The sequence below is a fragment of the Desulfovibrio sp. genome, from assembly GCF_018379785.1.
Taxonomy (GTDB): domain Bacteria; phylum Desulfobacterota; class Desulfovibrionia; order Desulfovibrionales; family Desulfovibrionaceae; genus Desulfovibrio.
Map to the genome: position 1 here is coordinate 1 of NZ_JAGZUV010000001.1, position 57,671 is coordinate 57,671.

Below are 57,671 nucleotides of genomic sequence, written 5' to 3' on the forward strand. Positions count from 1 at the left end.
TCTTCGGGCAGGGTGGAAAGCAGCGTGCCGCCTATGCTCACCGTCGCCATGGTGGAAAAGAGCACCATGGAAATGGCGTTGGTGGGACCGGCGGCCAGATAGCGGGCCGAACCCCAGAGCGCGGCCACGATCACCGGCAGCATGCAGGCGTAAATGCCGTATTGCGGATGCACTCCGGCAATGAGGGCGTAGGCCATGGCCTGGGGAATAGCCATGGGCGTCACGGTCAGCGCGGCCATGAAATCCGCCCGGAAATCGCGGGCCGTGTAGGTCTTCAGGGTATCCAGAAAGGGAAAGAATCTGGCGGCGCGCATAGTCACCTCGCTGTGGGGGAAGGCCCGGAGGCCGTTTTCCGGGGCTGAGCGGCGGACGGCAGCTCGCAGGCGTCGCCCCGGCAGGTGATCCGTTGCAGCAGGTTGGAGGCCAGTTGCAGGCCCTGATCCATGGTGTCGGCCACGAAACCGGCGCTCAGATGCTCCAGGATGCCGGTGCGCCGGAGAATATCGCGCACGTTGCGGCTGCCCACCACCAGAATCACGGGCAGGGAGCGGGCGTAGCAGCGTTCCACGAATTGTTCCAGGGCGTGGGCGCCCGAGGCGTCCAGCCAGAAGACCCTGGTCAGGCTCAGGACCACCAGGCGGGCGGGCTCGAGATCTTCCTCCTCAAGCTGGCGCTCCAGTTCGTGAATGGCCCCGAAGAAAAGCGTGCCTTCAATGAGATAGACCGCGATGCCCGGCGGCATGTCCGGCGGCGCGTTGCGCAGCAGGGGGTCGTCGGGCCGCAGCCGGAGCACGCGCGGGTGCGAGGTCTTGTAAATATAGAGCAGCAGCGAAACCAGTACGCCCACGAAAATGGCCTGTTCCAGATCCAGGAGCAGGGTGGCGGCAAAGGTCAGCAGCAGCACGGCGCGGTCCACACGCGTGGCCACTAGGCAGAGGCGGATGGCGCGCGGGTCAAGCGTCTGCACCGAGATGAGCAATAAGACCCCGGCCAGGGCGGGCATGGGCAGGCGGCTGATCATGGGGGCCAGCACAAAAAGCATGGGCAGGGCCAGCAGGCCGGAAAACACGGAAGCCATGCGGGTACGCGCGCCCAGCGCAACCATGGGCGCGCTGCGGGTAAAGGAGCCGCAGCCCGGAATGCCCGAGGTCAGCCCGGCCGCGATGTTGGCGAGGCCCTGGCCGATGAGCTCCTGGCTGCCGTCGAACTTGTCTCCCCTGATGCCCGCCATCTGCTTGCCGATGGCCAGGGATTGCACGGCCCCCAGCAGGGCGATGGCCAGGGCGGGCATGAACAGATCCCTGAACAGGCTGAGGCTGAAGGCGGCCGGCAGAGAAAGGGGCGGAATGATGCTGGGAATGGCGCCCGCCAGGGCCACGCCCTTGCTCTGCACGTCCAGAACCATGCCCGCGAGGGTCGCCAGAGCCAGGGCGGCCAGGATGGAGGGAAAATGCCGCGAGAGCACGCGGTTGAGGATCAGGATCAGGGCAATGGTCAGCGCGGTCAGCCCCAGGCTCCACGGGTTTACTTCCCCGAGATGCTCGATGACCAGCCAGAGCTGGGGAAAAAAACCGGAAGGCTGCGCGCCGGGCAGGCCCAGGGCGGTTTTGAGCTGGCTTCCGGCGATCAGGAAGGCCAGGCCCGAGCTGAAGGCCACCATGACCGAATGAGAAATGTAGTTGGCCAGATCGCCGATGCGGGCAAGGCCCATGCCCAATTGGATCAGGCCGCAGAGCAGGGCCAGGGCGAAAATATAGGGCATGCGCGCCGCTTCGGGAAGGCTGGCCAGGGTGGCGCCGCCCACGCTGACCGTGGCCATGGTTGAAAACAGGATCACGGAAATGGCATTGGTGGGTCCGGCCGCCATGAAGCGCGAGCACCCCCAGAGCGCGGCCATAATTACCGGCAGCATACAGGCGTAAATGCCGTACTGCGGATGCACCCCGGCCATCAGGGCATAGGCCATGGCCTGGGGAATGGCCATGGGGGTCACGGTGGCGGCCGCCATGATGTCGGCCCGCAGATCCCCCCGCGTGTAGCTTTGCAGCGTGGGCAGAAAGGGGAAAAAACTACGGGCGCGCAAGTGCATCTCAATCCTCGTGGCGGATGTCGTCTTCCAGTTTGAGCACGTCGTGGCCCAGGGCGTAGTGCATCAGGCGGGGCCGTTCCACGGACTTTTTCAGGGAATTGATGATCCTGGTCATGCGCCGCGTGCCCTCCAGCACGCCGCCCAGATGCCCGGCCAGTTCCGTGAGGTCCGCGCGGGCCAGGATGCTTTCCAGCTCCAGGGCCAGGCGGCGGCCGCGCGAATCCGAGGGAAATTCGGCCATCAGCTCGCGCGAGATGCGCAGGGCGCGGGTCAGGTTGGCGTCGATGTCCTCCACCAGCTCGCCGCAGTATTCGGCCTGGTTGCGCATGACGTTGAGGGCGTTGTTGCCGTAATGGGCCATGGCCCCGGCGGCTTTTTCCAGGGTGTCGCGGGCCACGGCCACGCGGCGGCCCACGGTCAGGGAGACGATGCGCGCGCACTTGGCGAGAAAGCGCTCGTCATAGGCCTCGAAGCCGTATTCACGCTTGGTGTAGAGCTGCACCAGGCCGAAGGCCGGGCGGTTGTTGCGTTCGCGCAGCACAAAGGCCAGGCGCGAGCGGTAGCCTTCCTTGTAGACCACACAGTCGAAAGAGCCGCCGCCGCGCTCCAGTCCCTGAAGGTTGTTGGAAACCACGTAGCGGACATGCCCTTCCATGATGGCGCTCATGACCGGGTGCCTGCGCAGGTTCTCATCCAGGTACGGGGCCACGATGGGGATGCTCTTGCCGTTGACGTGGTTCGCCGCGCGGGTCACCCATTCGCCCCTGGAATTCCTGAGGCGGCAGACGTACATTTCGGCATGCAGGGCGTGGACCAGAATTTCCGCGCTCTGGCGCAGCACTTCGTCGGGCGGGGCCATGTGGTCGGCAATGCCCAGCAGATCGTTGGAAACCCGCAGCAGGGTTTCGGTATCGCTCTGCATGGAAGCCACGGAGGAGAGCAGATGCAGCAGGCAGCGCCAGCTCTTGAGCGGCACCCCACGCACTTCCGGGCGATAGCCGGAGTCGAGGGTGCGCTTGGCCGCTGGCATGACTCCCAGTACGGCGACGCGCATTTCAGGGGGGGCGTATTTTAAAAGACGCCCGATCTCCTCACGAATGGCTTGCGGTGAATGTTGCGACACGATCAGCCCGGCCTTTTGCCACCGGCATGGTTTGCCGCGCCGCGCCCCCGCGCCCGGCGCGGGAGCGGAACAGCGGACGCCCGTTCCAAAGGTCAACAGTCTAGTCCTGAAAACGGAGCAGGTCAATGGGATTCATTTTTTTGACCGAAAGGTTGTGAATTATTTTTCTTCATAGGCAACATACTGGAAAAACAATCTTTTTTAAGCATGGCAAAAGAATTGCAGAAAGGAGATGCAGCTCCGCCGCGGCGGTTCCCGGGCCTTCATGCCAAGAGCCGTTCATGTAAGAAATTTTTCAATGCCCCAGCCAGGATATTCATTATGCTGCGCCGCAAAACCCTTGTCATCCTTTCGCTGAGCCTCGGAAGCGCCCTGCTTCTGCTGGGCCTGCTGGCGGGTTTTGTGCCCCAGAGCGAGGGACCGGAGGTGCGCCGCCGGGCCAGCGCGCATGTGGTCAGCCTGCGGCCCGAGGATTTGCCCGAACCCATTGTGTCGCGCGGCGACGGCACGCGTCTCTGGGCCGTGCGCCTGCCCGCCGCGTCTCCGGACGCGGTGCGACGAAGTGGAGCGGACGATCCGGATCCCTCCGGCCGCGCCGGGCAGACCGACACGGACCAGATCATCAGCTTTGAGAAAAGCGGCGTCCGTCTGGATACGGGCGACGACCTGCTCTTCGGCGAGGAGGCCGCGCCGGCGGACCTCGCTCCCCTGCTGGCCCTGGACGGCGTATCCATGCCGCTGCTGGTGACGGCCCAGCCCCGTCAGTACGGCGACGCCCTGGACACGCGCGGCCGCCCCCTGCGCTGGCAGGCGGCGGAAACCCTGCTTTCCGGCTACACGCCCGTCAATCCGCGCCCGACCGACAGCGGCCGGAAGGCGGCGGAGGCCATGCTGCCGGAAGACACGTATTTTGACGGCGGCGGCCTGTTCGCCCGGGCCCGGCGCTACCAGCAACTGGTGGAAAACTTCGCCCGCCGCTATAATCTCAGTACCGAACTGGTCTACGCCATCATCCACAGTGAAAGTGACTTTTCACCTACCCTGGTCAGCGACAAGTCGGCCATGGGCCTCATGCAGCTTCTGCCCAGCACGGCCAGCGACGAAGTGCACCGTTTTCTCTACGGTCGTCCCGGCGACGTGAGTTTTGACGAGCTGCGCGTGCCCGAAATCAATATCCGCTACGGCACGGCGTATCTGCATATCCTGCTGACCCGCTACTTCCGGGACGTAAGCGATCCCCTGGCGCGCGAATACTGCGCCGTGGCCGCCTACAACATGGGGCCCAACCGTTTTCTGCGCCTTTACGGCAAAACCGGCGAGGAGGCCGTGGCGCGGATCAACGCCCTGAGCGCCGAGCAGTTGTACGAGGATCTGACCGCGCGCCTGCCGGTGCGTGAAACGCGCTTCTATGTGGCCAAAGTGCGGCGGATGAAGGGGCAGTACGCGGAGCTGCGCTGAGGGCCGTCCCGGCGGACAGAAAGCCCGCGCGGGTAAAAAACTGTTGAGCTGGGCGCGAAAAACACGTATCCAGAGGCAACAACGTTTTGAGAGGAGTGCTCATTACCATGCGAATCCGTCTTTTTATGCCGCTGGTTTTTGTGTTGAGCTTCATGCTGCTGGCCTGCCAGCAGACGGAAACCAAAGACGCCCAACCCAAACTGGCGGTCGTGGATATGGCGCGCATCATGCGCGACAGCGAGCCGGGCAAGGCCGGCGTGAAATTCCTGGAAGGCCTTCAGGCCGGGATGCAGGACAAACTCAATGCCATTCAGGCCCGCCTGGAAAAAGATCCCAAGGACGAGGCCGCCCAGAAAGAGCTGCAGAGCGTGTACATGACGGCGCAGCAGCGCATGCAGGCTGAACAGCAGAATGTGGTCAACCTGCTCTATGACACCATTCAGCGCGTGCTGAACACCTACCGCGAGCAGCAGGGCTACGACGTTATCATCAGCGCCGAAGTGGCCGCCGCCTTCAATCCCAAGGCGGATGTGACCACGGCCGTCATCGCGGAAGTGAACAAGCAGAAGATCGACTTCAAGCCGCTGCCCGAACCCGCCGCGCCCGAGGCCGCCCAGGCTCCCGCGCAGCAGGACAAGGATCAGGCCGCGGAAAAGGCGCAAGATCAGTCTTCTAAGGACCAGTCCAAGGACAAGGTCGCCGCGCCCAAGAACGGCAAGAAATAGTTTTTGACGCGCATCCGACATAAAAGCCCCTTTTCCCATGCCGGGAAAAGGGGCTTTTGCTGTTTGTTCAAGATGGTCTTATGCGGCCCAGGGCAGGACCAGGCCCGCCACTACGAGATAGCGGGCCAGTTTGGCCAGGCCCACGATCAGGATGAAGGACGCAAAGGGTTCCCGCAGCAGCCCGGCAACCAGGGTCAGCGGATCGCCGATGACCGGCGCCCAACTCAGCAAAAGGGACCAGCGGCCGTACGCGCGGTACCAGGCCCGGGCCTTGCCCAGCTTTTCTTTTTTGACCGGAAACCAGCGTTCGTTCTGAAAGCGGGCGCAGCAGCGGCCCAGCAGCCAGTTGACGGCCGAACCCAGGGTATTGCCCGCCGTGGCCACAGCCACGAGCAGCCAGACGGGTTTGTGCCCGGCGGCCAGCAGTCCCGCCAGGGCCAGCTCTGACTGGGCGGGCAGCAGGGTGGCGGCCACAAAGGCGGCCAGAAACAGGCCCCAGAAAGCCATGAGGCTCACGGGCGCGCATCCTTGCCGTCATGTGGCCGCCGCACTACTTTCCTCAATACCACATTTTTTTCAGTTCGGCGTCGGTCACGCCCAGGCGGTGCATGCACATCTCGAAATACGAGCTCCAGAACGGATTGCTGGAATTGTGCGGGCCTTCGCTGTTCATGGCCGAGGCTTCCTCGCTGCATTGCTGTTTGGCCGCCAGCGCCTGCTGTTCCTCAAAGGTCAGGGGCGCGCTGTGGCGCGGGGCGCAGGCCGTCAGTCCGGCCAGACACAGGGCCAGAAGCAGGGCGGGGAGAATACGTTTTTTCATGTGCGACTCCGTATGTAAAAAGCCGCGCCGGTTACTCCGGCGCGGCTTGTTGAAGGACAATGCGCAGGCCGGTATGGCCTAGTAGGCGTGGTCGTCCAGGTCTTTGGCCGTCACCGGATGCGAGAAGAGCCGGTAAGCCCAGAACTGGTACACAAGCACAAGGGGCACCATGACCAGGGCGACGCCCAGCATGATCTTCAGGGTCAGCGGGCTGGAAGAGCCGTTGAAGGCCGTCACCGTGGCGGCGGGGTCCAGCGAGGAGATGATCATGCCCGGGAACATGCCCATGACGCCGAAGAAGGTAACGCCGAGGATGAACAGGGCGCTGCAGCCCCAGGCCAGCCACAGCTTGCCGTGCTTGAGCATGCAGCGCGCGCCCAGCAGGCCCGCCAGTGCCAGCAGGGGCAGGATGAAGAGGGCCGGCATGGCCAGGTAGTTGTCGTACAGTTTGGTGTAAAAGGCGGTCAGAACCAGGAAGACCACCAGCAGAGCCAGCATGATGGGCCAGACGAAGGTGGCCGCGGCCAGGGCGCGGGTCTGCAGGTCGCCCTCGCTCTTGACGGCCAGCCAGATGGCCCCGTGCAGCACAAACATGCAGACGAAGAACACGCCGCCGGCCAGGCCGTAGATGTTCAGCAGGCCCAGCAGGCTGCCGTGGTAGACGCCCTGGGCGTCCACCGGAATGCCCATGAACAGGTTGGCGAAGGCCACCCCCAGCAGCAGGCTGGGTATCAGGTTCGCCAGAAAGTGCACGCCGTCCCAGAGGGAACGCCAGGCGGCGCTTTCCACCTTGTTGCGGAATTCAAAGGACACGGCGCGGAAGATCAGGGCGAAGAGCAGGATCAGCAGAGGCGCGTACAGCGCGCTGAACATCACCGCGTAGGCCTTGGGAAAAGCGGCGAAGGTCACGCCGCCGGCCGAGATCAGCCAGACTTCGTTGCCGTCCCAGAAGGGACCGGCCGCGTTGTACATGATCCGGCGTTCCTCTTCGGTTTTGCCGAGGAAGGGCAGCAGGGTGCCCAGCCCCAGGTCAAAACCGTCCAATACGAAGTACACTGCCCAGAGGAGGGTCCAGAGCACGAACCAGATGGTTTCCAACATGATTATGCCTCCTGGGCGTCGGGGCCCTTGATCGCGTATTTGCGCAGCAGATAAATATCCAGGACGCCCAGCAGCGAGTAGACCACAATGAAGGCCCCCAGCGAAATGGCCACATTCTCCGCCGGTACCGGGGAAACTGCGTCGGTGGTGCGCATCAGGCCATGGACGATCCAGGGCTGGCGGCCGATTTCCGCCACGGCCCAGCCCAGCATGATGCTGATGTAGGGCAGAGGGATGTTCCAGACAAGGGCCTTGAGCAGTCCCCGGCAGGGCATCTCCCGCTTGCGCTGCAAGGTGGCGGCCAGGGAAAGCAGCAGGAAAAGCATGCCCAGAGCCACCATCAGGCGGAAAGACCAGAATACCGGCGTAACCGGCGGCCGGTCCTCCTTGGGAAAGTCCTTGAGGCCTTTGACTTCCGCGTCCGTATGTTCGTAGGCGATCCAGCTCAGCAGGCCGGGGATGCCCAGAGCCTGCACGCTGTTGCGTTCGTTTTCCGGGTCAGGCCAGACCAGCAGATAAAACGGCACGTCCCGGGCGGTTTCCCAGTGGGATTCCATGGCCGCCAGCTTGGCGGGCTGGTATTCGGCCACGGCCTTGCCCTGCTGGTCGCCGGAAAGGCAGAGGATGATCGTCAGAATCAGCGTATAGGGCGCTATCATTTTGAAGGAGGCGCGGAAGAAATCCGTATCGCTCTTGCGCAGCAGATGCCAGGCCGAGACGCCCAGCACAAAGAAGCCGCCCAGCGCCCAGGACGCCAGAACGGTATGGGCGAACATGCCCCAGGCGTAGCCGTTGAAGACCACGTCCCAGAAGTTGGAAAGCTCGGCCCGCCCGGCGGCCTCGTTGATCACATAGCCCACGGGATGCTGCATGAAGCCGTTGGCCAGGATGATCCAGAGCGCGGAAAGGTTGCCCGCGATGGCTACCAGCCAGATACAGGCGCAGTGGGCCTTTTTGCCCAGTTTGTTCCAGCCGAAGTGCCAGACGGCCAGAAAGGTGGATTCCAGAAAGAAGGCCACCGTGGCTTCAATAGCCAGCAGCGAACCGAAAATGTCGCCCACGTACTCGGAGTAGCGCGCCCAGTTGGTGCCGAACTGGAACTCCAGGGTGATGCCGGTCACCACGCCCAGAGTGAAATTGATGAGAAAGAGTTTGCCCCAGAATTTGGCATGGCGTTTCCAGATTTCATCGCCGGTGCGCACATAGCGTGTTTCCATCCAGGCGAGAATCACGGAAAGCCCCAAGGTGAGGGGAACGAAAATAAAATGGAAAAAAACGGCCACAGCGAATTGCAGCCGTGAAAGCATCACGACGTCCATAAGCCCTCCTTAAAGACTTCTTTTAGGCTGATAGCCCGATCCCGGTTAAAAGGCAAGGAGTTACCAATATCGGTTTGCCCTTGACGCGGTCCGGACCGGCCTTATGTTACGGGTAATTTTCTTCAGGAGGTTCGTCATGGCCGAAGCCGGCAAAAAGACCCGTCAATTCCGCGCCGAAGTGCGCAAAGTTCTGCATATTCTCACCAACTCCCTCTACACCAACCGGGAAATTTTTCTGCGCGAGCTTATCTCCAACGCGTCGGACGCCCTGGACAAGCTGCGCTTCCGCATCAACCGGGGCGAAAGCCCGCGCGAACCGGAGCTGCCCCTGGAAATCCGGATCAGCATCGACAAGGATGCCAAAACCCTGACCATTGCCGACACCGGTCTGGGCATGACCGCCGAGGAACTGGCCGACAATCTGGGCACCATCGCCAAATCCGGCTCCGAGGAATTTCTGGCCGGTCTGGCCGCCGAGTCCCGGACCCGCAAGGAAATGAGCAACGGCAAGGGCGACGGCGCGGCTGAAGCCGAAGCTGCGGCGGCCGACGCGGCCAACATCATCGGCCGTTTCGGCGTGGGTTTTTACTCGGTCTTCATGGTGGCGGACAAGGTGGAAGTGACCTCGCGCCCGGCCTTTGAAGAGGGCGCCCAGGCGTATGTCTGGATCAGCGACGGCCTGGGCTCGTACAGCGTCGCGCCCTCCGACGCCGAAGAGCCCAGGCGCGGCACCGTGGTCAAGGCCCACCTCAAGGACGACGCCGTGGAATTTCTGGAAAAATTCCGGGTGGAGTCGGCCATCCGCAAGCATTCGGCCTTTGTGCCCTTCCCGGTGTTTGTGGACGGCGAGCGCATCAACACCCAGCCCGCGCTCTGGCGCGAGCCCAAATCCGGCGTGACCAAGGAACAGTACGACAATTTTTACAAGGCCCTGACCTATGACGCCAAGGATCCCCTGGACGTGCAGCACATCGCCGTGGACGCGCCGGTGCAGTTCAACGCCCTGTTGTACATTCCGGACTCCAGCCAGGATTTCTTCGGCGCGGACCGCGATTTCTGGGGTCTGGACCTCTACGCCCGGCGCGTGCTCATCCAGCACCGCAACAAGGAGCTGATCCCCGAATACCTGGCTTTCCTCAAGGGCGTGGTGGATACCGAGGATCTGCCCCTGAACATTTCGCGCGAAACGCTGCAGGAAAACGTGCTGCTGCGCAAGATCAACCAGGTCATCGTCAAGCAGACCCTGAGCCATCTGGAAAAAATAGCCGGGGACGACGTGGAGAAATACAACCGCTTCTGGCGGCTGCACGGCAAGATCTTCAAGCTGGGCTACCACGACTTCCCCAACCGGGAGCGGGTCAGCGCCCTGCTGCGCTTCAATTCCTCGGCTCTGGCCGACGCCGAGGCCCTGACCAGCCTGGACGAATATATGGCCCGCGCGCCCGAGGGCCAGAAAACCTTCTGGTACGTGGCCGCGCCCAACCGCGAGGCCGCGCGTCTCAACCCGCACATGGAGCTCTTCCGCAAGAAGGGCATTGAAGTGCTCTATCTTTTCGAGCCCGTGGACGAGTTCGTCATGGAAGGCCTGGGCAAGTATAAGGAATGGGACTTCAAATCCGCCGAAAGCGCGGCGGACGACGCCCTGACCTCCTTCGCGGACAAGGAAGCCCCGGAAAAAGAGAGCGCCGCGCCCCTTTCCGAGGAGGACAACGCCTCCTTTGACAAACTGCTGGCCCGGATGAAGGAAATTCTGAGCGACAAGGTCAAGGACGTGCGCGTGTCGCACCGCCTGGCCGACAGCCCGGCCGTGCTGGTCTCGGCCGACGGCGGCATGAGCTCGTCCATGGAAAAACTGCTCAAGGTCATGCAGAAGGACGACTCCCTGCCGGTCAAGATTCTGGAGGTCAACCGGGATCATCCCCTGCTGCGCAACATGTTGCGCATGTTCAAGGCCGACGGCCGGGACAGGACTCTGGCGGAAATGACCCAGGGCCTCTTTGACACCAGCCTGCTGCTGGACGGCTACCTCAAGGACCCGCAGGCTCTGGCCGCGCGCACCAACGAGCTGCTGGCCGAGGCGGCGGCCTGGTATACGGAAGTCAGAAAGATCTAACGGACGCGGCTGGTTTCGCCGGAGCGGGCGAAGGATCCGGGGCTGTGGACGCTCGGGATCCTCCGCCCGCTTTTTTATTGCCTGACGGCGCGGCGCCGGATGGTCAGCGCCCGCCGTCGGCTCCTCCCGCGATCCATTCCCGCACTTCCCGCCCGGAAGGTACGCGCCCGGCGCAGATGACCCTGCCGTCGATGACCACGGCGGGCGTGGAAATGATGCCGAGCAGCATCATTTCCTTGAGGTCCGTGACCTTTTCCACTGCGGCCGTGCCGCCCGTTTCCCGGACGGCGGTGGTGACGACGTTTTCCGCTTCCGCGCACCGGGCGCAGCCGGTGCCGACGACCTTGATGATCACGGCGCTCTCCTTGCCTTAAAAAACGGTTGTCTGAAGGGCATTGAACAGCCAGCCCGCAAGCGTGAAGATAACCAGCAGCAGGCCCAGAAAGACCGCCAGCAGCTTCCAGCGCATAACCTGCTTGAGCATGAGCACTTCCGGCAGGCTGGCCGCCACGGCGCTCATGCAGAAGGCCAGCGTTGTGCCCAGGGGCAGGCCCTTGAGCAGCAGGCTTTCCATTATCGGAATGATGCCCGTGACATTGGTGTACAGCGGAATGCCGATAGCCACGGCCGCGGGGACGGACCACCATTGGCCCGCGCCCAGGTTTTCCGTAAACCACCCCTGCGGCACAAAACCGTGCAGCGCGGCGCCGAGGCCCACGCCGACGACAACCCACAGCCATACTTTTTTGAAAATATTGCTCGTTTCGGCATAGGCGAACACATGGCGTTCCATGAGGCCCATCTTCGGAGCTTCGCCCGCTTCCACAGCGGCTGCCCGGGCAGACGCATTCTTCATGGCATCCAACAAAAAGGGTTGCAGCCAGCGTTCCGCACGAAGCGCGTCCATGATGATTCCGCCCGCAATGCCCGCAACCATGCCCACCACCACATAAATGACCGTGAACTTCCAGCCCAGAAGTCCCCACAACAGGACCACGGCGATTTCATTGATCAGCGGCGAGGTGATCAGGAAGGACATGGTTATGCCCAGGGGAATCCGGGCCGTGGTGAAGCCCAGGAAAAGAGGGATGCTGGAACAGGAGCAGAACGGCGTAACAGCCCCGAATCCTGCCCCCAGGACATAGCCGATGCCCCGGCCTTTCCCCGTCAGATAGTCCCGGACCCGCTCAACGTGCATCGCGGCCCGCAGCCAGCCGATAACATAGACCATAAGAACGAGCAGCAAGAGGATCTTTGCCGTGTCATAGAAAAAGAATTCGACGGAATCACCCAATGGCGTTCCCTTGCCGATAGAAAAAAGATCATAGGTCAGCCATTGCGAAAGAGGCATAATGACGGAATAGACCGCCCACCACAGCCCAAGGGCAGCAATGCCGATTCCGAAACAGCATGCTCTGTTCACTTGCGACGGGCTGGAAGGGGATTGCGGTGCTGTGGGCTTTTGACAAGCGCACTGGGCAGAGGGAGGGAACATCTGTTTTTCTTCTGGTGCGCCCGCACAGCATTTTGACATTTTGCTATCCCCCTTAATTTTCTTTATTGGCAAAATTGCCAATATTGTGAGTAAAAAAATTACCCTTTGTTCAGCATATCCATTTGCGCCAGGACGCGTTTTTCCACCAGTTCGCCGGTGCATGACAGAAACGTTTCCAGGCAGCAGATCGCCAAGCGGTAATAGATGTTTGTGCCTCTTTTATCGGAGGCCACCACGCCCGCTTCCCGGAGCACGGAAAGATGCTTGGAGACCGTGGACATATCGTCCCCCACCAGGGTTTGCAGGTCGCAGACGCATTTTTCGCCGTCCCGCAGGGCGTCCACCATGAGCAGGCGGCTCGGATGCCCGAGCGCCTTGAATATTCTGGCTTGCGCCGCAATGTATCTTTTATGTTTGTCCATGCTATATTTTTGGCTTTTTAGCCAAATAGTCAGTTCTCTCTCTTCCGTCAAGATGCAAGCGCCAATCCGACGCGCGTCCGGGCGGCAGGAACGGCCATGTCCGCCGGCTCCGGGAGGCAAGATGCTCTCGACAGGCTCTCCGGCCGCCTCGGAGCATTTCAAATATTACATGCTTCAATGATGCCCGGCGGTGCTCGCCGGTCTGTGCGGCGCGAGGTGGAACGACAGGGGCCGGTACACGGAAATCAGGCACATGGACAGGATGACCGTCAGCTGCAGCGCGCCTTCCCACATGCTTTCCGGCAAAATGCAGGCCCGCACGAAGCGGAGCGGCCCGTCCAGGCCCAGCGGAACGAGCACGGCGATGAGATCGTCGCCCCACGGCCCCCAGAACATGGTGCCCCAGAAGCCCGCGCAGAGGCTGATCAGCCATTTATAGCCGATCCAGGCGAACTTGAAGAAGCCGATGGACGTGCAGGTGGAGTAGAACAGGCCGCTCAGCAGACAGCCCGCAAGCCCGGGCATGACAACCCAGGTGTCCACGAAATGCAGGCACCGGGCCACCTGTGCGGCAAAGGCCGCATTGTCGGTGGAGAGCCGCAAAAAGCTGAGCGCCTGCATGGAAAGCGCGCCGCCTGCCCAGGCCGTGGCCGCGAGCAGATGCAGGGCCTTGGTGCCTTTGATGATGATATTGTCGCGCGCGCTGAAGCCTTTGCCCAGCTTGCCGTAATTTTTCACCATTTCATTGAGCATGCCGATCCCCCACAGCTGCGAAGCCCAAAGCCGGCTTTGCCCTGGTTCTGGATATGTCTGTTACGCGGTCACTCCTGCCGCCTGGCTGGAGATTTTGAGTATAGACGCTTCATGGGTATCGGCAAGTATTGTTTGTTTGATCAAACAAGATTCTGCTGGACAAGGCGTCCGCTTGGAGCCATGATTCCCGCCGTTGTCCGGCTGCCCCACGGAGTGCGGCAGCCGGGTTGCGCGACGCGCAAGCGGCGCGACGGAGGACTGTATGCTGGAAGCCCTGTTCGCGGTTGTTCCCATTTTTCTGATCATCGGCATGGGCGTGCTGCTGCGCGCTCGGGACGTGCTGCCCGAAAGCGCGGGCCCGGTCCTGGGGGTCTATGTGCTCAAGCTTGCCCTGCCGCTGCTGATTCTGCACATTCTGGCCGGCGCGCATCCCGGCGACCTGGCCCACGGCGGCTTCTGGGCCGGGGTCATCGGCTCGCAGCTGATCGTCTATGCTCTGGGCTACTGGGGCGACCGCCTCTTCTGCCGCCGGGGCGCGGGCCCGGCCGTAATTTCCGCCCTGAGCTGCAGCGCCTGCAATACCGCCTTTGTGGGGCTGCCCATTGTGACCAATCTGCTGCCCGGCAATCAGGAGGCCCTGCTCATCGCGGGTCTGGCCACCCTGACCACCAACATTGTGATGATCATGGGCCAGGCCCGGCTGGATATGCTGGCCGGGGCGGCGGCCTGGGGCGGCGGCTCCCGCTCCGGAGCCGTGGCGCTGCTGCGGGTCTTCATCCTGGGCAATCCCATTCTGCTCGCCACCCTGGCCGGGGCGGCCCTGTCCTTGTCCGGTCTGGGGCTCTGGGCCCCGCTGGACCGCACCGTCAGCCTGGTGGGTTATACGGCGGCCCCCTGCATGCTGCTGGCCCTGGGGCTGGACTTGCGGCAGAAACTGGCCCTGGCCATGCACCGGGCCGAAGGGCATGCCGTGCTGCGTCAGGTCTGGCTGATTTCCTGCAAGCTGCTGCTGCATCCGCTGCTCTGCTGGGCCATCATGTGGCTGCTGGGCATTTCCGGAGCCTGGCTGGCTATCGGCGTGATCATGAGCGGCACGGCCACGGCCCTGATCGTTACTGTCCTGGCCGAGGTCTACGGCGCCGTGCCCGAGGAGTCCGCGCTCACGGCGGTGCTGTCCAATGCCCTGAGCATGTTCACGCTGACCGGCTTTGTCTGGCTGTTCATGCGTCTGGGCATGATTTAGGGGCAGCCCTCATTGAACCGCCTGCCGCAAAGCCGCCTTTTTCGTGCGGCGGCGTTGCACAGCGAAAATTGACCTCGCGGAGTACACAACAGCGTCGCCCGATTTCCGTTTCGCGCCTTGCCGCCCGAAAAAATTCAGCTTTTCGCGGACGGCATGTCAATGAGGCTGACCCTAAGGACGTATCGAACGGCGCGGCGGGATCAGAGGCGCGCCTCCTGCGAGAGATAGATCAGCTCTTCCGTGATGGTCAGCAGTTCCTCAATGAGGCCGCCGCCGTGCATGGGGTGCCCGAACAGGGCTTCGCGCTGATTGTCGAGGCCGCGTTGGTCCACGGCGTCGGGCAGGGTGGGAGAGAGGGTTTCGGCCAGGCGGCAGGCCAGCAGATAGCCTTCGGCCCCGGCGGCGAACAGGGCGCTCAGCTCCGCGAAACGGACGCAAACGTCGTGCCAGTATTCCAGAGCCTCCCTAGAGGGCGCAAGATTCACGGCCGTGCAGAGGGCCGCGTGCAGGTTGTTGCAGGCCGCGCCGGGCAGGCCCGTGCGCCAGCCCCAGAGCCAGGGCGCGCGCCGGAAAAAGAGGTGATGCTCAACCGCCAGGTCCAGCAGGGCGCGGGTCCGGCGCAGGGCGTCCAGCAATGGCATCGCCGTCGTGTAGTCCGGCCAGGCCGGTACGGGTTCGCCCAGCTCCCAGCCCGGCACCATATCCCGCCGGGGCTCCAGAGCCGCCAGGCGGCGCAGGAGATGGGTCAGCCAGGCGTTGGCGTCCGGACTCTGCGGAGTTTCAAGATGCGAGTAGCTCAGCACGTAGCGGCCTTGGCCGTATGCGCCGCTGACCACCAGGGGCTGATCCGTGAGGAAGTCCGCCGAAAGATTGATGCCGTACAGGGCCTGCCAGGCCTCGAAGACGTGCGCCGGAATGCGCTGCAAGGGCAGATCCGCCAGCCAGAAATCCGCGTCCGGCGCGTCATAGGCCGCCAGTACCCGCACTCCTTCCGTCCTTTCCGGCGCGAAACGCCCCGGCCACCAGACCGGCAGGGAAAGGGCCGCGCCGTCCATGCTTCCGGCGGTTCCCGGCGGCGAAAGTTCTTCCCCGGCGCAGGCCCGCACCCGTACATGGCCGGAAATCAGATGATGCAGGCGCTGGGGATAGGCCGCGCGCGACCAGGGGCAGAGTTGCAGGCCGTCGCGCGGGTCGCGGTGGCTGAGGGCCAGGCCCGCGCCGCCGCAGAAGCCCAGATAGCCGCCGCCCTGCTCCAGATAGGCGCGCACGGCCGTGCGTCCGGCTTCACCAAGGGCCAGGGACTTGAGCTTGGCGTTGCCGCCCGGCACCACCAGCAACGGGGGCGGGGCGGCGGTTTCGTTTGCCCGGCAAGAGCCCGGCTTGCCTAAAAGCGCGCCTTCGGCTATTTCTTGGCCCTTAACCAGGCGGCAGGACAGCCCCAGGGCGCGCAACGCGCGCCAGGCCATGAGGCCCCAGATGTGGGATGCGTCCCATAACATGTAAATCGGCTGCGCGGGCTGCATAGGCGCGCAGTATCGCCGCCTTTTACGGAGAAAGCAAGATGGCCGATACCCTCCCCAAGGGCTATGAGCCCCATGACGTGGAAGCCCGGTGGCGCAAGCACTGGGAAGAGGAAAAAACCTTCACGCCCGACCCGGACGCGCCCGGCGAGCCCTATTCCATCGTCATTCCGCCGCCCAACGTCACCGGAGCCCTGCATATCGGCCACGCCTTGAACCTGACGCTCATCGACGTGCTCTGCCGCCACGCCCGCCAGAAGGGCAAGAATGTGCTCTGGGTGCCGGGCACGGACCACGCGGGCATCGCCACCCAGAACGTGGTGGAGCGGGCCCTGGCCAAAGAGGGCAAGACCCGCCGGGATCTGGGCCGCGAAGCCTTTGTGGAAAAAGTCTGGGAGTGGCGGGCGGACTACGGTCACCGCATCCTGGATCAGATCGGGGCTCTGGGCTGCTCCGTGGACTGGACGCGCCTGCGCTTCACCATGGACGAAGGGCTTTCGGCGGCGGTGCGCAAGGTCTTTGTGCAACTCTATGATGAAGGCCTGATCTACAAAGGCGACTATATTATCAACTGGTGCTCGCGCTGCCACACGGCCCTGGCCGACGATGAAGTGGAACACGAGCAGAGCAGGGGCAGGCTCTGGAGCGTGCGTTACCACCTCACGGACGGTTCGGGCTCCATCGTCATCGCCACCACCCGGCCCGAAACCATCCCCGGCGATACGGCCATCTGCGTGCATCCCGAGGACGAACGCTACGCCCGTCTGGTGGGCAAGACCGCGCGTGTGCCCGTGCTGGGACGCGAAGTGCCGATCATCGCGGACAGCTATGTGGACCGCGAGTTCGGCACCGGCGCGCTGAAGGTGACGCCCTGCCACGACCACAACGACTGGATGCTGGGCAAAAAGCACAATCTGGAATTCGTGCAGGTCATTGACGAAAACGGCGTCATGAAAGCCGAGGCCGGGCCCTATGCGGGCCTGACCAAGCAGGAGTGCCGGGACAGGATCGTGGCCGACATCGAAGCCGCCGGGGATCTTGTGGACGTGGCGGAACTGGAGCATGCCGTGGGCCACTGCTACCGCTGCCATACGGTGGTAGAGCCGCACGTCTCCACCCAGTGGTTCGTGGCCACCACCAAAATGGCCCCGGCCGCGCGCGCCGCCGTGCCGGAACTGACCAGAATTTTCCCGGAATCCTGGCTCAAGACCTATTATCACTGGCTGGACAATATCCGCGACTGGTGCATCAGCCGTCAGATCTGGTGGGGACACCGCATTCCGGCCTGGACCTGCAAAGCCTGCGGCAAGCTGATCGTGGCCGAGGAGGCCCCGGACGTCTGCCCCGTGTGCGGTTCGGATCATCTGGAGCAGGACGAGGACGTGCTGGACACCTGGTTCTCCTCGGCGCTCTGGCCCTTCTCCACCATGGGCTGGCCGGAACAGACCAGGGAGCTGGCGCGCTGGTACCCCACCTCGGTGCTGGTCACGGGCTTTGACATCATCTTCTTCTGGGTGGCCCGGATGATGATGATGGGCCTGCACTTCATGAAGCGGCCGCCTTTCCACGACGTCTATCTGCACGCCCTGGTGCGCGACGCCACGGGCCGCAAGATGTCCAAATCCACGGGCAACGTCATCGACCCGCTGGTCATGATCGAGAAATACGGCTGCGATTCCCTGCGTTTCACGCTGACGGCCTTCGCGGCCATGGGCCGCGACATCCGCCTGTCCGAAGAGCGCATCGAAGGCTATCGCCACTTTGTGAACAAGCTCTGGAACGCCGCGCGCTTCGCCCTGATGAATCTGCCGGAGGAAGCGCCCGCGCCCGTGAGTCTGGAAAATGTGCGGGGCCTGCACCATCAGTGGATTTTGCACCGTCTGGAAATGCTCAAGCTGGACATGGATCAGGCCCTTGCGGACTACCGTTTCAATGACGCGGCCCAGCTCGGCTACAAATTCCTCTGGAACGAGTTCTGCGACTGGTATCTGGAGCTGATCAAACCGGATATGGGGCCCGACATGCAGTCTGACGACCCCGCGCGCAAGGCCGCGGCCCGGTATGTGCTCTGGCTGGTGCTGCGCGAACTGCTGGTGCTGCTGCACCCCATCATGCCCTTTGTCACGGCCGAGATCTGGCGCGCCCTGCCCGTGTCCGCCGGGGAACAGCCCACGGATCTGGCCCTGGAGCCCTATCCGCCGCTGCGCCCCGGCTGCGTGCGTGAGAGAGAAGCCTGCCGCATGGAGCTGATCCAGGGCGTGATCGTGGCCGTGCGCACCATCAAGGCTGAACTGGGTATCAGTCCCGGCCACAAGGTAAGCCTGCTGCTCCATCCCGTGGACGAGGAACAGGGCGCTTTACTGGAGGAAAACCGGGGCCTGATGACGACCCTGGCCCGTCTGGAATCCCTGGAACAGGGCGCGGAAGTGCATGCGCCCAAGGCTTCGGCCTCGGCCGTGGTCCAGGGCTGCCAGGTCATCGTGCCCCTGCGCGGGGCCGTGGACCTGGCCGGTGAGCTGGCCCGCCTGGACAAGGAACTGGCCAAGCTGGAAAAAGACGTGACAGCCGTGAACATGAAGTTGAGCAACGAGAGCTTTGTGAGCCGCGCTCCGGCCGAAGTGGTGGCGCGCGAACGGGAGCGCGCCGGGCAGTTGCTGGACGCCAAGGCAAAATTGCAGGCTTTGCGGGCCCGTTTCGCCGAGGCCCTGGCCGAAGAATAATCCCGGCGGCCCGGCCCTCGCGAACCGGACTCAGACTGATGACACAAAAATCAGTCGCCGCGCTGCCGCTGCCTGTTTCCCTAACCCACGTTGCGGCTAAGGGAAATGCCCGGGGCTGCCGGGCATCCTTCGGGCAGCTGACGGCACGGCAAAGCCGTGACCTGCTCCTGATTTTTGGTCGCGTTGACTTTATCAACGTTCCCTGCGGCCCGGCCCTCGCGGACCGGGCCGCTTACCTTTTTTCCGCGGGCGCGCCGCACGCTTCCGGCGCGCGTCCGGAGGCCGCATGCCGCGTTTCGCACGTTGTATCCCGATTGTTTCCCTGGTCCTGATTCTCTCCCTGGCTTTCATGCTGTCCGAGCCCGCGGCCGCCGTGCCGGGCCGGAGCGCACAGGAAACCGCGCATCCCGCTCCGGACTGGGACAAGGAGGGCGCGCTCGCGCCCGATTCGGCTGACCCCGCTTCCGGCCTGGAAGACGGCATGGCTCCGCCGTCCGTCGAATCCGGCGGCCGTCTCTCTCCCGCCGCCGTGGTCAAGAAAATGCGCCCTCTGCTGGACATCCGGGCTCTGCGCCGGAGTCTGGACGACATCGGCCTGCTCAAGGCCGCGGGCTTTGCCTATCAGGAGGGCCTGACCCTGCCCGGGGACATCTGCCCTCAGCCCGGCGACCGTGACCAGGCGGCGGTGCTCAGCGGCATGGCGGCATCGGATCAGGCCTACGCCCTGTTTTTCGGCAAGGCCGAGGACGCGGCGCGCGAAAACCGCCTTTTGCGCAAACTGAGCCCCAAGACCCATTTGCCCGGCCTGACCGCCAAAGAAAAGAACGTCTTGGCGAAAGACCCCACCGGCCCGGCCGGGCGGGAGATCATTGTCCGGCGCAGCGAGGCCCAGGTGCGGGCCATGCTGGCGGCCGCCTCGCAAAACGAGGCCAATCTGCGCCTGCTGGGCGCGCATCTCTACGGCCTCTTTTTGGAGCGTCTGTATACCACGTCCGTTATGGTGCTGGCCGCCGCTGAAAGCGACACCCTGGAACCGCTCCACAAGGTGCGTGCGGCGCTGAGCGCCAGTCAGGGCAAACTGGTGGAGATGCTGGCGCGGCGCGGCCTGCTCGGAGACGCGCGCTTCGCCGCGACCCGTCTGGAGACCGTGGACAGCCTGCTGCGCCTGCTGGCGAGCAACCACGGCCGTCCGAGCCTGGCCCGGATGGAGGAAATTCTGGGTATCGTGCGCGAGGAGCGGGCCTCGTTTTTGACGCCCTGCCTCTAGGCTCAGCCCTCATTAAAACGCCGCCCGCAGCGGCGCACGAATCCTTACGGGTTCGCGGCATGCGCCGCTTGACGCGACACCGGGCTCAGCTTTCATCCGTTTTTGAACTCCTTGCCGGGCATCGGTCCTGCGGGAAACGGGGGTCACGGCAGCCATTCTCCGTACGCCGTTTTTTCCGCTCCACGCGCCATTTTGGGCCGGGCGTCCCGCGCATTGACAAAGCGGGCTTTAGCACTATGCTACAATAAGGTCTTTCGGCACAGCAACGGGATGTTCCGATGTGGGGCGTCCCGTTGCGTCGTTTTCGCGGGGATTGCGTATATGGCCCCGCCAACCGAAGCCGGCCCCGCCGGGGCTTTTACCGGAGCGTCGCCGCGTCCAGCGCGGGATGGCCGCCGCAGTCAAGGGTTTTTGTGAACGCGAAACTAAAGGATGCCACCTCCACCCTCCGTAACCGCCTGGTCAGCCGGGCTCTGCGCTTGGCCGACCAGGTTGCGGGCATCCCCACTCTGGCCGCCATCCGTTCCGCGCTTATCGTCATGCTGCCCTTCATGTTTCTGGGCTCTCTGGCGATTTTGCTGAACAGCTTTCCTCTTACCGCCTACAGGGACTTTATGGCCCACGTTTTCGGCCCGCGTTGGACCCTGTTCGGCGAGACGCTCTACAGCGGCACCTTTGCGATCATGTCCCTGAGCCTGGTCTTTTCCATCGGCCAGCATCTGGTGGACCAGTTCAACAGCGCCAGCCGGATTTTCCGGGCTAATCCGGTCATTGCCGGGCTGGTCAATCTGGCGGCCCTGTTCTGTCTTTTCCCGCAGTCGGCCTCGCCGGACAATCTGCGCTGGTTCGGCGTTTCCGGCCTGTTCGTGGCCCTGCTGGTGGGTCTGGCTTCCACGCGGCTCTTTCTGTTCTTTTTTTCCTTCAAGCAGCTCCATCTGCACTTGCGCGGCGGCGCGCCGGACATTGCCCTGCCCCGCACCTTCAGTTCCTTTTTGCCCGGCATCCTGACCCTGCTGGTCTTTGCCGCCGTCGGCACCTTGCTGCACGGCGCGGGTTCATCCATGCACGAACTGGCTTATCATTACATCCGCCTGCCTTTCGACGCCTTGCACGACGGCCTGGAGCGGGGCCTGCTCTACATCCTGTCCCTGCATGTGCTCTGGTTTCTGGGAATCCACGGAGCCAATGTGCTGGATCCCATTACCCACGACATTTACGGCGCGGCCATGCTTGCCAATGAAACCGCCGCCGCCGTGGGCCTGCCCCTGCCGCACATCATGACCAAGAACTTCATGGATGTGTTCGTGTTCATGGGCGGTTCGGGCGCGGGCATCTGCCTGGCGGGCGCGCTGATTCTGTTCGGCAAAACCCGCACCAGCCGGGGCCTGGGGTTTTTGTCCCTGCTGCCCGGCGTGTTCAACATCAATGAAATTCTGCTCTTCGGTCTGCCTGTGGTGCTCAATCCGCTGATGCTGATCCCCTTTGTGTGCACGCCACTGATTCTGGCGGGCGTCAGCTATCTGGCGGCGGGCTGGGGCCTGGTGCCGGGCGCGAGCGTGGCCACGGAATGGACCACGCCCGTATTGCTCAACGGCTATCTGGCGACCGGCTCCCTGAACGGCTCTCTGCTGCAACTGGTGAATCTCTGCCTGGGCATCTGCATTTACGCGCCTTTTGTGGTGCTGACCAACAAGGTCAACATCCGCCGCACCAACGCGGCGTTCAGCACTCTGGCCGGGCGGATCTGCGGCGGGGACGGCGGCCCTTACAGCCGTCAGCAGGACGATGCGGGCACCCTGGCCCGCAGCCTGATCGTTGATCTGGAAGGGGAGAGCCGCAACGCCCAGGGACTTTTTCTGGAATACCAGCCGCAAATCTGCGCCCGCAGCGGCAGAGCGGTGGGCGTGGAATCTCTGTTGCGCTGGCGGCATCCGGCCTATGGGTCCATTCCCGCGCCAGTGACCGTGGCTCTGGCCGAAGAATCCGGGCTGATCCGGCCCCTCGGGATCTGGATTTTCGAAACCGCCTGCCGCACGCGCCGCCGCTGGCTGGACGCGGGCCTGGCTGATCTGACCGTGGCGGTCAATGTTTCCGCCCTGCAACTGCAGGACTCGCTGCCGGAGCGGTTTATGGAGATAACCCGCCGCTACCGCGTCCCGCCCGCGCTGATGAGCGTGGAAGTGACCGAATCCAGCGCGCTGGATTCCGGCTCGCCGGAAAGCCGGGTGGTGGCGCGCCTCCATGATCTGGGCTTTCCCATCGCCATTGACGACTTCGGCATGGGGCACAGTTCGCTGAAGTATCTCAAACAGTTCCCGGTGAATTATGTGAAGATCGACGGCGAAATCACCAAGGAACTGGTCACCAATCCCATCTGCCGCGATATCGTCTCCTCCATCACCCGTCTCTGCCGGGCACGGGGCATGCGCTGCGTGGCCGAATTTGTGGAAAACGACGAACAGGTCGCCATCCTGCGCGAGGAGGGCTGCGATATCTTCCAGGGCTGGCGCTACAGCCCTGCCCTGCCGGAAGCGCAATGCCTGGCGTATCTTCAGCAAAACAGGGCCGAAGGCGAAGACCGCGCCGCCCCATCCGGCGCAACGCGGCCGGGGCCCGCCGTCGGGGAGCGCTAGCCCGTGGCGGAACGGCAGCACCGCCGGGTTCGGGGCGGTTTCCGCACCCTGCGGCTGCTTTGTCTTCCGGCGTTGTTCTGGGCATTGCTCTGGGCGCTGTGGCCCGTGCACGCGGATGCGGCGGATGTCGCGGACAGTCCCGACAAGGGCAGCCCGGCCCGGACGCTCCTGCCCGAGGACAGTCCGCTCAGCCCCCTGGTAAACGACGCCCATCTCAGCGGCGGCCTGTACTTCTTCGGCCGGGACCGCCAGCGCTACGACGTGGACCGCAAAACCTACCGCACCAACCTGCGCCACGGCTCCCTTCAGGCCAATCTGGATCTGGTTTCCGGCTATGCCTGGGATCATCTGGGTTTCGATTTCGGCGCCTTCACCTCCCATGATCTGTTCAACTACGGCGCGCCGGACCATGAAATGGGCTACGTACCCTGGCAGGACCCCTGGCACCCGGACTGGAGCAGGCACTTCACGCTGAGCGGCGTTTCCATCTACAAGGCCGCGCTCAAGGCCAAGGCCGGTCCGGCCTGGCTGCACGCGGGCTGGTTACAGCCCGAAGGGCCCGGCGTGCTGGGCGTGAACTGGTCCATCATGCCCGGCTCCTGGCGGGGAGTGAACGCGGGCCTGGATTTCGGCGGCTTTTCCGTGGCCGGTATGGTGGCCGACACCTATAAGGCTCCCTGGTTTCTGGACGAATACAAACTGATGAAGAACGACGGCGAGAGCCATGTGCCCGGCGTCTGGAGCCTGGGCGCGCGCTATGCCTTTGACAACGGCATTACCCTGGAGGCGGCCTACGGCCAATCGCCGGGCCATCTGCACAACGCCCATTTCAAGAGCAGCTGGGAACTGCCCGCGGGGCCGGGACGGCTGAAGTTCGGCTACCATCTCTACGCCATGGCCGACAGCGACGACGGCGGCGGGGTCAATAACAACTTTGACGGCCTGGCCTTTCAGCACTATCTCTTCGGCTTGTACGAGCTGGATATGTGGACCTTCCGCCTGGAAGGCACCTATACCGCCGCGCCCATGTCCGGGCCCTGGAGCCAGGGACAGTTCGCCTACCGCCTGGCGGACCGCAACGGCGGAGCCAAGGGCGCCTATGAGGTCTGGTGGGATTCCCGCTCGGACTGGAACGCGGACGACGAAAAGGCGGTATTCGCGGGCGTGGAGCGCCGCCTGGACGACATCCTTCCCGTAAAGGGCTTTTACGTGGGCGTGAGCGGGGCCATGGGCTGGGACGGGCGGGGCTGGGGAACGTCCGAGCGCCTGCGCGAATGGGCCGTGAACGGCGATCTCGGCTACGTCAAGCCCGACGGCCCCCTGGAAGGCGCTTTCGTCAAGCTGCATTACACGGAATATCGCAACGGCACGGACGCGCCCAGCTGGTCCGTGTACAAGAACGGTTTTCAGTCGGAACACGATTTCAAGATTCTGATCGGCCTGCCGTTTTCGTTTTAAGCCAAAAAATATGCCGGACAGGGCTAATCCCCGGACAAAGTCTGCCGTAAAGCTGATCAACAGGATCATATATCGGCCGCGCACCGCGCGGCCAACCGTGCGACTTTTTCGCGGGAGATACGAGTATGCGTTGGCGAGATATCCGGCTTGTGTACAAATTGAGCCTTGCCTTCGGAGTGATTTTTCTGTTGTTCGGCCTGTACACGGTTTATAATTTCAAAGTTATCGGCGACATCTCCGGGGTTTCCGACGACCTGGACCGCAGCAGCGAGTCCGAACTGACTCTGCTCAAGGCGGAAAACGCCCATTTCATCTGGGCGGCCAATGTGGCGGCCTACCTTCTGGACGATACGGTGACCAGGCTCAATGTGGTTACCGACGGACATCAGTGCACGTTCGGCAAATGGTTTTACGGCGAAGGCCGCGAGGAACTGGAACAGCGTCTGCCCGCCGTGGCTCCCATTCTGGACGCCCTGGAACAGCCGCATCTGGCCCTGCATGCGGCTGTGCCCGGCATTGTGGCCGCCCATGAAAAAGGCGACGTGCAGGGCATGCAGAAGCTCTACCGGGAAGGGATCGCCACCAATCTGCTGCTGATCCGCGAAGGCCTGACCAAGGCCATCAAACTGGTGGACGAAGATCTCATGCGCTCCAACACGGCCCTGGCCAGGACCCTTGTCCAGAGCCGGAATGTGGCCCTGGCCATGAGCGGCGGCATTCTGCTGGTCTGTGTGCTGCTGGCCGTCTTTCTCACCCGCAGCATCGCCGGGCCGTTGCGCCTTCTGGTGCTCTACGCCAGGGAAGTGGCGGGCGGCAACCTGCGCGAGCCCCGCATCGTCCAGAACGACGAGGTGGGCCAGTTGAACGCGGCCTTGGGGGTGATGGTCGGCACGCTCAAACGCAAGATCGAGGAGGCCCGCGAACAGACCGATATGGCCCTGGCTAAAAGCCGGGAGGCCGAGGAGGCCTTGAGTTCGGCCGAGGTGGCCGCGCAGGAGACGGCGGCCAAGAATGACCTGATTCTGGGGGCCTGCCAGCGCATCGAGGACGTGGTGAGCAATGCCAACCGGGCTTCGGGCGAGCTTTCCGCCGGTATTCTCCAGTCCAAGAAGGGCGCGGAGGTTCAGGCCCGCAAAATTTCCGAAACCGCCTCGGCCATGGAACAGATGAGTGCCGTGGTGATCGAGGTGAGCCGCAACGCGACCTCGGCGGCGGAACTTTCCGCCGGCGCCCGCCAGAAGGCGGAGGAGGGCGCGGATGTGGTGCTGGAAGTGACCCGGAGCATCCGTAGCGTGCAGGAGCAGTCCCGCAGGCTGAAAGAGGATATGCAGACCCTGGGCCAGCATGCCCAGGCGGTCAACCGGATCATGAGCGTGATCTCGGATATCGCGGACCAGACCAATCTATTGGCGCTGAACGCGGCCATTGAAGCCGCGCGGGCCGGTGAATCCGGGCGCGGCTTCGCGGTGGTGGCCGACGAGGTGCGCAAGCTGGCCGAAAAAACCATGGCCTCAACCACGGATGTGGATAACGCCGTGCGGGCCATCCAGCAGAGCGCGGACAAAAATATGCGCCAGGTGGATGAAGCCGTGCAGACCATCGAACAGGCCACGGAACTGACCGGCAGGTCCGGCGAGGCCCTGCGCGAAATCGTTTCCATTGTGGACGGCGCCGCCACCCAGGTGCGGGCCATTGCCACGGCCAGCGAGGAGCAGGCCGTTTCCAGCCGGGAGATGGCCGACGCCATCAACGAGGTGGATACGGTGGCCGGGCAGACCGCCCAGGCCATGAACAACGCGGCGCGCTCCGTGGCGGACCTGGCCGGGCAGACCCGGACCCTGCACGCGCTGGTCATGGAAATGCGCGGCAAGGAGTAAGAGCGCGCGTCTTTTTTCGAGCTGCCTTGGCCGCCGGATAGCCGTCCGGCTGGACAAGCGGGTCTTTCAGCCTTATTCCCGCAGCGTTACGGAAGGCCGGTGAAAGAGCATTTTTTTGCTTTGGACACAAAAAATGCGCGTCCTGTTCATGCGTCTGCCCTGCGCGAAAGCGCTTCACCCCTTGACAGCCCCGCCTTGCCTGGGCTATGTCCAACCCCTTGGAGTTTTCCCTGTCTAACTGTTCCTTATGGAGGAATACATGCCCACGATCAATCAGCTCATCCGCATTGAGCGGAAAGCCGTGGTGAAACGCAAGAAGACCCCGGCGTTGCAGGCCTGCCCGCAGCGTCGCGGCGTATGCACCCGCGTTTACACCACCACCCCGAAAAAGCCGAACTCGGCCCTGCGTAAGGTCGCCCGCGTGCGTCTGACCAACGGCATCGAAGTGACGGCTTACATCCCCGGCGAAGGCCACAACCTGCAGGAGCACTCCGTGGTGATCATCCGCGGCGGCCGTGTGAAAGACCTTCCCGGCGTCCGTTACCACATCGTGCGCGGCACCCTGGATACTTCCGGCGTGGCCGACCGTCGCAAGAGCCGTTCCAAATACGGCGCCAAGCGTCCCAAGTAGGCTTCCGGCATTTCAAAACCTTTTGCCAATCCGCCCGGCGTGCGCCATGCGCCGCGCCACGGCCGCCCGCTTTGCTCTGGGCGCCGGCGCGTCGCGGGGTTGGTGACGCCGCAATACAAGCATGAAGGAGAAACCCCATGCCCCGTAAAGGTCCCGTTCCCAAGAGGGAAGTGCTGCCCGATCCGCTGTACTCCAGCCGTCTGGTCACCAAATTCGTGAACCGGCTGATGTACGACGGTAAAAAAGGCGCGGCCGAAAAGATTTTTTACAGCTCCCTGGAAACCCTGGCTGAAAAAACCGGCGAAGACCCCATGCGCGCCTTTGAAAAGGCCCTGGACAACGTCAAGCCGCATATGGAAGTCAAGGCCCGCCGCGTGGGCGGCGCCACCTACCAGGTGCCCATGGAAGTGCGTCCCGAGCGCCAGGTCTCCCTGTCCATCCGCTGGCTGATCAACTATTCCCGCTCGCGCGGCGAAAAAGGGATGACCGCCAAACTTTCCGCCGAACTGCTGGATGCCTACAACGGCCGGGGCGGCGCGGTGAAGAAGCGCGAAGACACCCACCGCATGGCCGACGCCAACAAGGCCTTCTCCCACTACCGCTGGTAAGGCCGTTCCGATTTGAATCGCATGCCGCCGACGCCGCGTCCGTGAGGAAGCGGCGTCGGTTTGGTACCACACCTTCCGCAGTATGGAGGAAATACCGTGTCCCGCACTGTTCCCGTAGACAAACAGCGCAATATCGGCATCATGGCCCATATTGACGCCGGCAAGACCACCACCACCGAGCGTATCCTTTTTTACACCGGCGTTTCCCACAAGATCGGCGAAACCCATGACGGCGAATCCACCATGGACTGGATGGAGCAGGAGCAGGAGCGCGGCATCACCATCACCTCCGCCGCCACCACCTGCTTCTGGAAAGACTGCCGCATCAACATCATCGACACCCCCGGCCACGTGGACTTCACCATTGAGGTGGAGCGCTCCCTGCGCGTGCTGGACGGCGCCGTCTGCGTGTTCGACGCCGTGGCCGGCGTGGAGCCGCAGTCCGAAACCGTCTGGCGTCAGGCTGACCGCTATCACGTGCCGCGCATCTGCTTTGTGAACAAGATGGACCGCATCGGCGCCAACTTTTTCCGCTGCGTGGGCATGATCCATGACCGTCTGGGCGCCAAGGCCGTGCCTTTGCAGCTGCCCATCGGCGCGGAAGACAAGTTTGAAGGCGTGGTGGACCTGGTGCGGGGCAAGGCCATCCGCTTCGACAAGACCACCAAGGGTGCCGAATTCGTGGAAGAGGACGTGCCCGCCGACATGCAGGATCTGTATGACGAAAAGCACCACGAATTGCTGGAAGCCGTGGCCGAGGAAGACGAAGTCCTGCTTGAGAAGTACCTGGGCGGCGAAACCCTCACGGAAGAGGAAATCATCTCCTGCATCCGCAAGGCCACCATCGCCCGGAACATTGTGCCGGTGCTCTGCGGTTCGGCCTTCCGCAACATGGGCGTGCAGCCCCTGCTGGACGCCACGGTGGACTATCTGCCCTCGCCCGTGGACATCCCGCCCATGATCGGTCACGTGCCCGGCAAGGAAGACGAGATCATCGAATGCCCCTGCGACGACAAGCAGCCTCTGGCCGGTCTGGTCTTCAAGCTCTTTTCCGATCCCTTTATCGGTCATCTGTCCTTCTTCCGCATCTATTCCGGCTTCCTGGAATCGGGCACCAGCGTGTATAACGCCAACACCGGCAAGAAAGAGCGCATCGGCCGCATTCTCAAGATGCACGCCAACAAGCGCGAGGACATCAAGTGGGCCGGCGCGGGTGACATCGTGGCCCTGGTAGGCCTGAAGAACGCCTCCACCGGCGACACGCTCTGCGACGAAAAGCGCGAAGTGATCCTGGAGTCCCTGAACATCCCCGAGCCGGTCATTGAAGTGGCCATCGAGCCCAAGACCAAGGCTGACCGCGATGCTCTTTCCGCCGCGCTGAACAAGCTGGCCAAGGAAGATCCCTCCTTCCGGGTCAAGGGCGACGAGGAGACCAACCAGACCCTTATCGCGGGCATGGGCGAACTGCATCTGGAAATCATCGTGGACCGCCTGACCCGCGAGTTCAACGTCAACGCCAATGTGGGCAAGCCTCAGGTGGCCTACCGCGAAACCATCTCCAAGCCCTCCAAGTCGGACATGAAGCACGCCAAGCAGTCCGGCGGCCGGGGCCAGTACGGCCACTGCGTCATTGAGGTGGAGCCGAATCCGGGCAAGGGCTACGAGTTCGTCAACTCCATCACCGGCGGCGTGATTCCCAAGGAATACATCCCGGCCATCGACAAGGGCATTCAGGACGCCATGAAGTCCGGCGTGTTGGCGGGCTTCCCCTGCGTGGACCTCAAAGTCAACTTGGTGTTCGGCTCCTACCACGAAGTGGACTCCTCGGAGCAGGCTTTCTACGTGGCCGGTTCCATGCCATCAAGGACGCCATGCACAAGGCCGGTCCCGTGCTGCTCGAGCCCATCATGGACGTGGAAGTGGTCACGCCCGAGGAATACCTGGGCGACGTCATGGGCGATCTCAACGGCCGCCGCGGCCGTGTGCAGAGCATGGAAGCCCGCGCCGGAGGCGCGCAGAGCGTGCGCGCCCAGGTGCCTCTGGCCTCCATGTTCGGCTATGCCACGGATCTGCGTTCGCGTACCCAGGGCCGCGCCACCTTCACCATGCAGTTCGACCATTACGAACGCGTGCCGGCGGCCTTGGCCGAGGAAATTCAAAAGGCCAAGTCGTAAATTTGAGCCTTTTTGCCGCTGGCTGCGTCAAACGGCGCTTTTTATCCCGGTCGAGTACCATGAGAGTACACTCCCTGCATAAAAAGCTTGTTTTCCTTGCCGGCGAACAAAAAATCTCAGATTTACAGGATAGTTATTAGTAGTCGCGGGAATTTCGCAGCAGTGTGAAATTCCCGCGATTCGCATATGCCCCGGCTGGCCGCATCGTGCCGGGCGGGCACAGCGGAATAGGGGATGTTATGATTGACGATCTTCCCAAGGGGTTCAAAGCCGGAGCCGCGGCGGCCAATTTCAAGAAGGCGGGCCGCGACGACCTTGGCCTGATAGTTTCCGACCGGCCCTGTGTGCTGGCCGGCATGTTCACCCGGAATCTGTTCAAGGCCGCGCCGGTCCTGGCCTGCCAGGAGATTCTGAAGACCAGCGGCACGGCCCGCGCTGTGCTGGCCAATTCCGGTCAGGCCAATGCCTGCACCGGCGAGGAGGGACTGGACAACTGCCGGGCCACGCAAAACATGGTGGCCGAGGCCACGGGCCTTGAAGCGCAGGAGATTCTGCCCATTTCCACCGGCGTGGTCGGAGCCCACCTCAAGATGGATCTCTGGCGCAAGGCCGTGCCCGCCCTGACTCAAAGCCTGGGCAGCCGCGACGCCGAGGGCTTTACCCGTGCCTTCATGACCACGGACGCCTTTCCCAAGTTCGCCATGCGCGAGGTGACGCTTTCCGGCGGCACGGTGCGACTGACAGTCATGGCCAAGGGCGCGGGCATGATCTGCCCCAACATGGCCACCATGCTCTGTGTGGCCCTTACGGATGCCGCCGTGGAGCGCGAGCCCTGGCAGGCCATGTTCGGCCGGGCCGTGGACAAGACCTTCAACCGGGTCAGCGTGGACGGCGATACCTCCACCAACGACACCATCCTGGGCCTGGCCAACGGCGCGTCCGGCGCGGCCGCCCGCACTGAAGCGGATCTGGCCCTGCTGGAAGAGGCCCTTACCGCCATTCTGGGCACGGTTTCGCACATGTTGGTCATGGACGGCGAAGGCGCAAGCAAGGTCATCCACATCAGCGTGAGCGGAGCCCGCAATGACGCGGACGCCGAGCTGGTGGCCCGCAGCGTGGGCCATTCCCAACTGGTCAAGACGGCCATTTACGGCGGCGACGCCAACTGGGGGCGCATCGTCACGGCCGTGGGCTACAGCGGCGCGAGCTTCGACCCCGCCAAGGTAGGCCTGCGCCTCTGCGGCGTGGAGCGCTTCCGCCTGGGCCGCCCGGTGAACGATGATCAGGAGGAAAAGCTGGCCGAACTGCTCAAGGCAAGGGATGTTGATGTGGATATCAACCTGGGTGACGGCCCCGGCAGCTATACGTTCCAGGCTTCGGACCTGGGCCATGAATATGTGACCCTGAATTCGGATTACCGCTCCTAGGCTCAGCCCTCATTAAAACGCCGTCCGCGAAAAGCTGAATTTTTCCGGGCAACAAGGCGCAAAGGAGAAATTGGGCGAAGCCGTATTGAACATACCGCGAGGTCAATTTCTTTTTTGCAACGCAGTTGCACGGAAAAAGGCGGCTTTGCAGCAGAAACTGGATGCTCTGCTGATTCGCCCTGAAATCATATATACAAACGCCCGTTCCTTGCCGAAAGGAGCGGGCGTTTTACATACACGATGCGTCTGAAGCCGCGCGCACATGAAATGCGTTAATTGCTCTGCAAGGATTTGCAGACAAACTCTTGTCGCGAAAGTAGGCGCGCTTCGCTCGCCGTAAATGAGCCTCTCAAGCGGCAAATGCTCAGATGTCTTCGGTCACCCAATCCACAATGGGGGCCATGCGCTTGAGCATGTACTGGTTGGGGCCGGACTTCTGGGCAAGGTCGTCGAACTGGCCTTCCACCCGGTAGATGCGCCAATCGCCCTCGGGCAGGCGGCCCGCCGCGATTTCGGCGTTGAGAGCCGCCCGGGCGTCCGCGGGCGCGCAGAAGAGGGAAAAGTCCTGCGCCATGGGGTCGAGCACCACTTCCGCGCCGCCGGCGATGTCGATAATGTAATTGCCCGGCGCATAAACATAGACAAAGGGACAGGGCGTGGGCTGGGGAGCGGGCGGCTCCTCCGGCGCGTTTTTGCCGCCGCAGGCGGTGAGCAGCAGAGCCAGCATGATTCCCAGCGGGACGCGTAGTTTCATAACCTCGACCTTTGTTGTGAAGCAGATAGCAAAACAAATCAGGGCATGTCACGCTTGAACGTATCACTTCGCGGCGAAGCAAATTCACTTTGCGATAATTCCGCGAAAAATCCACCCGGAGCGTTTTGATACTGAAAAATGCCACAACGCTCTAACGCCGGGCGGCGGCCATGGCCTGCAAACGCCGGATGCGCTCCTCCAGCGGCGGATGCGTGCTGAACAGGTTGGCCATGCTGCCGTCAATGCTGAACATGGGCGCCACAATGAACATTTGCTCCGTGCTGGGATTGCCCTCCTGCATGGGAATCCGCCCGCTGGCCGCGCCCAGCTTCGCCAGGGCTCCGGCCAGGGCCAGCGGCTGTCCGCACAATTCCGCGCCCGTGTCGTCGGCCAGGTATTCGCGCGAACGCGAAATAGCCATCTGGATCAGCCCGGCCGCGATGGGCGCGAGCAGCGCCAGCACCAGCGCGCCTATGGGATTGCCGCCGCCTTCGCCGTCGCGGTTGCCGCCGAAAATGGCGGTGAACTGAAAGATGTTGGCCAGGGTCACAATGGCCGAACCCAACACGCCTGCAACGGTCTGGATGAGGATGTCGCGGTTGACGATATGGCCCACTTCATGGGCTACTACGCCGCGCAGTTCCTCGGGCGAAAGCAGGCGCATGATGCCTTCGGTCACGGCTACCACCGCATGCTGGGGATCGCGGCCCGTGGCAAAGGCGTTGGGGGCTTCTTCCGGCACCACGCAGACGCGCGGCTTGGGAATGCCGGCATTGCGGGCCAGCTCTTCCACAATTTGGTGCAGGTAGGGAGCTTCCTCGGGGGCCAGCTCCCGGGCGCGGTACATGGAAAGCACGATCTTGTCCGAGTACCAGTAGCTGCCCACATTCATCACAAGGGCCAAGCCGAAGGCGATGATCACGCCGGTGCGGCCGCCCATCAGGCCGCCCAGCACGATAATGATGCCGGATAGCAGGGCCAGCAGAAGAACTGTTTTTATCTGGCTGGTCATAAAATTCTCCTTGTCTTCAAAATACGCCGGGGCGCGTCTTCTCTATCGCAACGACTATAAAATATAAGCATGGCATGTGCGCTGGCAAGGTTCGGGCCAAGCGAGTTTTTTTGTCGACGGCGCCACGAAGTCCAACGCCGCCGGGGCAAAAGGCTCAATTGTTTTTTCTGGCCTGCCACCAGAGTTGGAAGACCAGCAGCGTCCACAACGGCTTGCGCAGATCCGCCCGGCCTGAAATATGCTCGTCCATGAGCGCGCGCACGGCACGGGGATTGAAAATGCCCTGCTCGCGCAGGCGTGCTTCGCTGAGCAGATCTTCCATGAGCGGGCGCATCCGTCCGCGCAGCCAGGCCGCCACCGGAATCTGGAAGCCGCGCTTGTTGCGGTGCAGAATCTCCGGCGGCAGCAGGTCGGCAAAGGCTTTTTTGAGCAGATGCTTGCGCTTGAAGCCGTGCAGCTTGTGGCGCACGGGCAGCCGGGCCGCGAATTCGGCCACGTCCCGGTCAAGGAAGGGCGCGCGCACTTCCAGGGAATGGAGCATGGAGCAGCGGTCCACCTTGACCAGGATGTCGTCCAGCATGAACTGGCGGACATAGACGTGAAAGGCGCGTGCCAGGGGTGCCGCCGCGCTTTCCGGCAGCCAGTGCCCGTATTGCTCGCGCGTGGGAGCGAACAGCCGGTCGGGCCGCAGAAAGTCGCCGTGCGCTTCCAGCCAGGGCGTGTCCAGGATTTCGTGCTGCATCTCCGGGGTGAAGGCCGTGAGCATGGTCTGTACCCGCTGCCAGGCCGGGGCGTGCGCCCCGCGCAGAAACGTAGCCACGGCCAGGCGCGGATTGATATACCCGGCCGAGGCGGGCAGATGCCGGGCCAGGGGTTCGATGATCCCGCGCCGGACAAAGGCGGGCAGGGCGTTGTACCACTCCGCCGCCTTGAAGCCGATATAGTGCTCGTACCCGGCCCAGAGTTCGTCGGCGCCGTCTCCGCCCAGGGCCACGGTGACATGCTCGCGGGTGACGCCCGAGAGCAGCCAGGTGGGCGCTACCGAGGCGTCGGCCATGGGCACGTCCATGCGGCTGACGATGCCGGGCAGCTCGTCCGCGCATTCCTCGGCCGAGAGTATCCGCTCGTGATGGTCCGTGCCGAAGGCCCGTGCCGCGATGCGGGCGTAGCGCGATTCGTCGTAACTGGCTTCGGTGAAGCCGATGGAAAAGGTCTTGACGGGCGTGGCGGACTGCCGGGCCATGAGCCCGGCCACAATGGAGGAGTCAATGCCGCCGGAGAGAAAGACGCCCAGCGGCACGTCGCTGACCATGCGGCGGCGCACGGCGCGGGAGAGCAGATGGTTCAGCTCCCGGCAGAGTTCGTCTTCGTCCCTGGGATCGGCTTCGTTCGGCACGGGCATGTCCCAATAGCGTTCCAGGCGGACGTCGCCCTGCTCCAGAAGCAGCAGATGGGCGGGCGGCAGGCTGCGGACTTCGCTGTAAACGGTTTGGGGCGTGGGCACGTATTCGTAGGCCAGGTAACGCATGACGGCCTGCGGGTCCAGCGTGAAGGCCAGCTCCGGCACGCGGGTCAGGGCCGTGAGCTCAGAGGCGAAGTACAGGCAGCCGCGCTGGACGGTATAGAAAAAAGGCTTTTTGCCGAAGCGGTCGCGCGCGCAGAACAGACGGCGGCGTTCCGCGTCCCAGAGGGCGAAGGCGAACATGCCGTCGAAGCGCGTCAGGCAGTCCGCGCCCCAGCGGCGGTAGCCTTCCAGAATGACTTCCGTGTCCGAATTGGTCTGGAAGCGCGCGCCGCCCCGCGCCAGCTCGTCCCTGAGTCCGGCGAAGTTGTATATCTCGCCGTTGAACGTCACGCTCAGACGGCCGTCGGCGCTGTGCATGGGCTGGGCGCCGCCCGCCAGGTCAATGATGGAAAGCCGCCGATGCCCCAGACAGACCGGACCGGCCTGCCAGAGGCCTTCGCCGTCCGGCCCTCTATGGGTCAGGCAGTCGGTCATGGCCTTGACCCGGATTCCGGCTTCGGGGGAGAGCGTTTCCCCGCCCAGACGACAGATGCCCGCTATGCCGCACATGCTTTTTTCCAGTGGGCGTACCAGCTGATGAACAGCTCGGCCAGCCGCAGGTTGTTGGTATGGGGATCGAACATGTCCCGGGCCAGCAGCGCGCCGTTGCGCCCCATACGCCGGGCTTCCTCCGGATGCCCGACCAGCCGGAGCACGGCTTCGGCCAGGGCTTCGGAATCGCCGGGCGGTATGGCCAGGCCGGTGTCCTGATGACGCACCACTTCGGGCAGCGCGTTGACCGTGGTGCTGATTACCGGCAGGCCATAGGCCAGGGCTTCAATAACCGTATTGGGAATGCCGTCGCGACGACCCGAGGCATGCACCACGCAGGGGGCCACGAAAATGTCATGCTCGTCCAGAATGCGCGGCAGTTCGTTATGGGAAATCAGGCCCGGCATATCGACCTGTTTTTCCAGGCCCAGATCCTTGCGCATTTTGACCAGCTGCGCGCCCAGGTGCCCAAGACCCATGACTTTGCCGCCGCCTCCGGCCAGGGTCAGACTGAAGTTCAGGCCACGGTCCCGCAGGATGCCGCAGGCCGTCAGCAGCACGTCAAAGCCCTTGGTCACGTCGAAACGGCCCAGGGCCAGCAGGCGCACGGGACCCTGTTCCAGGCGTTGCGCTTTCCGCGCGCTGGCTCCGGAACGGGAAGCCATGGAATCCACGGCGGGCAGCGGCAGGGTCAGGCTGTTGTAGACCAGGGCTACTTTGCCTCTGGCCCGGCTGTGGTCAAAGGCTTCGATGCGGGCCTGGTCCGCCGCGTTGTTGGCGCGCACAAAAAGGGCCGCGCCCAGTTTGTCCGCCAGGTCCGGGTCCGCCGGTTCCAGATTGTCGCCGCGCGCTGACGTGGAAAAGGGCACGCCCGCGATGTCGGCGGCCACCCAGGCCGCCGTGGTCGCGCCGCGCGGCCACGGCGCATGGACCATGTCAATGCCGTCCTCACGGAACCGGCGCCCCAGATACAGGCCCGCGCCGAAAGCCCAGAGGTTTTCGCCGAAGGTTTCTAGGCTGCGCCAGCGCCGGAACAGGCTGCGACGGAAGAGGCGACACAGACGCAGGGGATGGGTCAGCAACTGACGCAGCAGTTCCAGGGCGAAAAGAGGCGCGGCTTTGATTCCGAAGGTGCGCACACTGTCCGCCGCCGCCCGCATCTCCGTGGAGCAGTGGCGCAGATTACGCGCATACAGGCTGTAGACGGTCAGAGGCAGATGTTCCTTGAGTCCTTCCACTTCGCGGAAAATGAAGGGCTGGGTGAAGAGCGGATACCACAAGAGCACATAGGCCACATGGGGCAGGCCGGCGGGCAGGGGTTTTCCGTTCCCCGGAGGGGATGGATTGATCTGTTCTGTCATGCGGGTTCTCCTCGGTCGCTTCCCCAAGTTGTCCCCCCTTGTCCGGATTCTTTCTCCTGTTCCGCCCCTGTCGTCCAGTCGCACGCGGCGTCCGGACGCGGGCAGGCCGCCGAGGTCCCCAACTCCCGGCGCAGGCCGTCCATGGTCAGGCAGCGCACCTCCCAATGCGCGTGCAGCCAGTCCAGATAGGCTTCGATTTTGGTCATCAGCCGTTCCACCGAGGCGACGTCGGGCAGATGCGGCGCGCCGCCGGGCAGCATTTCCGAGGAATGCCAGGTCAGCGACAGCACGCGTCCCCCCCGGGCTGCGAACAGACTGGTCACGGCCCGCATGGCCCAGAGCGGATGCTGGACGGGCAGCAGGGCCAGGGCACCCCAGTGCTGCAGGCTTGCCCGGACGGTCCGGCCCCATGAATCCGGCCCGTCGGGCAGAGCTCCCAGCGCTTTGGGCAGAGCCCGAAGCAACGGCGTGACCGTCAGGGGCACTTCAAAAATATGTCCGCCCTCCACCGGCACCCAGTAGGGACCGGCGGGCGCGTTGAAATGGTCCGGCCCGGCCGCCACGCCGTCCACGCTGGTTTTGGCGCGGTGCAGAGGGCGCACCGAAGCGTCGCACAAAACGCCCGCCCGCGCCAGCAAAGGCCAATGCGCGCGATGCAGATCCCAGCGCCCCATGCGGAAGGAGGTCAGGGGCGCGGACTGGAAATCCTCGCCCGCCCGGAACAGGGTGTCCAGCTTGGCCGCCATCAGGGCGGCGGGCACCGCCGCCGCGGGCACGCTGTTTGTCACGTCCGCCATATCCGGCTGTCCGCTCGCATGGCCGTCCAGACGCAGGGGCGGCGTGTTCCAGTGGTGCAGGTGCGCCCCGATTTCCGCGCCGGACGCGTCCCGCAGCCGGGCCAGGATCGCGCGTGAGGCCGGGTCGGCCAGCACGCTGTGCGCGCAGAAGAGCGTGGGCCGCACGCCCCGTTCCAGCAGGGGAGCCAGGCGGGAAAGTTGCGCGGTATTGGTCACGCGCGGCGCGCGGCGGGCATAGCGGCCGCCGAACAATCCTTCCTCTTCCACATCCAGGCTGACCACCAGGTACAATGTCTCGCGTCGGCGCATGGCTCAGCCCTGTTTCGCTGGCCGGAAGCGATCGGCCGAGAGATAAAGATCGCGCAGGGCCGTGATGTTGGTATCCCTGTCGAACATTTGTTCCACCAGCGCGCGGCCCGCTTCAGCCATGCGCAGGGCCTGCTCCCGGTCTTCCAGCATGCGCCGCACGGCCTGGGCCAGGGCGCGCGGGTCGCGCTGGGGCACCAGCAGGCCGGTTTCCCCGTCGCGGATCACTTCGGAGATGCCGCAGACGTCCGTGGCCACCACGGGCATGCGGTGGGAAAGCGCTTCCATGATCACGTTGGGAATGCCGTCGCGGTCGCCGTTGCTGTGCACCACGCTGGGCACCACCAGCATGTCGTGATTTTGCATGAATTCGCGCAGCCGGTCATGGGGCAGGAAGCCCGGCATGTCCACGCAGCCGGTCAGGCGCAGCCGCCGCCGCAGGGCCGTGAGCTTACGGCGCCAGCCGCCGTCGCCCACCAGGGTGAGCCGCACGGGCACCTGTTCGCGCCGCAGCCTGGCCATGGCTGTCAGCAGTTCGGGAAAGCCCTTGGTGCGCGCGAAGCGGCCCACGGCCAGCAGACGATAGGGGGGCCGCATGGGCAGGGCGCATTCCGTCCGCTCGGTAAAGGTCAGGCTGTTGTAGACCAGGCGCACCTTGTCCCGCTGCCGCGGCGGGCAGAAACTTTGCAGCCAGCCCACATTGGCCTGATTGTTGGTGCGGATGAACAATGCGTCACGCGCTTTTTCGCGCAACAGCCCGTCCTGGGGGTAGATGTCCCCGGCCCTGCCGGTGAAGGCGAAAGGAATGCCCGTCAGGCGCGAGGCCACCCAGGCCGCCGTGGCCGGGCCGTTGGCCCAGGAGGAATGGATCAGGCTGATGCCGTCGGTCCGGCACTGCTCGGCCAGCAGAAAACCGGCCATGAAGCACCAGAGATTTTCGCCCAGGGACTCCAGATTGCGCATGCGGCGGAAGCAGCCTTCACGCAGCAGCCGCCAGACCTTGCCCGGCTCCCGTCGCAGGGCGCGGAAAAACGCCGCCCAGATCCGGAAAAAGGCCGTCGCCCCCATGCGGCGCACCGGACCGGGAAAGTCCCGCATTTCCTGGGAACAGCCTTTCAGGGCCTTGCCGTACATGGTATAGACACGGACAGGCAGTCCCAAGGCCGTGAGCTGGACGATTTCCCTGAAAATGAAGGTCTCCGAGGACAGCGGAAACCAAAGCAGCACATAGGCCAGTGAGAAGGGCGGAGCGGCGTCGCCCCGCCGGGCCGAAGTCGCGGCGTCTGAGGAAGAGGATTCTGGGGGCGTGGCTGTGGGGGCCGCCTCGGAGAGGGACATGGTTTTCTCCGCAAGAAGTGCAAAAAGGCCGGACCGGTTTTGTGCCGGTCCGGCCGAGGCTGCTGTCAACGCCGAACAGGACGGCACGGACGGGGCAAAATACTGGAGGGTGTCGGCATGAGTGTCTTTTCGGTTATCTCTGCGTTGAAATTCGCCTTTTATTATGATCGGGTACCGGAGAGCACCCTTTCTTCATAAAAGGTTCTTTCCCCTTGATATAACACGAAAATCCATCTCATGACGACAGCCTCTAATCGCCCTGTGCTTCGTCCTGATGCTCGCGCCGGTATTTTTCCACAATGGCCTGGGCTTTGGGCAATTCTTCCACCACGGCGTCCAGGGTTTTGCGGACGTGTTCCTCGGTGTGGGCCGCGGAAATAAAGAAGCGCAGCCGTGCCGTGCCTTCCTTGACCGCCGGGAAGGAGACGGGCATGACGTAGATGCCGCGCTTGAAGAGCTGCTGGGACAGGAAGCCGGAAACCATGGAGTCGCCGACAATGACGGGCACGACGGCATAGCCTTGGGCCGCGCCGGTATCCAGGCCCTTGCTCTGGGCGTATTCGAGAAAATACCGGCTGATGCGCTGGAGCTTATGCACCCGCTCGGGCTCGCGCAGCATGATTTCCAGCGCTTTGCGGCAGGCCGTGGCAATGACCGGGGGCATGCCCACGCTGAATACGAAGCCCGGCGAACCGTACTTGAGAAATTTTATCAAGTCGCTGCGGCCCGCGATGAAGCCGCCGCACCCGCACATGGCCTTGGACAGGGTGCTCATCCACATGTCCACGTCCGTGGGGTCGATGCCGTAATATTCGCGCGCGCCGCGTCCGGTCTTGCCCAGCACGCCCAAAGAGTGGGCTTCGTCCACCAGGAGCATGCAGTCGTATTTCTTTTTGAGCTCAATGATCCGGGGCAGGTCCGGGATATTGCCGTCCATGCTGAACAGACCTTCGGTAACGATGACCGCGTATTTGTGCTCGTTGCGATGGGCTTTAAGCATCTCCTCCAGGGCATCGCAGTCATTGTGGACGTAGGAGTAACGCGCCGCGCCGGAAAGGCGCGAGCCCTGAATCAGGGAATTGTGGGCCAGGCCGTCGTGAAAAATGGCATCGCGCGGGCCGAACATGAAGCCCAGGGTGGAGACGTTGGCCGCGTGCCCGCTGACATAGACGATGCAGTCCTCCACCTCATACAGGTCGGCCAGAGCGCGCTCCAGGTCGTGGTGGGGCGGACGCTCGCCGCCCACCAGGCGGCTGGCCCCGGCCGAAGTGCCGAAAAGGCCGGCCGTTTTGGTCACGGCTTCGGTGATTTCGGGATGGGCGTTGATGTCCAGATAATCGTAGGTGGAAAAATTGATGAATTCTTTGCCGTTGATCAGCGTGGTGGCTTTGGCCGCCCGATCGTGGCAAACAAAGAGAGGATTATCCATCCCCATTTGGCTGGCCATTTCCACAAGCCGCTCGAAGGAGAGCTTGGAACGCATGCGGTTGAAGCCGGAAGCGCAGCTCTTTGGCGCAACGGCGCGCTGTTCCGCCGTTGTGGAGCCGGCCTGACAGGAATGGTTGTTCTTCATGCCTTATCCTCGCGAATTGTCCGGAATTTGCCGGATCAGGGGCCGGCGTGATGTGGTGCCGCTGATTCGGCACATCTTTGTAACGATTCAGTATAGCCGAAGCCGGAACGCAAGGCAAGCCCGTAATGCGCGGAAAGCGGCAGGAAATATCGCTCCGCCCGGCGGGTTTCGGCGATGTCCAAAGCTCATGCCCCGGGCTGGACAACAGCCTGGATATGCCCTAGGGTCAACCCTCATTAAACCGCCTGCCGCAAAACCGCCTTTTTCCGTGCGGCGGCGTTGCAAAGCGAAAATCGACCTTGCGGTATTTCAATACAGCTTCGCCCGATTTCCGTTTTGCGCCTTGCCGCCAGAAAAAATTCAGCTTTTCGCGGACGGCATTTTAACGAGGGCTGACCCAAGCATTTTTCGTCCGCTCCGCAAGACCCCGCCGGATGTTCCGCGCGCTTTTGCGGCGGCGCTTCAAAGGCCGCCATGCACAACGACGATGCCATAACCGCCTCCCTTGCCGCGCCTTCCGCGTCGCTCGCGCTGGAAACCTTCCGGCGCGTCCTTCTGCCCGTCGGCGGTTCGGAAGCGGATGCCGCGCCTGGCCTGGCCGCGCCCTGCCTGAGCCTGCTGCGCCGGAGCGCGGCGCGCGGCGCGTCCATGGCCCTCTGGGTCGGCATTGCGCCTTCCCGGTCTTTTTTCGCGGACGCTGCCGTTTTTTCACGCGCCCTGCAAGAGCATCTCGCCGGAGATGAAGCGGGTTCCGCCCTTATCGGCACGCCGCGCCTGCTGACAACGGATTTCAGTCCGGAACTGCTGGAAGAGGCGGACCGTTTTCTGGCGGAAAACGCGCATGCCCGGCTGGCTCTAGTGTTCTGTCGTCCGCAAGGGAACGAAGCGGGTGCCGGCGGCTGGATCTGTGAGCCGTTGCTTCTGCGGCGGTTGACGCCCGGGGAAACGGCGTCAGCCGCATCATCCGGACCGTCCCTGAGATCTCCGGACCGCGCTCCGGCCCTGGCCGGGGGCGTCGGCGCATTCGGCGGCGGAGCCGCGCGGGAGACCGCGGCGCCGGACGAACTGGTCTTGGACGGCGTGCGCTATGTGGATCTGCGCCAGAACGGCCTGGACTGGCGGCTGGCCGGAATCAACCCGCTCTGGCGGCAGGAGCTTCTGGGTCTGGGCGCAAGCCCGGACGCCGGGGCCGTCAGCGCCCTGGAGGCGCGCGGCCTGTGGCTCGTCCCGGCTATGCCGGCGCCGCCGCTGGCGGTCATGTGCTGCGGCCTGGGCGCGGTCTGGCCGGGCATGGGGCGCGAGCTGTACGACAATTTCCCGGCGGCCAGGGCGGCCATGGAGCGCATCGCGGCGGTGGCCGACTGGGATGTGCTCGCGCTCATGGACGAGACGGATGTGGAGAAGATCAGCCTCACCCGCTGGCAGATTCCTTACCTTTTTCTGCTGGAATACGCCCAGTGGAGCCAGTTCGTCTCGCTGGGGCTCGCTCCGGCCCTGATGTGCGGGCACAGCCTGGGTGAGCTCATCGCGCTCTGTTTCGCGGGCATTTATGAGCCGGAGGTGGCCTGGTACATCCTGGACACCCGCGCCGTGCACATGGCCGAGCTGGAGGCCAAGGCCACGCGCGAAACCGGCATGATGGCCGTGCACGCCGAAGCGGACGTCATTGAGGAGGCCCGCAAGACCTGGCCCGCGCTCTATGTTTCCAACTACAATACCCCCCGGCAGTTCATTCTGAGCGGGCCGCGCGAGGTTCTGCTGGAAGCCCGCAAACATTTGCGTAAGCGGCGCATCCCGGCCATCATGCTCAATGTCAGCCTGGCGTTTCATCATCCGAGCATGCGCGTGCTGCGCGACCTTTCCCAGCGGCGGCTGAATGCTCTTGAAATGCACGCGCCGCGCCTGCCCATGCTCAGCGACATCACCACCGGCTTTTATCCCCAGGACCAGCCGGACATCTGCCGCTACATCACGGATCTGGACGAAAATTCCGTGCGCTGGGTGGAAGGCGTGCGCGCCATGTGGGAGCGGGACGGCATCCGCCATTTTCTGGAACTGGGGCCGCAGGATACGCTCTGCGGTCTGGTGGGGGATATCGAGCCGCGCGCGCTGTGCTTTTCCGCCGGGCGAAAAGGCAGGGAAACCGAAGGGCTGCGCCAGGCCTGCGCCCGGCTGTATGCTCTGGGCCATCTGCCGTGGGCGGCCATCCGCGCCAGGGCCGTGGGCGGGCGAAGCGTAGCGGCGCGGGAGAGCACCGCGCCGTGCGGAGTTCCGGCGGCCTCGGGCACGGCCGCCCCGGAGCGCGCCGCGTCCGGCGTCACTTCCGGCCAGATGGACATTGTGCTCGAAGTGCTGGCAAAAGCCAGCGGCAGGCCTGTGGAGGAACTACGGCCCGAGATGGACCTGCGCTACGATCTGGCCTTGCGTTCGAGCCGCTTTCCCCTGATCCTCCAGGAGGCCGAACAGCGCCTGGGCCTGAGCGTCAATTTTGAGGACCTCTTGCAGGTGGCGACCATCGGGGATCTGGCCCGCGCCCTGACCGGCGCGAAGACCTGCGCAAAGGCCGACGCGGAACGGAAAGCCGGGGAGTCCTCGCCCGGCCCGGAACATAAGCCCGCGCCTGAATATGCCCGGAACCGCGCTCTGGCTCCCCTCTGCCGCTTCGCGCCCCGCCCGCCGCATGCGGACGGGGGCGATGCCCCATCGTCCGTGAAGCCCTGCCCGTCCCCTCTGCCTCTGGATCCCTGCGGCCAGGGACTGCCGTTGCGGCGCGGCGATGTGGTGGCGCTCTGCGTGTTTGACCGGGATCTGCTGCCGCAGTTGCTGAGCGGTCTTGCGCCGCTGGGCTGCACGCTGGCGCCGCCCCTGGATTTGCTGGACGCCTGCGCGCCTCTGGCCAGGGCGGGCGCGCGTCTCACGCCGCTGGCGTTTGCCGGTGCCGAAAGGCCGGACGCCGAAAGTCTGCGCGCTGCCTTCCGCCGCCTTGCCGCCGGGGAAGGACGGGTGGACGGCGTCTTTTTCGCGCCCGCGCCCGAGAGCAATGATGCCGCTCCGGCCCTGCTGGAGGACTGTCTGCGTCCGGCGCTGGCGCACGGGCTGCGCTACGCCTGCTGCTTCAATCGCGTGCCCCTGACGCCCGCCGCCGTGGAGCGGGCTTTTGCCGCCGGGCTCTCGTCCGCGCGCCTGTCCGACCGCCTGGGCGCTCTGGCCCGCGAGGGCGGCTTTGCCTGCCGCGCCGTTGATCTGCTGGATGACGGCCAACGGGCCGGATTGAATGAGCTGGGCGACATGCTGGCCCGCGAGCTGCTGCGCGGGGAGTGCGAAAGGGTGATCTGGGGCCGGGAAAATGCCCTGCGCCCGGACTGCGCGCCGCGCGCCCTGCCCCTGCTGGAAAGGCCGGAGTTTTTCCCGCTGGTTTTTCCCGATCCGCAGCCGCCGCTCCGGCCCACGGCCACCCTGTTCCAAGGGGCCTGCCAGTTTTCCCGTTTCGCGGACCCGGCGCTTTCCGCCCACGGCGGGCGGGGTTCCAATGCCGTACAGGCATCCGCGCCCTGGCTGCCGGTCAGCCGCGCCCTTCAGGCCCTGCTGGAAGGTTCCCGCCTGTTCCTGCCCTGGCTGGCTGTCACCGGCCTGTCCGACGTGCGCTTTCATGAGCCGCCCCTGCTGCCGCCCGGCATTACCCGTGAATGCCGCCTTACCGTGGAAGCCCGGCCCTGGCTGATGCACGACCGGGTCATGACCCGTATGTGCCGCGCGGATCTCGCGGTCCGTCAACTGACGGGCAACGGCCGCCACACGGAACAGTACGCGCCGGTGGCTGAAGGCATGGTGCTGCTGGCCGCTGCTCCCGCCGAAGTGCCCCCGCTCTGGCCCGCCGCCGGCGGCGTCAATGAAAAGCCGGCGGACGGAGAGGGCCGGGAGGAATTGGCCGTATTTTACGATGCGCTGGGGCTGGACGCTCCCTGGCGCTTGCTGTCCGGTTTTGCGGTTCTGCCCGAAGATATGTACCGGGCCGCTTTGTCCGCGCCGGAAGAGCCCATTGCCCCCGAAGGCAATTGGGGCTATACTGATTGCCTGTGTATGGTGGAGGGGATCGTGCAGGCCGCGTCGCTGGCCCTGGCCCGGCAAGGGAGCGGCCCGGTGCGCGCGGACGGTGTCGCCATGGCCGCTGAATTACGCCGCTGGCGGCTCAATGCGGCCGGTTTCATTCGTTTCGGCGGCGAGCGCGGGGCAAAGGGGCCCTGGCGTCTGCAATTGCGGCGTTCCTGGGCCGACGGCAGGCTGCAGCGCTTTGACGCCCAGATTTCCGACGCGCGGGAGCGCGTGTTGCTGACCCTCCATCACCTGGAATTTGACCGGCTGGACACGGCGTCTCTTGAACAGGAGCCGCCGTCCGCCGTCGTTGCGCAACCTTGACATGGCGCGGCGCCGCTTTCCGGCGCAAGCCCGCAAAGGGTCATCACCGATGCCGCATTTCGCATTACCCACGCCGTCAGCGCGCTCCTTTCTGCCGTTGCTCATGGCCCTGACCCTGTTTTTCCCGGCCTGCGCTTCCAACAAGGCCGGGCTCAAGTCGCCGGAACTGCCGGCCAGGCACTGGCTGGAAGAAGCGCCGGGCGTACCCGTGGAAAACAAGACCAAGCTGGAAGCCGCCGTGCCCAATCTGTACGACGCGGGCAAAACCTTCGGCTTTGAGGACTGCGTCTTTCTGACCATCCAGCAGTCGCCCCTGCTGGTCAACAGCGCCGTGAACCTGGAAATCAAACGCGTGGCCCTCACCGACGCGGTCTGGAAGTATCTGCCCGAGCCGCGCATGACGCTGCAGGTCTCCAACAACCTGACCCGGTTGAACATGGACAGCAAGGATACGCCCGGCGATTACGGGCGGACCAAGCTGCAAGTGGGCTTTTACGCCGCGTTTCCCAATCCGGTGGCGACCTATTTCGAGCATCAGGTGCAGAAGATCATGGTCAATCTGGCCATTTCCACGCACCGCAAGGCCATCGGCGAGGCCATTTACAAAATCGCCCAGGCTTATCTGAAGCTTCAGGCCCAGCGCAACATCGTGGCCGCCCAGAAGGAACTTCTGCCCGTGGGCAAGGAACTGATTTCCTACTGGCAGCAGGTGGAGTCCGTGGAAGGACGCCAGGGCGTGTCGCTCAATCTGGCGACCCAGCATCAGCGCGAGCTGGAACTGACCGTCGAAAAGACCACGATGGAAGAGATCATGCAGCGCACCCAGCTCAAGATTCTGGCCGGGGTGGAGCCGCAGCAGCGCCTGAACGTGGATACGGAAAGCGCCAACGGGATTTTGGCCGGTTTTGACGGGCACGGATTGAAGTGGGAAGAGCGCTGGCCCGCCACCGAGGATGACTTGCTGCTGCGCGCCCAGGTCAAACTGGGCGACTACAATATCATGGTGGCCTGGGCTCAGTATATCCCGGACATGTCCATCCAGATCAACAACAGCCCCCCGGCCGGGCAGTATCAGCCGGTCAGCGGCCAGGAAGACACCTTCCTGCACCTGACTTTTGACTTCCCGCTGCTGGACTGGGGCCGCCGCTATCGCGGCGTGCAGACCGCCCGCATGCAGAAGGCCCAGGCCTTCCACGAAATGGCCCGCAAACGCACGGATTATTCCAATACCTGGCTGCAGGCCGAGCAGCGCGTGGCTCTGGCTGAAACTCAGCTCAAGCTGGCCAAGACCCGCTTCGGCACGGCCGAACTGCAGTACAAGGAAGCCCGTATTTCCTTCAACGAAGGCACGGAACAGCTGCCCGTAGTGGCAGAGCGCCAGGAGGCCATGGCCAACGCCCGCATCGCTTATATTGAGGCGGAGCTGGAGTATAAGCTGGCCAATCTGGAATGGATGTACGTCGCCAATCTGCTGCAAGAGCGTTTCCTGGGCCTGCCCGCCAAGGAGTTCATGTGATGCCGTCCCTTATTTCCCCTTCGTGTTTTCTTCAGCGCGCGCATTGCCCGGGCCGCCCAACCCGTGTGTCCCGGGTCTTCCGTGCCGCACTGGTCGCGTTGGCCGCGCTGCTCTGGGCCGCCCTCTGGCCGGTCGCTTCCGGCCCGGCCCTGGCCGCCGAATCCGCTACATCCACTACCATTCTGACCGGCAAGGTGGTCACCACCGTAACCCGCGCCGTGCCCATTCCCTTCAACGCGGTGGTGGACGAAGTGCTGGTCAAGCCCGGCGACGCCGTGGAAAAAGGCTCGCCGCTCCTGCGCTACCATCTGCAGGAAGAGGCTGAACGGATTTTGCAGCGCGAAGTGACCATCGGCGCGGCTACCGAGAATCTCAAGGGCCAGGTGCTGGACTTTGAACGGCAGCTGGCCGAGACCACGGCCCAGCGTAACAAGGCGCGCCAGCTGGTGGCCTCCGGCCTGGGGTCCCGCCAGGCCCTGAACCGGCTGGAGGACGATGTGGATTCCCTCAAGCGCCGCATCGAGCTGTTGCGCACCACCATCCAGAAAACCGAAAGCAACTTCGCCTCCCGCCTCAAGGAGCTGGAAGGGTATTACGGCGTGCCCATCAAGGAGGGCGAACAACTGCCCGTCACTCTGGTGCTGACCTCGCCCATCAAGGGCTATGTGCTTTCCCTGGACTCCACGCTCAACCCCGGCACGGTGCTGGCCGCCGGCACCATGCCCATTCGCGTGGGTCAGCTCAATCCCGTGCTGATTCAGGTGCCGGTCTATGAGGCCGAGGTGAGCGGCATCAAGGAGGGCGACACCGCCGAAGTTGAAATTCCGTCCCTGGGCAACCGGAAATTCACGGCCACGGTCAATGAGATTTCCTGGGTCTCCAACGACATGAACGTCGGCAATCCTTCCTATTATACGGTGGAGCTGACCGTGCCCAATCCCGACCTTGAATTGAAGCCCGGCTTCAAGGCCGTGGTGCGCTTCAGCGGCGGCAGGTAAGCCGCCTCCATGAAGCTGAAAAGCATTCCCCGACGGCTCGGCTATATTCTGGGCGCGCAGTGGACGCGCGATCTTTCCTGGACCATTTTCACCATTCTGCTGGCGCGTCGCAGTCCGGACATCATGGGCCAGATCGTTCTGGCCCTGACCTACGGCTATCTTGTCAAAACCGTGGCCGACGTGGGACTCAATGATTTTTTGCTTTCCACGTTTGCCCGGCGTGAAGGGCGGCCCCGAGCGCTGCTGGGCGAGGTGAGCTGGCTCAAAATGGTCGTGCTGCTGGCCGCTTTGGGCGTCACCTGGCTGATCACCGGCTGGCAGCACTACACGCCGGAATTGCGCCTGATCGTGTTCTGCATTGCCGCCGGTCTGGGGCTGGACGCGCTCAGCGATTCCTTTTTCGCGCTCTGCCAGGCCCGTGGAAGGCAGGATGTGGAAATGCGCATCCGCGTGCCGTCAGCCCTCATCGGCATCGGCTACGGCATTGCCTGCGTGTTGCTGCACGCGCCGCCCATCCTCATAGCTCTCTACAAACCCCTGGAATCCCTGCTTTGCATCGCTCTGGCCCTGAGCGCCCTTGGCCGCAATCCCCTGGTCGGGGTGGGCACGAGCGGCATGCTGGATCTGGCCCGGCAGATGAAGAGCGGGCTGATCTTTACCTGCATGGCGGCCTGCGCCATGTTTTACAACAAGATCAACGTGATCTTCCTCAAACAGTACGGCGGCGACGCGGATGTGGGCGGCTACGGCGTGGCCTGGGAAACCGTGGAAGGCCTTTCCGTGCTGGTTTCCAGCGCGCTGCTGGGCAAGGTGATCTTTCCGTTGCTGGCCAAGTCCTGGCACCGGGACCGCGAAGCTTTCAGACGCCTGGCCGGGCAAACCGCGCGCACGCTCTGGGCGGCCTCATTGCCGGTGATTTTTCTGATCTGCGTGGAGAGCGACCGCTTTCTGCCCCTGATTTACGGCCCGAACTACGCCAGCGCGGTGACGGCCCAGCGCCTGCTCACGCCTTGCCTGGCAACGGCTTTCCTGCATAATCTGGCGGCATACGCCATGATCGGCATGCGTCGGCACAAACTTCTGCTGTGCTTTTATCTCAGCGGCCTGGTGCTCAATATTGTCTGCTGCTTCACGCTGATCCCGGCCATGCCCCTGGAGGGCGCTGCCCTTTCCCTGACCATTACCAAGGTTTGGGTGGCCATCCTGACCGTCAGTTTCTTCCAGTGGGCGGCCAAGCCCATGAGCCTGGCCCAGTGGGCCTTGATGCTGGGAGCCGCCACCGCCAGCGTCGCGCTGTGGTGGGGCGTGGGACTGGCTTTGCCGCGCGAACTGGCCGAACTGGCCGGTCTTGTGCCGCTGCTGGCCCTGTTCTGGCTCTGGCGGCCGCCGCCGCCCTTTGAAAAGGACGAGGTCGCGCCGCTGACGGTTGCCTGACTCCGTTCAGTTGACGCGGCGAGCCGCTCGGGGATAACTTGCTTTGTATGCTTGAGGTTGCCGCCGACGGTGCGGCCGGGCATAAGGAATAAAGGACTGTGGGGAAAAATCGTTTTTTTCAGCGCCGCCGCTTTCTTCAGGGCGCCGCGAGCCTGTTGCTGGGCGGAACGCTGCCGTCCGCGCCGACTCCCGTTGCGGCCAAAGCCGGAGGCCTTGCCGGTGAGCCGCTGACCACGCTTATTGACGTGGACGCCTGCGACGGCTGCGGGGCCTGTGTGCGGGCCTGCCGGGACCGTAATCTGGAGGGCGTGCCCCTGCCGGTCCGGCAGCCGCCCCAACCCTACCCGAGTTGGATACGCATCCAGGACTGGTCCGGCAAGCGTGACGTCACCGACCGGCTCACGCCGTACAACTGGCTCTACCTTCAATCCTGCACGGTGCAGACCGAGGCCGGGGCGCGCAAGGTCTTTCTGCCCCGGCGCTGTATGCATTGCATCAATCCCCCCTGCGCCAATCTCTGCTCCACGGGCGCGGCCCGGCAGCGCGCCAACGGAGCGGTGTATATCGACCACCGCAGCTGCATGGGCGACGGCCAGTGCGACCGCGCCTGCCCCTGGATGATCCCTCGACGGCAGTCCGGTGTGGGGCCGTATCTCAGCTTTGCGCCTCGCTATGTGGGCAACGGCCAGATGTTCAAATGCGATTACTGTCAGGATCTGCTGGCAGAGGGAAAACCGCCCGCCTGCATTGCGGCCTGCCCGAGTCAGGCTCAGCGCATAGGGCCGCGCGAGGACATGGTGCGTGCGGCCCGGACCATGGCGGAGGAACGCAAGGGCGATATTTTCGGTCTCAATGAAAACGGGGGCACCAATACTCTCTATGTTTCCTCGCTGGCCTTTCGCGACATGGAAGCGGGGCTGCTGCGCGAGGATCAGATCGGTTACGGCCGTCCCAGCCTGCGCCCGGCCGGAGCCAGCATGGACAAGGAAAACCGTCTGCTGGGCACGGTGCTGCTGGCCCCGCTGGCCGGAGCGGCCCTGGCCTGGCTGCGCATCTGGCGGGAAAAACAGAAAAGGCGGCGGCCGTGAAAGAAGATCCGCGTCTGTTCTCGGCTTTTTTCAAGCTGCTCTGGGCGGCCTGCATGCTGGCCGCCATTGTGAGCGGCCTGGCCCATCTGCCCTTTGCTTTCCGCTACGGGCTGATCAACACTTGGCGTGCCTCGCCCACAGTGGCGCATTACTGGTCGGCGGCAGCCCTGCTTCTGCTGGGCACGTACGCGGCGGTGGTCTGGGGCGCACTGGGGCGGAAGGACTACGCGCTGACTCGCTGGGGCGGCCTGCGGGTGGCTCTGCTGCTGGTCCTGGCCGTCACAGGCCTGCTGCTGATCCTGCATAATCTGCCGGGGTTTTCCGTATACGGCGCGACATACGCCGTCATCAAACTCAGTCATTTGCTCTGCGCCCTGGCCCTGCCCCTGCTTCTTTTGGTCCATGGCTGCCTGCGTCTTCTGGGACGCGGCCGCTGGGTCAGACTGTTGCCGACCGCGCGCAGGCGTAAATCGCGCGGGATCCCGGCGATACATTGAAACACGCCATACCGCTTCCGTGGCGGCTGAAACGGGCAAGTACAGTCTGTTGCGTTTGAATGTCACACACATATTTCAAACGCCGCGCCGCCTGAAACACGGTTTATCGCCGCCCTCGATGTCCGAAGCCCTTTTGGGTTAACAGACACGGCTGCCCGCCGTCTCCGGCCGCTTCCTTGCACTTGGGTTCTGGTGTCCGCGTATGCGGACACCAGAGCAATTCAGATTTGAAATGGGTGATTTGCTCCAGGAAAGGCAGAAGGCGGGCGGCGGCTTTTATTCCAGAGGGACGGTCAGGCGTCGCCGGTGGACGCCGCCTTGAGCTGCCCGCAGGCGGCCTTGATGTCCTGCCCCTTGCTCTTGCGGACAATGGCCGTGATGCGGCGCTTCCAGAGGCATTGCTCAAAGGCCAGCACGCGTGCCTCATCCGGGGCCGCGTAGGGCGCGCCCTCGGCGGGATTGTACACGATGAGATTGAGCTTGCCCCTGATGTCGGCTACCAGCCGGGCCAGTTCCTCGGCCTGCCCCGGTCCGTCGTTGATCCCGCCCAACAGCAGGTACTCAAAGGTGATTCGCTCCCGCGTCTTCAGCGGATAGGACTTGAGCGCGGCCAGCAGCTGGTCCAAAGGCCAGCGCGCGGCCTTGGGCATGATCCGGGCGCGCAGTTCCTGATTGGGCGCGTGCAGGGATACGGCCAGATAGGCAAGGCCGCTGGCGCCCAGCTCGGCCAGGCCCTTTTCAATGCCGCAGGTGGAAACCGTGATCCGGCGCGGCGAGAAATTGAGCCCCTTGTCGTTGTTCAGGCTTTGCAGGGCGCGCATGACCTCGCGCAGATTGAGCAGAGGCTCGCCCATGCCCATGAAGACCAGATTGCGCAGCACGGGCCAGTCGGGACGGTTGTCGCCCAGATGCTCGCGGGCGACCAGAATCTGGCCCAGAATTTCTCCCATGGTCATATTCCGCTCAAAACCCATGCCGCCCGTGGCGCAGAAGGTACAGCCCATGGCGCAGCCCACCTGCGAGGACAGGCACTGGGTCCAGCGTCGCACGCCTTCGCGGGAATCCGAGGGAATCAGCACTGTCTCCACCAGCGCGCCGTCTTCCAGGCGGAGCAGAAACTTGGTGGTGCCGTCGCTGCTTTCCTGCACGCGGGCCACTTCTGGCCAGCCGATGCGAGCCGTTTCCGCCAGGCGGGCCCGGCAGGCTTTGGAGACGTTGCTCATGGCTTCGAAATCGCGGGCCATCTTCTGCCAGATCCACTGCCAGACCTGCACGGCCCGGAATTTGGGCTCGCCCAGCTCGGTCTGCATCCAGTCCGTGAGTTCGGGAAGGGTATAATTGAGGAGGTTTGTCATTGGCTTGTCCTGCCCGGCGGCATGGGCTTGTCGCTCGGTCGGCTTTTATTGCGCCCGGCACGCCGTAGGCTCCGCGTCCGCGGGGCACGCGGCGCGACATCCAGGGGACAGGCCTAAAGATCCACTCTCCGGCAGGGGAAGGCCGTTACCCCACGGACTTCCGCGCATATTCCCGCACAAAGGCCACGGCGGATTCCAGATCCGTCACTTCGCCCGTGATCTGGGCCTGCAGCAACGCGTCGCGGATCACGCCCACCATGGGGCCTGGGGCCAAGCGGGTTTCGCTCATGATTTCATTGCCGTTGAGCAGGGGTTCCAGCATCTGTTCCGGGGTTTCGGCCCGGTCCAGGTACTTCATATTGTGGTTGAAAGACGTATAGCTGCCTTCGCGGGCCTGGAGGTCGGCACGGGCCATGGCGATAAGGCGTGGATATTCGTCCAGAGCCTTGAAGCGGCGAATACCCCTGTCGGTCATCATGAAGTGGAAGCGCATGTGGTGGTTCACCAGGTGGCAGAGTAGGTCGATGTCCTCCTGGGCGAAGTGCAGGCGGCGCAGGATCTTGCGCGTGACCTTGGCTCCCACCCGGTGGTGCTGGTAGAAGGTCCACTGGCCGTCGAAATATTCACCGGTGAAGAGCTTGCCCACATCGTGAAAGAGCATGGCCATGGTGCCCAGCCAGTCGTAGTGGAAACCTTCTTCCGGGTAGTGTTTCATGCATTCCAGGGTGTGGTCGAAGACATTCACCTCCACGCCGTCCCTGTCGCGCTCCTGGCAGACGCAGGAGAGCGCCGCCACTTCCGGGATCAGGCCTTGGAGGATATGGGCGTCGTAAAGCAGGCGCACGAAGCGGTACATGGATTCGGCGGCCACCTTGCGCCATTCGTCCATGATATCCGTGGCGGGCACGTAGTCCAGCACGCGCACCGAGGAGCGCACAATCGCCATCCAGGTGTTGGGATCAATGGGGATGTCGAAGTTGGCCGCGAAGCGCAAGGCCCGCACGGCCAGCAGGTAGTTGTGACGCAGGGTTTCGTCCGGCAGGCCGGTGAGCCGGATGGTGCCGCCTTTGAAATCCGCGAAGCCCTCATAGGCGTCGCCGGTGGGGGCCGGGCTGCCGAAACCGGTCATGCGCAGTTGCTCGCGTTCCTTGGGGTCCATCATGGCGGCCATGCTGGGCGTGATGCGCAGCAGCGAAAGCTCCGGATGCCCGGCGTCCGCCACTTCCAGCGGATAGAAACGGAAAAGCACCCCGTTTTCCTCCAGTTCGGCCAGCGCACGCTTTTCCGACTCCATGCGGGCCTTGGGGAAGAGTTTGACCAGGGTGTCCATATCCGGCTCGCAGGCAATGTCCACGGCGGGCTGCCGGGCGGCGCGCAGGAGTTGCTCCTGCAGGGGCGCGTTGATGACATGCGCGTCATAGCCGTTGCGCAGCAGAGTTTTGCAGATGGTAATGGCTTCTTTGAGCGCTTGATGCATCGTGGGCTCCTTGCGAAAGATGGGCACAACATCGTCCTCGCGGCCGGACGGACCGCAAGACGCGCGGAAGAGCAGCGGCGGCGCAACGGACGGGAAGCCGCCCTGCGGGGATTCCTTCTGAAAATCCGGACGGGTTTGCGGCGGGAGCGGCTTCCGTATTTTGCCGTTATACGCGTGGCTCAAGGGTAAAATGCGCTAGTTCAATTATGCACAGGAGGCGGCCTGAAAGTCAAGCATGCCGCTCTGTTGAGGGCGGGAACGCCGCGCCCCGCGCCGGAAAAGCGAAGGCGAAATGAAGACGCCCCGCGCCATAACGGCGCGGGGCGTCGAGGCTGCTGACAAAGTCGGCAGCCCCGAAAATCAGGAGCAGGTCGCGGCTTTGCCGCGCCGTTAAGCGACTGATTTTCGTGCCTTTCCACCCGGCGGCTTAGCCGCCGTTGGTGGCGCAAACCGCGCGAAGCGGGGTTTGTCATCATCTGGACGTCCCGCGCCGTTATGGCGCGGGACGTCGTTTCAGTGCGGAACAGGAAGGTTAGTCACTGAAATGATGAGCTTCCCGCTTGACGCCCAAGGCGATCTTCCAGAGCAGGGAGAGCACCAGCGCGCCCACGGCGTACACGCCGAGGGCCACGGCAATCTCCTTGGCCGTGGGCATGTAAGGCGTGAAGGCTTCAAACATGTTGGGCGTGAAACCGCCGATGAGCAGGCCCAGGCCCTTGTCGATCCAGCTGGCGGCCACCAGCATGACCAGCGCCAGGGGCAGCAGGGGGCCGGTCCGCCACTGCGGCGGAATCAGGATAGCCAGAGAGGCGAAGGCCATGATCACGGCCGCCCACATCCAGTAGCTCACCCAGGCCAGATGGCCGCCATGCCCGGAGAAGAGGAAGAGCATGGGCTCCATGTGGCCCGGAATCTGGCTGTAAAAGGCGGTGAAGAGCTCCAGCAGATAGAAGAAGACGTTCACGCACATGGCGTAAACAATGATGGTGGACAGGGTCTTGACGGCGTCCTTGCCGGGATCGAAGCCGGTCAGCCTGCGCACCAGGAAGAGCAGGAGCAGCAGGATGGCCGGACCGGAGCAGAAGGCCGAGGACAGGAAGCGCGCGGCCATGATGGCGGTGAGCCAGTAATGGCGGCCCGGAATGCCCGCGTACAGGAAGGCCGTGACTGTATGGATGGAGAAAGCCCAGAGAATGGAAAGGTAGATCAGGGGCTTGACCCATTTGGGCGGTTCCACGTCCAGGCGTTCGGCTTCCAGGGTGACCCAGCCGATGACGATGTTCAGGCAGAGATAGCCGATCAGCACGATCATGTCATAGAACATGACCGAATTGGGCGTGGGGTGGAGCATGACGTTGAGCATGCGCTGGGGCTGCCCGAGGTCCACCACGATGAACAGGGCGCACATGACCACGGCCGCCACGGCCATGAACTCGCCGAAGATAATCATGCGCTTGAATTTCTTGTAGTGGTGGAAATAGGCGGGCAAGACCAGCATCACGGCCGAGGCAGCCACGCCGACGAAATAGGTGAACTGCGAAATATACAGTCCCCAGGAGACCTCACGGTTCATGCCCGTGATGCCGAGACCGCTCTGGAGCTGGTCCAGATAGACAAGGCCGCAGCCCGCGATGACGCAGAGCAGAAAGAGCAGCCACACATAATAGCTCTTGGGACCGGAAAACAATTTTTCAAGCATGGCCTGTTCTCCCTAAATAAGGTAGTAGACGCCGGGCTGCGTGCCCAGATTGGGCTTGCGGCGAATACTGTAGTTGGCGGCCAGGGCCTGACGCACCGTTGAATTGGGATCTTCCAGATCGCCGAAGAGAATCTTGCCGCCCGCGGCTTCCACGCAGGCGGGCATCTGGCCCGCGGCCAGGCGCTCGGCGCAGAAGGTGCACTTTTCCACCACGCCGATCATGCGCGTGGGAAAGGTCGGGTTGGGCACGGGATCCGAAAGATACTTGCGCGGGTCCACAAAGTTGAAGGAACGCGCCCCGTACGGACACCCGGCCATGCAGAAGCGGCAGCCGATGCAGCGGTGGTAGTCCATGGCCACGATGCCGTCTTCCATTCTGTAAGTGGCCTGGGTGGGGCAGACGCGCACGCAGGGCGGATTGGTGCAGTGGTTGCACAGCAGCGGATAGCTGGCCTGGCGCGTCTTGTCGTTGATGTGGGCGTTCATGTCGTCCGGGAAAACGCGCTCGTACTTGTCCAGCCAGAACCATTTGATGTCCTGGTTGCCGGGAATGTGCGGCACGTTGTGGACCTTGTGGCAGGCTTCGATCAGCGGCTCGTAGTCTTCGGGGCCGCGGAAGAGGCGGGTGTCGATGACCATGGCCCAACGCTTGGCGGTCAGCGCATGCTCCCCTTTCTCATAACGGCCGGGCGCGATTTGGGCCCGCGCCGCGCCCGCCGTACCGGCAAGGCTTGCCATCCCGCTGCTCAGGGCAAAGGCCGAAAGCCCCGCCACTTTCAGAAAGCTTCTTCTGCTCGTGTTCATCACTTGCCCTCCGTGGGAATAATGTGGCAAGTCCAGCAATAGGGATAGACGCTGTTGGCCACGTGGCACTTTTCGCAGAATTCCTTGTAGTTGTTATGGCATTTCAGGCAGGTGTTCTGCAGGCTGATGACCCACTTCTTGCCGTCTTTGGCGGACACATAGATGCGGTTTTCCTTGCGCAGGGCCTCGTCGCGCCACTCGTTGAGCAGGCGCATATGCTGGGCGCGCATGAATTCCACGTCCTCGATGCAGTTCTTTTCATCCTTGGGCAGCACCACGTCGGTTTTCTTGTAGTCCTGTCCCAGATAGCTCACCCAGAAGGGAGAGCTGAACAGCACCACAAAAATGACGATGCCCGTGATCACAGCTTTGGCGTTATACATCTATCGGCCCTCCCCCTGCGCCTCAGGCGCATCCGCCGGGCTTTCCTCCGGCTCGTCCTCCGCCACGTTGGGCAGCTCTTCCTGGCGCAGGTCCATGGTGCGCTTGATCTCGCCCTTCATGACCAGGGCGTTGCCCACCAGCTCGTGCAGGCCGCTCACGCTCACGCCGGGCGCCCAGTAGTCGGCCAGCGGCGGCAGCGTGGCGCGGTCGATGGCGCAGACGCAGGCCATGTGGTTGACGCCGCCTTTCTGCTGCACATAACGCAGGGCGTTGCCGCGCGGCATGCCGGAACGCATGCGCAGCTCCATGATTTCCTCGGTGTTCAGACCCGAACCCGCGCCGCAGCAGAAGGTCTGCTCGCGAATGGTGTTTTCGGGCATTTCCACGAAGTTGTTGCAGACGTGCTTGAGCACGTAGCGCGGTTCGTCCAGCAGGCCCATGCCGCGCGCCGGGTTGCAGGAATCGTGGAAGGTGGTCACCAGATGGTCGTTGCGGCTCGGGTCGAGCTTGAGCTTGTTGTGGTAGATCAGGTCGGCCGTGAATTCCGCGATATGCACCATCTTGGTGGAGGTGGCGTTGCTGAACACCGTGCCGGTAATGGGCGACACCGGAATTTCCATGTTGGCCGGGGCCGGACCGTTGTAGGTGTCCATGTACTGGTTGATCACGCGCCACATATGGCCGCACTCGCCGCCCAGAAGCCATTTGACGTTCAGGCGCTCGGCCTCGGCGTACATCTTGGCGTTGAGCTTCTTAGCCATGTTGAAGGAGGTGAAGGAACCGAAGTTGCCGCCCTCCGAGGCGTAGGTGGACAGGGTGTAGTCCAGGTCCAGCTCGTGGAAGAGCAGGAGATAACCCATGAAGGTATAGATGCCGGGATCCGCGAACACGTCGCCCGAGGGGGTGATGAAGAGGATTTCGGCGTTCTTTTTGTTAAAGGGCGTCTTGGGGCGGATGCCGGTGACGGTTTCGCAGTCGTCGGCCAGCATTTCCACGATTTCCACAAAGGAATGGGGCTGGATGCCCAGGTGGTTGCCGGTGAAGCTGCAGTTTTTGACCGGGTCCATGATCCAGTGGATGCCCAGGCCCACCTCATGCAGCAGTTCGCGCACGATCATGGTGATTTCCGCCGTGTCGATGCCGTAGGGGCAGTACAGCGAGCAGCGGCGGCATTCCGTACACTGGTAGGCGTAGTAGAAGAGCTCCTTGACCACGCTCATGTCCCAGCCGCGCGCGCCCACCTTCTTGCCCAGAATCTTGCCGAGCATGGTGTAGTCGCGCCGGTAGAGGGAACGCAACAGCTCGGCGCGCAGCACGGGCATGTTTTTGGGGTCGTTGGTGCCCAGGAAGAAGTGGCACTTGTCCGCGCAGGCGCCGCAGCGCACGCAGATGTCCATGAACAGCTTCAGCGAGCGGTGCTTCTCCAGCCGGTCGGCAAAGGCGTCACAGAGAATTTTTTCCCAATTCTCCGGCAGGTTCCAGTCCTCGGCGGCGGGGTCCCACTCGTGAGGATTGGGCATGTGCAGGAGTTCCATGGTCTCTTTTTTGGCCGGATAGCAGAAGCTGCCCGGCATGAATTCAGGCTTGGTGTCGAGCCAGCTTTTGTCCGGAAAGGCCGGGCGGCTGGCGACGAGCATTTGCGGCGTAGGTAACTTTGCCATGATGACGACTCCTTACTCGGCGGCCTTTTCGGGTTGCTTATCCAGCGGCAGGCCGGCTTCGGCCATGGCTTCGCGGTAGGTATCCTCGTACTCGGGGTAGGTGAAGTACTGCTTGGGCGGATTCCAGGGGTTGATGTGGCGCACCCGGCGGGAATTGTTGGCCTGGTTG

The 57,671-nt window shown here is 63.6% G+C and carries 44 protein-coding genes and 1 pseudogene (1 of these 45 running past the window's edge); 19 read left to right on the plus strand and 26 right to left on the minus strand.

Going from position 1 to position 57,671, the window contains the following annotated elements; all coding sequences use genetic code 11:
* The 3 genes from KH208_RS00005 to KH208_RS00015 all read right to left on the minus strand — a co-directional run.
* Positions 1–314 (minus strand): SulP family inorganic anion transporter (locus KH208_RS00005; protein WP_291432798.1); only part of this gene is annotated, 314 nt, incomplete at its 3' end.
* 2 nt (positions 315–316) lie between these two features.
* Entirely contained in the window at positions 317–2,089 is a 1,773-nt protein-coding gene (locus tag KH208_RS00010; protein ID WP_291432801.1) for a SulP family inorganic anion transporter, read from the minus strand.
* 1 nt (position 2,090) lies between these two features.
* The gene (locus tag KH208_RS00015) at positions 2,091–3,119 is read right to left on the minus strand and encodes a hypothetical protein (RefSeq protein WP_291432803.1); all 1,029 of its coding nucleotides are present in this window, start codon (positions 3,117–3,119) and stop codon (positions 2,091–2,093) included.
* 414 nt (positions 3,120–3,533) lie between these two features.
* Between KH208_RS00015 and KH208_RS00020 the strand changes: the two genes are divergently transcribed.
* Together KH208_RS00020 and KH208_RS00025 are read left to right on the plus strand one after the other, a co-directional pair.
* Positions 3,534–4,670, plus strand: coding sequence for a transglycosylase SLT domain-containing protein (locus KH208_RS00020; protein ID WP_291432805.1), 1,137 nt, complete (start codon positions 3,534–3,536; stop codon positions 4,668–4,670).
* A 107-nt stretch (positions 4,671–4,777) separates the two neighbouring features.
* Positions 4,778–5,395, plus strand: coding sequence for an OmpH family outer membrane protein (locus KH208_RS00025; RefSeq protein ID WP_291432807.1), 618 nt, complete (start codon positions 4,778–4,780; stop codon positions 5,393–5,395).
* Positions 5,396–5,473: 78 nt separating this feature from the next.
* Here KH208_RS00025 and KH208_RS00030 read toward each other — a convergent pair whose 3' ends face one another.
* The 4 genes from KH208_RS00030 to KH208_RS00045 form a co-directional block, all read right to left on the minus strand.
* Complete coding sequence (locus KH208_RS00030; RefSeq protein ID WP_291432889.1) at positions 5,474–5,902, minus strand: YqaA family protein; 429 nt, start codon at positions 5,900–5,902, stop codon at positions 5,474–5,476.
* 52 nt (positions 5,903–5,954) lie between these two features.
* Entirely contained in the window at positions 5,955–6,215 is a 261-nt protein-coding gene (locus KH208_RS00035) for a hypothetical protein (RefSeq protein WP_291432808.1), read from the minus strand.
* A gap of 78 nt (positions 6,216–6,293) precedes the next feature.
* Complete coding sequence (gene cydB / locus KH208_RS00040; protein ID WP_291432809.1) at positions 6,294–7,316, minus strand: cytochrome d ubiquinol oxidase subunit II; 1,023 nt, start codon at positions 7,314–7,316, stop codon at positions 6,294–6,296.
* Between the two features lie 2 nt (positions 7,317–7,318).
* Positions 7,319–8,635, minus strand: a complete 1,317-nt coding sequence (locus tag KH208_RS00045; protein ID WP_291432810.1) for a cytochrome ubiquinol oxidase subunit I — start codon at positions 8,633–8,635, stop codon at positions 7,319–7,321.
* A gap of 136 nt (positions 8,636–8,771) precedes the next feature.
* Between KH208_RS00045 and htpG the strand changes: the two genes are divergently transcribed.
* A complete protein-coding gene (htpG, locus tag KH208_RS00050) occupies positions 8,772–10,748 on the plus strand; it encodes a molecular chaperone HtpG (RefSeq protein ID WP_291432812.1) in 1,977 nt (658 codons plus the stop codon).
* A gap of 103 nt (positions 10,749–10,851) precedes the next feature.
* Here the strand turns inward: htpG and KH208_RS00055 are convergent, their stop codons facing one another.
* The 4 genes from KH208_RS00055 to KH208_RS00070 all read right to left on the minus strand — a co-directional run bounded on the left by KH208_RS00055 (position 10,852) and on the right by KH208_RS00070 (position 13,418).
* Positions 10,852–11,103, minus strand: coding sequence for a thioredoxin family protein (locus tag KH208_RS00055; RefSeq protein ID WP_291432813.1), 252 nt, complete (start codon positions 11,101–11,103; stop codon positions 10,852–10,854).
* Between the two features lie 15 nt (positions 11,104–11,118).
* Positions 11,119–12,099: a permease gene (locus KH208_RS00060; RefSeq protein WP_291432814.1), complete on the minus strand. Its 981-nt coding sequence runs from the start codon at positions 12,097–12,099 to the stop codon at positions 11,119–11,121.
* Between the two features lie 242 nt (positions 12,100–12,341).
* Complete coding sequence (locus tag KH208_RS00065) at positions 12,342–12,665, minus strand: helix-turn-helix transcriptional regulator (RefSeq protein WP_291432815.1); 324 nt, start codon at positions 12,663–12,665, stop codon at positions 12,342–12,344.
* A gap of 174 nt (positions 12,666–12,839) precedes the next feature.
* The gene (locus KH208_RS00070; RefSeq protein WP_291432816.1) at positions 12,840–13,418 is read right to left on the minus strand and encodes a hypothetical protein; all 579 of its coding nucleotides are present in this window, start codon (positions 13,416–13,418) and stop codon (positions 12,840–12,842) included.
* Positions 13,419–13,680: 262 nt separating this feature from the next.
* On the opposite strand from KH208_RS00070, the gene KH208_RS00075 reads away from it, so the two are divergent.
* Complete coding sequence (locus tag KH208_RS00075; RefSeq protein WP_291432817.1) at positions 13,681–14,661, plus strand: AEC family transporter; 981 nt, start codon at positions 13,681–13,683, stop codon at positions 14,659–14,661.
* 200 nt (positions 14,662–14,861) lie between these two features.
* Here KH208_RS00075 and KH208_RS00080 read toward each other — a convergent pair whose 3' ends face one another.
* A complete protein-coding gene (locus tag KH208_RS00080; RefSeq protein ID WP_367114928.1) occupies positions 14,862–16,160 on the minus strand; it encodes a hypothetical protein in 1,299 nt (432 codons plus the stop codon).
* A gap of 62 nt (positions 16,161–16,222) precedes the next feature.
* Between KH208_RS00080 and KH208_RS00085 the strand changes: the two genes are divergently transcribed.
* From KH208_RS00085 to argJ, 9 genes and pseudogenes are all read left to right on the plus strand, one after another.
* Positions 16,223–18,901: a valine--tRNA ligase gene (locus KH208_RS00085; protein WP_291432819.1), complete on the plus strand. Its 2,679-nt coding sequence runs from the start codon at positions 16,223–16,225 to the stop codon at positions 18,899–18,901.
* A 286-nt stretch (positions 18,902–19,187) separates the two neighbouring features.
* Entirely contained in the window at positions 19,188–20,168 is a 981-nt protein-coding gene (locus KH208_RS00090) for a hypothetical protein (protein ID WP_291432820.1), read from the plus strand.
* Between the two features lie 413 nt (positions 20,169–20,581).
* Positions 20,582–22,801, plus strand: a complete 2,220-nt coding sequence (locus tag KH208_RS00095; protein ID WP_291432822.1) for an EAL domain-containing protein — start codon at positions 20,582–20,584, stop codon at positions 22,799–22,801.
* 3 nt (positions 22,802–22,804) lie between these two features.
* Positions 22,805–24,259: an OprD family outer membrane porin gene (locus tag KH208_RS00100; protein ID WP_291432824.1), complete on the plus strand. Its 1,455-nt coding sequence runs from the start codon at positions 22,805–22,807 to the stop codon at positions 24,257–24,259.
* 125 nt (positions 24,260–24,384) lie between these two features.
* Positions 24,385–26,136: a methyl-accepting chemotaxis protein gene (locus tag KH208_RS00105; protein WP_291432826.1), complete on the plus strand. Its 1,752-nt coding sequence runs from the start codon at positions 24,385–24,387 to the stop codon at positions 26,134–26,136.
* A gap of 259 nt (positions 26,137–26,395) precedes the next feature.
* Complete coding sequence (gene rpsL / locus KH208_RS00110) at positions 26,396–26,767, plus strand: 30S ribosomal protein S12 (protein WP_008683436.1); 372 nt, start codon at positions 26,396–26,398, stop codon at positions 26,765–26,767.
* 137 nt (positions 26,768–26,904) lie between these two features.
* Positions 26,905–27,375 (plus strand): 30S ribosomal protein S7, encoded by a 471-nt coding sequence (gene rpsG, locus KH208_RS00115; RefSeq protein ID WP_008683437.1) that lies wholly within the window; start codon positions 26,905–26,907, stop codon positions 27,373–27,375.
* Between the two features lie 96 nt (positions 27,376–27,471).
* Positions 27,472–29,549, plus strand: a pseudogene (gene fusA, locus KH208_RS00120) (elongation factor G).
* A 242-nt stretch (positions 29,550–29,791) separates the two neighbouring features.
* Positions 29,792–30,976, plus strand: coding sequence for a bifunctional glutamate N-acetyltransferase/amino-acid acetyltransferase ArgJ (argJ, locus tag KH208_RS00125; protein WP_291432890.1), 1,185 nt, complete (start codon positions 29,792–29,794; stop codon positions 30,974–30,976).
* A 364-nt stretch (positions 30,977–31,340) separates the two neighbouring features.
* Here the strand turns inward: argJ and KH208_RS00130 are convergent, their stop codons facing one another.
* The 7 genes from KH208_RS00130 to KH208_RS00160 form a co-directional block, all read right to left on the minus strand.
* The gene (locus KH208_RS00130) at positions 31,341–31,730 is read right to left on the minus strand and encodes a DVU_2496 family lipoprotein (protein WP_291432829.1); all 390 of its coding nucleotides are present in this window, start codon (positions 31,728–31,730) and stop codon (positions 31,341–31,343) included.
* Between the two features lie 151 nt (positions 31,731–31,881).
* Positions 31,882–32,742, minus strand: coding sequence for a zinc metalloprotease HtpX (locus KH208_RS00135; protein WP_291432831.1), 861 nt, complete (start codon positions 32,740–32,742; stop codon positions 31,882–31,884).
* A 154-nt stretch (positions 32,743–32,896) separates the two neighbouring features.
* On the minus strand, positions 32,897–34,816 hold the full coding sequence (asnB, locus tag KH208_RS00140; protein WP_291432833.1) for an asparagine synthase (glutamine-hydrolyzing): 1,920 nt from the start codon (positions 34,814–34,816) through the stop codon (positions 32,897–32,899).
* The gene (locus tag KH208_RS00145; protein ID WP_291432835.1) at positions 34,804–36,159 is read right to left on the minus strand and encodes a glycosyltransferase family 4 protein; all 1,356 of its coding nucleotides are present in this window, start codon (positions 36,157–36,159) and stop codon (positions 34,804–34,806) included. The genes asnB and KH208_RS00145 overlap by 13 nt, the downstream gene beginning before the upstream one ends.
* Complete coding sequence (locus KH208_RS00150; protein ID WP_291432836.1) at positions 36,156–37,265, minus strand: glycosyl transferase family 1; 1,110 nt, start codon at positions 37,263–37,265, stop codon at positions 36,156–36,158. Before KH208_RS00150 ends, KH208_RS00145 begins: the two co-directional genes overlap by 4 nt.
* Positions 37,266–37,268: 3 nt before the next feature.
* Positions 37,269–38,600, minus strand: coding sequence for a glycosyltransferase family 4 protein (locus tag KH208_RS00155; protein WP_291432837.1), 1,332 nt, complete (start codon positions 38,598–38,600; stop codon positions 37,269–37,271).
* Between the two features lie 250 nt (positions 38,601–38,850).
* Positions 38,851–40,173 carry an aminotransferase class I/II-fold pyridoxal phosphate-dependent enzyme gene (locus KH208_RS00160; protein ID WP_291432838.1) on the minus strand — a complete coding sequence of 441 codons (1,323 nt, stop codon included), beginning with the start codon at positions 40,171–40,173 and terminating at the stop codon, positions 38,851–38,853.
* A gap of 474 nt (positions 40,174–40,647) precedes the next feature.
* On the opposite strand from KH208_RS00160, the gene KH208_RS00165 reads away from it, so the two are divergent.
* From KH208_RS00165 to KH208_RS00190, 6 genes are all read left to right on the plus strand, one after another.
* Entirely contained in the window at positions 40,648–44,589 is a 3,942-nt protein-coding gene (locus tag KH208_RS00165) for an acyltransferase domain-containing protein (RefSeq protein WP_291432840.1), read from the plus strand.
* A 49-nt stretch (positions 44,590–44,638) separates the two neighbouring features.
* A complete protein-coding gene (locus KH208_RS00170) occupies positions 44,639–46,105 on the plus strand; it encodes a TolC family protein (protein WP_291432841.1) in 1,467 nt (488 codons plus the stop codon).
* Positions 46,106–46,170: 65 nt separating this feature from the next.
* Complete coding sequence (locus tag KH208_RS00175; RefSeq protein WP_291432842.1) at positions 46,171–47,103, plus strand: efflux RND transporter periplasmic adaptor subunit; 933 nt, start codon at positions 46,171–46,173, stop codon at positions 47,101–47,103.
* Between the two features lie 9 nt (positions 47,104–47,112).
* Positions 47,113–48,537: an oligosaccharide flippase family protein gene (locus KH208_RS00180; protein ID WP_291432843.1), complete on the plus strand. Its 1,425-nt coding sequence runs from the start codon at positions 47,113–47,115 to the stop codon at positions 48,535–48,537.
* 98 nt (positions 48,538–48,635) lie between these two features.
* The gene (locus KH208_RS00185) at positions 48,636–49,625 is read left to right on the plus strand and encodes a 4Fe-4S dicluster domain-containing protein (RefSeq protein WP_291432845.1); all 990 of its coding nucleotides are present in this window, start codon (positions 48,636–48,638) and stop codon (positions 49,623–49,625) included.
* Positions 49,622–50,122, plus strand: coding sequence for a FeS-binding protein (locus tag KH208_RS00190; RefSeq protein WP_291432846.1), 501 nt, complete (start codon positions 49,622–49,624; stop codon positions 50,120–50,122). Before KH208_RS00185 ends, KH208_RS00190 begins: the two co-directional genes overlap by 4 nt.
* A 293-nt stretch (positions 50,123–50,415) precedes the next feature.
* On the opposite strand, the gene rlmN is transcribed toward KH208_RS00190, so the two are convergent.
* The 7 genes from rlmN to dsrM all read right to left on the minus strand — a co-directional run.
* Positions 50,416–51,477: a 23S rRNA (adenine(2503)-C(2))-methyltransferase RlmN gene (gene rlmN, locus KH208_RS00195; protein ID WP_291432847.1), complete on the minus strand. Its 1,062-nt coding sequence runs from the start codon at positions 51,475–51,477 to the stop codon at positions 50,416–50,418.
* A gap of 145 nt (positions 51,478–51,622) precedes the next feature.
* The gene (locus KH208_RS00200; RefSeq protein WP_291432848.1) at positions 51,623–52,954 is read right to left on the minus strand and encodes an HD domain-containing protein; all 1,332 of its coding nucleotides are present in this window, start codon (positions 52,952–52,954) and stop codon (positions 51,623–51,625) included.
* Between the two features lie 532 nt (positions 52,955–53,486).
* Positions 53,487–54,653 carry a sulfate reduction electron transfer complex DsrMKJOP subunit DsrP gene (gene dsrP, locus KH208_RS00205; RefSeq protein WP_291432849.1) on the minus strand — a complete coding sequence of 389 codons (1,167 nt, stop codon included), beginning with the start codon at positions 54,651–54,653 and terminating at the stop codon, positions 53,487–53,489.
* 12 nt (positions 54,654–54,665) lie between these two features.
* A complete protein-coding gene (gene dsrO / locus KH208_RS00210) occupies positions 54,666–55,457 on the minus strand; it encodes a sulfate reduction electron transfer complex DsrMKJOP subunit DsrO (RefSeq protein WP_291432850.1) in 792 nt (263 codons plus the stop codon).
* The gene (gene dsrJ, locus KH208_RS00215; RefSeq protein ID WP_008683462.1) at positions 55,457–55,840 is read right to left on the minus strand and encodes a sulfate reduction electron transfer complex DsrMKJOP subunit DsrJ; all 384 of its coding nucleotides are present in this window, start codon (positions 55,838–55,840) and stop codon (positions 55,457–55,459) included. The genes dsrO and dsrJ overlap by 1 nt, the downstream gene beginning before the upstream one ends.
* Positions 55,841–57,502, minus strand: a complete 1,662-nt coding sequence (gene dsrK, locus KH208_RS00220; protein WP_291432851.1) for a sulfate reduction electron transfer complex DsrMKJOP subunit DsrK — start codon at positions 57,500–57,502, stop codon at positions 55,841–55,843.
* 12 nt (positions 57,503–57,514) lie between these two features.
* On the minus strand, positions 57,515–57,671 hold the 3' portion of the coding sequence (dsrM, locus tag KH208_RS00225; protein WP_008683465.1) for a sulfate reduction electron transfer complex DsrMKJOP subunit DsrM. The gene runs 863 nt beyond the window's last position; the window shows 157 of its 1,020 coding nt (coding positions 864–1,020); its start codon lies off the right edge, out of view — the gene reads right to left on this strand; the stop codon is at positions 57,515–57,517.

Coding starts and splice junctions, on each gene's coding strand:
- KH208_RS00010 (WP_291432801.1), bottom strand. CDS start 2,089: ATGCACTTGCGCGCCCGTAGTTTTTTCCCCTTTCTGCCCACGCTGCAA.
- KH208_RS00015 (WP_291432803.1), bottom strand. CDS start 3,119: ATGCCAGCGGCCAAGCGCACCCTCGACTCCGGCTATCGCCCGGAAGTG.
- KH208_RS00020 (WP_291432805.1), top strand. CDS start 3,534: ATGCTGCGCCGCAAAACCCTTGTCATCCTTTCGCTGAGCCTCGGAAGC.
- KH208_RS00025 (WP_291432807.1), top strand. CDS start 4,778: ATGCGAATCCGTCTTTTTATGCCGCTGGTTTTTGTGTTGAGCTTCATG.
- KH208_RS00030 (WP_291432889.1), bottom strand. CDS start 5,902: ATGGCTTTCTGGGGCCTGTTTCTGGCCGCCTTTGTGGCCGCCACCCTG.
- KH208_RS00035 (WP_291432808.1), bottom strand. CDS start 6,215: ATGAAAAAACGTATTCTCCCCGCCCTGCTTCTGGCCCTGTGTCTGGCC.
- cydB (WP_291432809.1), bottom strand. CDS start 7,316: ATGTTGGAAACCATCTGGTTCGTGCTCTGGACCCTCCTCTGGGCAGTG.
- KH208_RS00045 (WP_291432810.1), bottom strand. CDS start 8,635: ATGGACGTCGTGATGCTTTCACGGCTGCAATTCGCTGTGGCCGTTTTT.
- htpG (WP_291432812.1), top strand. CDS start 8,772: ATGGCCGAAGCCGGCAAAAAGACCCGTCAATTCCGCGCCGAAGTGCGC.
- KH208_RS00060 (WP_291432814.1), bottom strand. CDS start 12,099: ATGCCTCTTTCGCAATGGCTGACCTATGATCTTTTTTCTATCGGCAAG.
- KH208_RS00065 (WP_291432815.1), bottom strand. CDS start 12,665: ATGGACAAACATAAAAGATACATTGCGGCGCAAGCCAGAATATTCAAG.
- KH208_RS00070 (WP_291432816.1), bottom strand. CDS start 13,418: ATGCTCAATGAAATGGTGAAAAATTACGGCAAGCTGGGCAAAGGCTTC.
- KH208_RS00075 (WP_291432817.1), top strand. CDS start 13,681: ATGCTGGAAGCCCTGTTCGCGGTTGTTCCCATTTTTCTGATCATCGGC.
- KH208_RS00080 (WP_367114928.1), bottom strand. CDS start 16,160: ATGTTATGGGACGCATCCCACATCTGGGGCCTCATGGCCTGGCGCGCG.
- KH208_RS00085 (WP_291432819.1), top strand. CDS start 16,223: ATGGCCGATACCCTCCCCAAGGGCTATGAGCCCCATGACGTGGAAGCC.
- KH208_RS00090 (WP_291432820.1), top strand. CDS start 19,188: ATGCCGCGTTTCGCACGTTGTATCCCGATTGTTTCCCTGGTCCTGATT.
- KH208_RS00105 (WP_291432826.1), top strand. CDS start 24,385: ATGCGTTGGCGAGATATCCGGCTTGTGTACAAATTGAGCCTTGCCTTC.
- rpsL (WP_008683436.1), top strand. CDS start 26,396: ATGCCCACGATCAATCAGCTCATCCGCATTGAGCGGAAAGCCGTGGTG.
- rpsG (WP_008683437.1), top strand. CDS start 26,905: ATGCCCCGTAAAGGTCCCGTTCCCAAGAGGGAAGTGCTGCCCGATCCG.
- KH208_RS00130 (WP_291432829.1), bottom strand. CDS start 31,730: ATGAAACTACGCGTCCCGCTGGGAATCATGCTGGCTCTGCTGCTCACC.
- KH208_RS00135 (WP_291432831.1), bottom strand. CDS start 32,742: ATGACCAGCCAGATAAAAACAGTTCTTCTGCTGGCCCTGCTATCCGGC.
- asnB (WP_291432833.1), bottom strand. CDS start 34,816: ATGTGCGGCATAGCGGGCATCTGTCGTCTGGGCGGGGAAACGCTCTCC.
- KH208_RS00145 (WP_291432835.1), bottom strand. CDS start 36,159: ATGACAGAACAGATCAATCCATCCCCTCCGGGGAACGGAAAACCCCTG.
- KH208_RS00150 (WP_291432836.1), bottom strand. CDS start 37,265: ATGCGCCGACGCGAGACATTGTACCTGGTGGTCAGCCTGGATGTGGAA.
- KH208_RS00155 (WP_291432837.1), bottom strand. CDS start 38,600: ATGTCCCTCTCCGAGGCGGCCCCCACAGCCACGCCCCCAGAATCCTCT.
- KH208_RS00160 (WP_291432838.1), bottom strand. CDS start 40,173: ATGAAGAACAACCATTCCTGTCAGGCCGGCTCCACAACGGCGGAACAG.
- KH208_RS00165 (WP_291432840.1), top strand. CDS start 40,648: ATGCACAACGACGATGCCATAACCGCCTCCCTTGCCGCGCCTTCCGCG.
- KH208_RS00170 (WP_291432841.1), top strand. CDS start 44,639: ATGCCGCATTTCGCATTACCCACGCCGTCAGCGCGCTCCTTTCTGCCG.
- KH208_RS00180 (WP_291432843.1), top strand. CDS start 47,113: ATGAAGCTGAAAAGCATTCCCCGACGGCTCGGCTATATTCTGGGCGCG.
- rlmN (WP_291432847.1), bottom strand. CDS start 51,477: ATGACAAACCTCCTCAATTATACCCTTCCCGAACTCACGGACTGGATG.
- KH208_RS00200 (WP_291432848.1), bottom strand. CDS start 52,954: ATGCATCAAGCGCTCAAAGAAGCCATTACCATCTGCAAAACTCTGCTG.
- dsrP (WP_291432849.1), bottom strand. CDS start 54,653: ATGCTTGAAAAATTGTTTTCCGGTCCCAAGAGCTATTATGTGTGGCTG.
- dsrO (WP_291432850.1), bottom strand. CDS start 55,457: ATGAACACGAGCAGAAGAAGCTTTCTGAAAGTGGCGGGGCTTTCGGCC.
- dsrJ (WP_008683462.1), bottom strand. CDS start 55,840: ATGTATAACGCCAAAGCTGTGATCACGGGCATCGTCATTTTTGTGGTG.
- dsrK (WP_291432851.1), bottom strand. CDS start 57,502: ATGGCAAAGTTACCTACGCCGCAAATGCTCGTCGCCAGCCGCCCGGCC.